Source organism: Serratia sp. 14-2641, from assembly GCF_001692375.1.
Classification (GTDB): Bacteria; Pseudomonadota; Gammaproteobacteria; order Enterobacterales; family Enterobacteriaceae; genus Chania; species Chania fonticola_C.
This window is the reverse complement of the sequence record NZ_LXKR01000028.1, coordinates 515,942-573,612: the sequence shown is the minus strand read 5'-3', so window position 1 is coordinate 573,612 and position 57,671 is coordinate 515,942. Positions and strand designations below refer to the sequence as shown.

Annotated in this window: 54 protein-coding genes and 1 pseudogene (2 of these 55 running past the window's edge); 18 read left to right on the top strand and 37 right to left on the bottom strand. The window is 54.6% G+C overall.

The genetic code is table 11. The features are described from left to right. The 8 genes from fis to A6U95_RS13130 form a co-directional block, all read right to left on the bottom strand. On the bottom strand, window positions 1–243 hold the 5' portion of the coding sequence (gene fis / locus A6U95_RS13165; protein ID WP_000462905.1) for a DNA-binding transcriptional regulator Fis. 54 nt of this gene lie to the left of the window's left edge; only the first 243 of its 297 coding nucleotides appear in the window; the start codon lies at window positions 241–243; the stop codon falls past the left edge of the window. 21 nt (window positions 244–264) lie between these two features. After that, complete coding sequence (dusB, locus tag A6U95_RS13160; RefSeq protein WP_037411678.1) at window positions 265–1,230, bottom strand: tRNA dihydrouridine synthase DusB; 966 nt, start codon at window positions 1,228–1,230, stop codon at window positions 265–267. Between the two features lie 356 nt (window positions 1,231–1,586). Next, entirely contained in the window at window positions 1,587–2,321 is a 735-nt protein-coding gene (locus A6U95_RS13155) for a carbonic anhydrase family protein (protein WP_065684792.1), read from the bottom strand. Window positions 2,322–2,512: 191 nt separating this feature from the next. After that, complete coding sequence (gene prmA / locus A6U95_RS13150; RefSeq protein ID WP_024527981.1) at window positions 2,513–3,394, bottom strand: 50S ribosomal protein L11 methyltransferase; 882 nt, start codon at window positions 3,392–3,394, stop codon at window positions 2,513–2,515. A gap of 10 nt (window positions 3,395–3,404) precedes the next feature. Continuing rightward, on the bottom strand, window positions 3,405–4,850 hold the full coding sequence (gene panF, locus A6U95_RS13145) for a sodium/pantothenate symporter (RefSeq protein WP_065684791.1): 1,446 nt from the start codon (window positions 4,848–4,850) through the stop codon (window positions 3,405–3,407). Then, window positions 4,840–5,082: a YhdT family protein gene (locus tag A6U95_RS13140; RefSeq protein ID WP_065684790.1), complete on the bottom strand. Its 243-nt coding sequence runs from the start codon at window positions 5,080–5,082 to the stop codon at window positions 4,840–4,842. Before A6U95_RS13140 ends, panF begins: the two co-directional genes overlap by 11 nt. Before the next feature lie 130 nt (window positions 5,083–5,212). Further along, window positions 5,213–6,172, bottom strand: coding sequence for a sugar kinase (locus A6U95_RS13135; protein ID WP_065684789.1), 960 nt, complete (start codon window positions 6,170–6,172; stop codon window positions 5,213–5,215). Between the two features lie 10 nt (window positions 6,173–6,182). Continuing rightward, a complete protein-coding gene (locus A6U95_RS13130) occupies window positions 6,183–7,013 on the bottom strand; it encodes a DeoR/GlpR family DNA-binding transcription regulator (protein WP_065684820.1) in 831 nt (276 codons plus the stop codon). 402 nt (window positions 7,014–7,415) lie between these two features. Between A6U95_RS13130 and A6U95_RS13125 the strand changes: the two genes are divergently transcribed. The 6 genes from A6U95_RS13125 (at window position 7,416) to gatZ (ending at window position 14,390) form a co-directional block, all read left to right on the top strand. Further along, entirely contained in the window at window positions 7,416–8,270 is an 855-nt protein-coding gene (locus A6U95_RS13125) for a tagatose bisphosphate family class II aldolase (protein ID WP_065684788.1), read from the top strand. Between the two features lie 70 nt (window positions 8,271–8,340). After that, entirely contained in the window at window positions 8,341–9,231 is an 891-nt protein-coding gene (locus A6U95_RS13120) for a substrate-binding domain-containing protein (protein ID WP_024486314.1), read from the top strand. Between the two features lie 222 nt (window positions 9,232–9,453). Next, a complete protein-coding gene (locus tag A6U95_RS13115) occupies window positions 9,454–10,947 on the top strand; it encodes a sugar ABC transporter ATP-binding protein (protein WP_065684787.1) in 1,494 nt (497 codons plus the stop codon). After that, window positions 10,947–11,936, top strand: coding sequence for an ABC transporter permease (locus A6U95_RS13110; protein ID WP_065684786.1), 990 nt, complete (start codon window positions 10,947–10,949; stop codon window positions 11,934–11,936). The genes A6U95_RS13115 and A6U95_RS13110 overlap by 1 nt, the downstream gene beginning before the upstream one ends. Window positions 11,937–11,970: 34 nt before the next feature. Further along, window positions 11,971–12,930, top strand: a complete 960-nt coding sequence (locus tag A6U95_RS13105; RefSeq protein WP_065684785.1) for a sugar kinase — start codon at window positions 11,971–11,973, stop codon at window positions 12,928–12,930. A 182-nt stretch (window positions 12,931–13,112) separates the two neighbouring features. Next, a complete protein-coding gene (gene gatZ, locus A6U95_RS13100; RefSeq protein WP_065684784.1) occupies window positions 13,113–14,390 on the top strand; it encodes a tagatose-bisphosphate aldolase subunit GatZ in 1,278 nt (425 codons plus the stop codon). Between the two features lie 61 nt (window positions 14,391–14,451). Here gatZ and accC read toward each other — a convergent pair whose 3' ends face one another. From accC to A6U95_RS13070, 6 genes are all read right to left on the bottom strand, one after another. Further along, window positions 14,452–15,801 carry an acetyl-CoA carboxylase biotin carboxylase subunit gene (gene accC, locus A6U95_RS13095; RefSeq protein WP_021180772.1) on the bottom strand — a complete coding sequence of 450 codons (1,350 nt, stop codon included), beginning with the start codon at window positions 15,799–15,801 and terminating at the stop codon, window positions 14,452–14,454. 11 nt (window positions 15,802–15,812) lie between these two features. Further along, a complete protein-coding gene (gene accB / locus A6U95_RS13090) occupies window positions 15,813–16,277 on the bottom strand; it encodes an acetyl-CoA carboxylase biotin carboxyl carrier protein (protein ID WP_024483778.1) in 465 nt (154 codons plus the stop codon). A 32-nt stretch (window positions 16,278–16,309) separates the two neighbouring features. Beyond that, window positions 16,310–16,762, bottom strand: a complete 453-nt coding sequence (gene aroQ, locus A6U95_RS13085) for a type II 3-dehydroquinate dehydratase (protein WP_024483777.1) — start codon at window positions 16,760–16,762, stop codon at window positions 16,310–16,312. A gap of 276 nt (window positions 16,763–17,038) precedes the next feature. Beyond that, window positions 17,039–17,647 (bottom strand): protein-methionine-sulfoxide reductase heme-binding subunit MsrQ, encoded by a 609-nt coding sequence (msrQ, locus tag A6U95_RS13080; protein ID WP_065684783.1) that lies wholly within the window; start codon window positions 17,645–17,647, stop codon window positions 17,039–17,041. Continuing rightward, window positions 17,648–18,649: a protein-methionine-sulfoxide reductase catalytic subunit MsrP gene (msrP, locus tag A6U95_RS13075; RefSeq protein ID WP_065684782.1), complete on the bottom strand. Its 1,002-nt coding sequence runs from the start codon at window positions 18,647–18,649 to the stop codon at window positions 17,648–17,650. Window positions 18,650–18,784: 135 nt separating this feature from the next. Further along, complete coding sequence (locus A6U95_RS13070; protein WP_065684781.1) at window positions 18,785–19,765, bottom strand: MDR family oxidoreductase; 981 nt, start codon at window positions 19,763–19,765, stop codon at window positions 18,785–18,787. A 295-nt stretch (window positions 19,766–20,060) separates the two neighbouring features. Here A6U95_RS13070 and csrD point away from each other — a divergent pair, with 295 nt between their 5' ends. From csrD to tldD, 9 genes are all read left to right on the top strand, one after another. After that, complete coding sequence (gene csrD / locus A6U95_RS13065) at window positions 20,061–21,992, top strand: RNase E specificity factor CsrD (RefSeq protein ID WP_065684780.1); 1,932 nt, start codon at window positions 20,061–20,063, stop codon at window positions 21,990–21,992. Window positions 21,993–22,314: 322 nt separating this feature from the next. Further along, entirely contained in the window at window positions 22,315–23,358 is a 1,044-nt protein-coding gene (gene mreB / locus A6U95_RS13060; protein ID WP_021180765.1) for a rod shape-determining protein MreB, read from the top strand. Between the two features lie 96 nt (window positions 23,359–23,454). Continuing rightward, on the top strand, window positions 23,455–24,447 hold the full coding sequence (gene mreC, locus A6U95_RS13055) for a rod shape-determining protein MreC (protein WP_021180764.1): 993 nt from the start codon (window positions 23,455–23,457) through the stop codon (window positions 24,445–24,447). Beyond that, the gene (gene mreD, locus A6U95_RS13050) at window positions 24,444–24,932 is read left to right on the top strand and encodes a rod shape-determining protein MreD (protein ID WP_024483772.1); all 489 of its coding nucleotides are present in this window, start codon (window positions 24,444–24,446) and stop codon (window positions 24,930–24,932) included. Before mreC ends, mreD begins: the two co-directional genes overlap by 4 nt. Window positions 24,933–24,942: 10 nt before the next feature. After that, the gene (locus tag A6U95_RS13045) at window positions 24,943–25,527 is read left to right on the top strand and encodes a nucleoside triphosphate pyrophosphatase (protein WP_024483771.1); all 585 of its coding nucleotides are present in this window, start codon (window positions 24,943–24,945) and stop codon (window positions 25,525–25,527) included. Between the two features lie 86 nt (window positions 25,528–25,613). Continuing rightward, the gene (gene rng / locus A6U95_RS13040; protein WP_021180761.1) at window positions 25,614–27,083 is read left to right on the top strand and encodes a ribonuclease G; all 1,470 of its coding nucleotides are present in this window, start codon (window positions 25,614–25,616) and stop codon (window positions 27,081–27,083) included. A gap of 213 nt (window positions 27,084–27,296) precedes the next feature. Beyond that, window positions 27,297–31,103 carry an AsmA2 domain-containing protein YhdP gene (gene yhdP, locus A6U95_RS13035; protein ID WP_065684779.1) on the top strand — a complete coding sequence of 1,269 codons (3,807 nt, stop codon included), beginning with the start codon at window positions 27,297–27,299 and terminating at the stop codon, window positions 31,101–31,103. Continuing rightward, window positions 31,100–31,957 (top strand): deaminated glutathione amidase, encoded by an 858-nt coding sequence (nit1, locus tag A6U95_RS13030; protein WP_065684778.1) that lies wholly within the window; start codon window positions 31,100–31,102, stop codon window positions 31,955–31,957. Before yhdP ends, nit1 begins: the two co-directional genes overlap by 4 nt. Window positions 31,958–31,964: 7 nt before the next feature. Continuing rightward, complete coding sequence (tldD, locus tag A6U95_RS13025) at window positions 31,965–33,410, top strand: metalloprotease TldD (RefSeq protein WP_065684777.1); 1,446 nt, start codon at window positions 31,965–31,967, stop codon at window positions 33,408–33,410. Between the two features lie 117 nt (window positions 33,411–33,527). On the opposite strand, the gene A6U95_RS13020 is transcribed toward tldD, so the two are convergent. The 23 genes and pseudogenes from A6U95_RS13020 to aaeR all read right to left on the bottom strand — a co-directional run bounded on the left by A6U95_RS13020 (window position 33,528) and on the right by aaeR (window position 55,668). Beyond that, window positions 33,528–33,986, bottom strand: coding sequence for a GNAT family N-acetyltransferase (locus A6U95_RS13020; RefSeq protein WP_065684776.1), 459 nt, complete (start codon window positions 33,984–33,986; stop codon window positions 33,528–33,530). Window positions 33,987–34,193: 207 nt separating this feature from the next. After that, complete coding sequence (locus A6U95_RS13015) at window positions 34,194–35,354, bottom strand: sugar diacid recognition domain-containing protein (protein ID WP_065684775.1); 1,161 nt, start codon at window positions 35,352–35,354, stop codon at window positions 34,194–34,196. A 219-nt stretch (window positions 35,355–35,573) separates the two neighbouring features. Continuing rightward, window positions 35,574–36,758, bottom strand: a complete 1,185-nt coding sequence (locus A6U95_RS13010; protein ID WP_065684774.1) for a thiolase family protein — start codon at window positions 36,756–36,758, stop codon at window positions 35,574–35,576. A gap of 10 nt (window positions 36,759–36,768) precedes the next feature. Next, window positions 36,769–37,506: a 3-oxoacyl-ACP reductase FabG gene (gene fabG, locus A6U95_RS13005; RefSeq protein WP_065684773.1), complete on the bottom strand. Its 738-nt coding sequence runs from the start codon at window positions 37,504–37,506 to the stop codon at window positions 36,769–36,771. Window positions 37,507–37,571: 65 nt separating this feature from the next. Further along, complete coding sequence (locus tag A6U95_RS13000; protein WP_065684772.1) at window positions 37,572–39,149, bottom strand: CoA-transferase; 1,578 nt, start codon at window positions 39,147–39,149, stop codon at window positions 37,572–37,574. Window positions 39,150–39,202: 53 nt separating this feature from the next. Next, window positions 39,203–40,558: an MFS transporter gene (locus A6U95_RS12995; protein ID WP_024527954.1), complete on the bottom strand. Its 1,356-nt coding sequence runs from the start codon at window positions 40,556–40,558 to the stop codon at window positions 39,203–39,205. Window positions 40,559–40,696: 138 nt separating this feature from the next. Further along, complete coding sequence (locus A6U95_RS12990) at window positions 40,697–42,238, bottom strand: class I adenylate-forming enzyme family protein (RefSeq protein WP_065684771.1); 1,542 nt, start codon at window positions 42,236–42,238, stop codon at window positions 40,697–40,699. 280 nt (window positions 42,239–42,518) lie between these two features. Continuing rightward, a pseudogene (gene rihB / locus A6U95_RS31460) lies at window positions 42,519–42,644 on the bottom strand (ribonucleoside hydrolase); the annotation flags it as partial. A gap of 10 nt (window positions 42,645–42,654) precedes the next feature. Then, window positions 42,655–43,614 (bottom strand): DUF523 and DUF1722 domain-containing protein, encoded by a 960-nt coding sequence (locus A6U95_RS12985; protein ID WP_065684770.1) that lies wholly within the window; start codon window positions 43,612–43,614, stop codon window positions 42,655–42,657. A gap of 12 nt (window positions 43,615–43,626) precedes the next feature. Continuing rightward, a complete protein-coding gene (locus A6U95_RS12980; protein ID WP_065684769.1) occupies window positions 43,627–44,157 on the bottom strand; it encodes a DUF3833 domain-containing protein in 531 nt (176 codons plus the stop codon). Continuing rightward, complete coding sequence (locus tag A6U95_RS12975; RefSeq protein WP_065684768.1) at window positions 44,154–44,681, bottom strand: hypothetical protein; 528 nt, start codon at window positions 44,679–44,681, stop codon at window positions 44,154–44,156. Before A6U95_RS12975 ends, A6U95_RS12980 begins: the two co-directional genes overlap by 4 nt. After that, window positions 44,678–45,163 (bottom strand): DUF2878 domain-containing protein, encoded by a 486-nt coding sequence (locus tag A6U95_RS12970; RefSeq protein ID WP_065684767.1) that lies wholly within the window; start codon window positions 45,161–45,163, stop codon window positions 44,678–44,680. The genes A6U95_RS12975 and A6U95_RS12970 overlap by 4 nt, the downstream gene beginning before the upstream one ends. After that, window positions 45,160–46,380 carry a cyclopropane-fatty-acyl-phospholipid synthase family protein gene (locus A6U95_RS12965; protein ID WP_065684766.1) on the bottom strand — a complete coding sequence of 407 codons (1,221 nt, stop codon included), beginning with the start codon at window positions 46,378–46,380 and terminating at the stop codon, window positions 45,160–45,162. Before A6U95_RS12965 ends, A6U95_RS12970 begins: the two co-directional genes overlap by 4 nt. 5 nt (window positions 46,381–46,385) lie before the next feature. Next, on the bottom strand, window positions 46,386–47,099 hold the full coding sequence (locus tag A6U95_RS12960; RefSeq protein WP_065684765.1) for a DUF1365 domain-containing protein: 714 nt from the start codon (window positions 47,097–47,099) through the stop codon (window positions 46,386–46,388). Window position 47,100: 1 nt separating this feature from the next. After that, complete coding sequence (locus A6U95_RS12955) at window positions 47,101–48,360, bottom strand: FAD-dependent oxidoreductase (protein ID WP_065684764.1); 1,260 nt, start codon at window positions 48,358–48,360, stop codon at window positions 47,101–47,103. Beyond that, window positions 48,357–49,076, bottom strand: coding sequence for an SDR family NAD(P)-dependent oxidoreductase (locus A6U95_RS12950; RefSeq protein ID WP_065684763.1), 720 nt, complete (start codon window positions 49,074–49,076; stop codon window positions 48,357–48,359). Before A6U95_RS12950 ends, A6U95_RS12955 begins: the two co-directional genes overlap by 4 nt. After that, on the bottom strand, window positions 49,073–49,507 hold the full coding sequence (locus A6U95_RS12945; protein ID WP_065684762.1) for a nuclear transport factor 2 family protein: 435 nt from the start codon (window positions 49,505–49,507) through the stop codon (window positions 49,073–49,075). Before A6U95_RS12945 ends, A6U95_RS12950 begins: the two co-directional genes overlap by 4 nt. Before the next feature lie 168 nt (window positions 49,508–49,675). Continuing rightward, entirely contained in the window at window positions 49,676–50,086 is a 411-nt protein-coding gene (gene uraH / locus A6U95_RS12940) for a hydroxyisourate hydrolase (protein WP_065684761.1), read from the bottom strand. Window positions 50,087–50,184: 98 nt separating this feature from the next. Then, window positions 50,185–50,913 carry a MerR family transcriptional regulator gene (locus tag A6U95_RS12935; protein ID WP_065684760.1) on the bottom strand — a complete coding sequence of 243 codons (729 nt, stop codon included), beginning with the start codon at window positions 50,911–50,913 and terminating at the stop codon, window positions 50,185–50,187. A gap of 102 nt (window positions 50,914–51,015) precedes the next feature. Beyond that, window positions 51,016–51,960 (bottom strand): nucleoside hydrolase, encoded by a 945-nt coding sequence (locus tag A6U95_RS12930; protein ID WP_021806983.1) that lies wholly within the window; start codon window positions 51,958–51,960, stop codon window positions 51,016–51,018. A gap of 132 nt (window positions 51,961–52,092) precedes the next feature. Next, entirely contained in the window at window positions 52,093–53,436 is a 1,344-nt protein-coding gene (locus A6U95_RS12925) for an APC family permease (RefSeq protein WP_065684759.1), read from the bottom strand. A gap of 10 nt (window positions 53,437–53,446) precedes the next feature. Beyond that, window positions 53,447–54,349, bottom strand: a complete 903-nt coding sequence (locus A6U95_RS12920; RefSeq protein ID WP_065684758.1) for an acetamidase/formamidase family protein — start codon at window positions 54,347–54,349, stop codon at window positions 53,447–53,449. 407 nt (window positions 54,350–54,756) lie between these two features. Further along, window positions 54,757–55,668 (bottom strand): HTH-type transcriptional activator AaeR, encoded by a 912-nt coding sequence (aaeR, locus tag A6U95_RS12915; RefSeq protein ID WP_024483740.1) that lies wholly within the window; start codon window positions 55,666–55,668, stop codon window positions 54,757–54,759. A gap of 327 nt (window positions 55,669–55,995) precedes the next feature. Between aaeR and aaeX the strand changes: the two genes are divergently transcribed. The 3 genes in view from aaeX to aaeB are tightly spaced (at most 7 nt apart) and all read left to right on the top strand, a layout consistent with a single transcriptional unit that may run on beyond the window. Then, a complete protein-coding gene (gene aaeX / locus A6U95_RS12910) occupies window positions 55,996–56,199 on the top strand; it encodes a p-hydroxybenzoic acid efflux pump operon protein AaeX (protein WP_021180732.1) in 204 nt (67 codons plus the stop codon). 7 nt (window positions 56,200–56,206) lie between these two features. Next, window positions 56,207–57,142, top strand: a complete 936-nt coding sequence (gene aaeA, locus A6U95_RS12905) for a p-hydroxybenzoic acid efflux pump subunit AaeA (RefSeq protein WP_021806979.1) — start codon at window positions 56,207–56,209, stop codon at window positions 57,140–57,142. After that, window positions 57,142–57,671, top strand: the start of a protein-coding gene (aaeB, locus tag A6U95_RS12900) for a p-hydroxybenzoic acid efflux pump subunit AaeB (protein WP_065684757.1). Its footprint extends 1,438 nt past the window's final position; the window shows 530 of its 1,968 coding nt (coding positions 1–530); the start codon lies at window positions 57,142–57,144; its stop codon lies beyond the right edge, outside the window. The genes aaeA and aaeB overlap by 1 nt, the downstream gene beginning before the upstream one ends.

The following is a 57,671-nucleotide window of genomic DNA, read 5'->3' as shown; positions in this document are numbered from 1 at the left end:
CATCATCAGGGCAGCACGGGTCTGGTTGCCACGGGTGTACTGCATCACCATGTCCAACAGTGGCTGTTCAACTTCAGCCAGTACCAGCTCATACAGATCGTTAACGTCTTGACCGTTCAGTTGAGCAAAATAGTTCTTCAGTGCTTGCTTAACCGAGTCACGCAGAGGCTTTTGAGTCACTTGGTCCTGTGAGTTCACGGTTGAAACGGTCAGTACGTCAGAATTTACGCGTTGTTCGAACATAGTTCTGTCAGCTCTTTTTTGTTACGCAAGATTTTCGAAATATGCCTCCAACGCCTCCAGCTGTTCGCTGGCATCCTCTATGGCGTTGAATGTGCGCCGAAACTGGTCATTAGGGGCATGCTCCTGTAAGTACCAAGAGACGTGCTTTCGAGCAATCCGGAATCCCTTGCCTTGGCCGTAAAAGCCGTGCAATTCCCGAATATGCCCTATTAACAAGCGCTTCACTTCGCCAAGTGGCATCGGTGGCAGCAGCTCCCCAGTGTCCAGATAATGCTGGATTTCCCGGAAGATCCAGGGTCTCCCCTGAGCAGCACGGCCTATCATTAGGGCATCAGCCCCAGTGTAGTCGAGCACTGCTCTGGCTTTATGCGGGTCAGTAATGTCGCCATTCGCGATAATCGGAATGGAGACATTCTGCTTAACTGCCCGAATGCTGTCGTACTCCGCGTTGCCGTTGAACAGGCAGGCACGGGTTCGGCCATGAATCGTCAGGGCCTGTATACCACAATCTTCGGCCAGTTGGGCAATTTCTACACAGTTACGGTTCTCTGGTTCCCAGCCGGTTCGGATCTTAAGTGTTACCGGCACATCCACCGCGTTAACCACCGCGAGGAGGATCTGTCTAACCAGATCCGGGTACTGCAGTAACGCAGACCCTGCAAGCTTCCGGTTCACTTTCTTGGCTGGGCACCCCATATTGATGTCGATGATCTGTGCACCGCTGGCCACATTAATGCGCGCCGCGGCGGCCATATCATCAGGATCACATCCGGCTATTTGCACGGAACGGATCCCTGGTTCATCGCTATGTACCATACGCAGACGTGACTTATCCGTGCGCCACACCTCCGGGTTGGAGGAGAGCATTTCGGATACAGCCATCCCAGCACCCATTGCATGACATAAGGTTCTGAATGGGCGATCTGTGATGCCGGCCATCGGGGCCGCAATCAGGCAATTTGTTAACTGGTGGTGTCCAATGCGCATAGACAAAGACTGACCATACTGTGTCCGCAAGGGCGCGTATATTACGCATTTTTTCATTCAGATGAAAGGCCAAACTTTGACCAATCGACAGTTATTGGGCAATAAAAGTGCGCTTATGCACCCTTGATGAAAATATTATGTTTATTTAACAATGTGTTGGATGAGTGCGCTTAATTTTCGTGCGCTAAAATATTCCACTAACGACAGGATTTTATCTTTACGTGCCGGTAATAACAGATCGTAACATCAGGTTATTTGTAACATTCTCAGCTTAATACTTTGACAAACCGGCAAGAATGGTGCTGGGAATTACCGCCGCCCCAGTGAGGGGCAGCGGCAGTTGTCGCTGGCAAAAATCAATCGACGATGACGCGGCCGTTCAGCGGCTGTACTGGGCGATTGTTGTTATGGTGGACTACCGAGTGGAATTGACTGATTTGTTCGGCAGAAGCGCTTACAGGCTGATCTAGCACCAACCAGCTGACCCCTTCAGAACAGGGTGGCGTCGTCAGCGAACCGCTGAAGCGGTAAAAGTTAAACTGTTTCGGCAGCAGCGCTTTGATATCCAGCGGTTTGTTCAGCACGGCGGTCTGATCGACAGCGGCAGGCATTTGTTGCCAGGCCTGCGCCAGTTGCGGATTGGCTTTACCTTGCTGGAACATCAGGGCCAGCACCGCCAGGGCACCGTCTTTGTCCTTGTAGACAAAGTGTGCTTCCAGGGGGAACTGCTTGCCGTCGATCTCGTTTTCGCTCGGGGCGTGGAAATGGAACTGCTGTAGCGTGAAGGTGTCGTTATCCAAGCGCAGGGTGTTGCCTTCGCTGACGTTGACTTGAATGGTGTGCCCGTTGTTGACGATTTGCTGTTTGCCCGGCTGGAAAGCCAGCTCAAGCTTGCCGTGCTGGGTTTTCAGCGCGCCCTGGATGTTGACCGGGGACTGGTTTTTACCGGTTTCACACAGTGAAAAATCGGGTGAAAGCTTACCCCAATGCGCCGGGTCTTCCTGGCCTTCATAACCCCAATGAGCATGTTCTGCGGCCCCGATCGAGAAGCTGGCGGCCAACAGGGTAGCCAGCAACATTTTTCCTTTCATTTCCTAATCCTTGTCCAATGAAAATACCAATTATCCTGGGTGGGCGGCTCGTATGCTGCGGGCCACCTTCACTCCGAGCAGGAGAATACGCCCAGCAAGTGTCGGGATAAACTGGCGGATTCTTAGGAAAAGAAAAAACCATCGGAACTGTTTAAATTTCCGATGGTTTTTGGCAAGCGGGGAAAATGTAACTAGTTGCGTTGGCCGGTGATGCGGCACCATTCTTCACGCTCGGCCACCGGGTCGAGATTGAATTTATCCTGATAGGCTTCGGCTACGCTGGCGGCTTGAGTTGCCAGTACGCCTGACAGGCCCAGATAGCCGCCGGATTTTGGCAGGTCGCTGATTAACGGTGCCAGTTCACGCAGCGGGCCAGCGAGAATGTTCGCCACCACCACATCGGCCAGCAGATCGGCTGGCTGGTCTTTTGGCAGATACAGCTCAAGACGCTCTGAAACGCCGTTACGCTGCGCGTTGTCACGGCTGGCCTGAATGGCCTGGGGATCGATGTCGATGCCAATGGCGCGGGCGGCACCCAGTTTTAACGCGGCAATCGCCAGGATGCCGGAGCCACAGCCGAAGTCGATGACGGTTTTGCCAGCCAGATCCAATCCATCCAGCCATTGCAGGCAAAGCGCGGTGGTCGGGTGTGTGCCGGTGCCAAACGCCAGGCCTGGGTCTAGCATGACGTTCACCGCGTCCGGATCGGGCACGTCACGCCAGCTTGGGCAAATCCACAGGCGCTCGCCAAAACGCATCGGGTGGAAGTTATCCATCCACTCACGTTCCCAGTCTTTATCTTCCAACTGCTCGATTTTGTGGCGGAAACCGCTGCCCAACAGCGGATGCTGTTCAAGTATGGCGACCACTTCGGCCATATCGGTTTCGGCATCATACAGGCCGATCACATCGGTATCGCCCCACAGCAGGGTTTCGCCCGGCAGCGGTTCAAAGACCGGGTTGTCGTGGGTGTCCTGGAAGGTGACCGACACCGCGCCGCTTTCAACCAACGCATCGCTCAGGTCTTCTGCCTGGCTGCCGGTGGTGTTCAGTTTTAGTTGGATCCAAGGCATAACAATTCTCTCAAGAGGGTAAGGACGACGCCAACTGGCGCTTTTCGCCGTAGACGTTACCGAGATAAAACGCCAACAGGCTGAGTAACAGCGAAGGCACAATAGGATGCAATCCGGCCAGTTGCAGGCCGAAGCTGGCTAATAGCGTATAGCATAACGCACCGGTGACCATTGAGCTAAGGGCTCCCTGCGCGTTGGCGCGTTCCCAGTACAGGCCCAGCACCAGCGGCCAGAGGAATACCGCTTCCAACCCGCCGAACGCCAGCAGGTTCAGCCAGATGATCATTTCAGGCGGGCGCCAGGCGGCCAGCAGCACCAGCAATCCGAGGATCAGCGTGGTCAGGCTGGAGAAGCGCTTGATCATCTTCTCATTGTTCATCTGCAGCGGACGCACGCCCAGATAGAGGTCTTTGATGATGGTGGCAGAGGATTGCAGCAACTGCGCATTGATGGTCGACATGATCGCCGCCATCGGTGCGGCCAGGAAGATCCCTGCGGCGTAAGGGGGCAGCACGGTGATCATCAACGTCGGGATCACCTGATCGGGGATCTTCAGATCCGGCAGAACCGCACGACCCAGGGCGCCAGCCAGATGCATACCAAACATCAGAATAGCCACCACGATGGTGCCGAGAATAATACCACGGTGCACGGCTTTGCTGTCTTTATACGAGATACAGCGCACGGCGGTGTGCGGCAGGCCTATTACGCCAAAGCACACCAGGATCCAGAACGAAGCCATAAACGGCAGGCTGAGGATCTGATCGCCACCTTGCGGTGAGACCAAAGCCGGATCGATCTGTTGCAGCTTATCAACGGCGCTGTGTAAGCCGCCCGCCGCATGGATCACCGCAACTAGCAGTAATATCGTGCCTATCAACATCACCAGCCCCTGCATGGCATCGTTCAGCACGCTGGCACGAAAGCCGCCAAACGCGGTGTACAACGCAATGCTGATACCAAATATCAGCAGGCCGGTGTCATAAGGAATACCCGCAGCGGTCTCGAGCAGGCGTGCGCCGCCGATAAACTGAACCGTCATTGCCCCAAGGAAGGCGACCAACAGACTTAGACTGGCTAGCCATACCAGCAAGCGGCTCTGATAGCGGGCGAACAGCATGTCGTTAAGGGTGATGGCATTGTAGCGCCGCGCCAGAATGGCAAACTTTTTCCCCAACACGCCAAGTGAAAGCCACACGGCAGGCAGTTGGATCATCGCCAGCAGCACCCAGCCAAGGCCATATTTATAGGCGGCACCCGGCCCACCGATAAACGAGCTGGCGCTGATATAGGTGGCGGTCAGCGTCATGGCCAACACAAAGCCGCCCATCGAACGGTTACCGAGGAAATATTCACTCAGGAAGTTACCGCTTTGGCGACGGGTATAGGCATACACCGAAAGGCCAAACACCAGCAACAGATAGGCAATCAGCGGCAGAATGACCTCAGTTTGCATCGCTATCCTCCAGGGGGATATCGCGGAAGATGCCGCGTACCATCAGCCAGCACAGGCCAATAAACAGCAGCGGTACCAGCAGGCAGGCCATTTCGAACCAGTGTGGCAGCCCGGTGATCCCGGCGTTGCTGTCTGGCAGATAGGCCGCCAGCGACCAGGCCAGCAGGTAAAACAGCGTCAGGCCCAGTGCCCAGCGGGCTTCGCGGTTAGCTTGAACAAAGCGTTGTTCCATCCGTGCCTCCAAGGGGTTTACGGTTATGGATTGGCAAAGGAGGGGATTTTACGACAAGGGACAGTTTTGCCAAGCCGTTATGTTGGTAATCGGGATAAAAAACCGGCCAAAGGCTGGCCGGTTGATGGCTTTACGCCTGCTGTGCAATAAAATGCTCGATCTGCGCCAGGCTGGATAACCCTTCCATCGGCCCCTTATGGGAAACCGCCAAGGCACCGCTGGCATTGGCATACTGCAACGCTTTTTCTGCGCTGAAGCCGGACAGGAACAGGCTGACAAAGGTAGCGCCAAAGCAGTCGCCCGCTCCGGTCGGATCGACCATCTTGCTGCTATAGCCTGGAGTGTGTAGCTCCTGCGTCTGGCCGTTTTGTTGCTGGTAATGGCTGGCCCCTTTCTCGCCACGCTTGATCACGATATGGCTCACGCCGCTGGCCAACAGTTCCTGCACGATATCCGCTTCCTGTTGGTTTTTGCTGCTGGCAAAGTGATGCACTTCTCCCTCGCTGGGCAGGAAGATATCGGTATATTCGAGGATGTACTCGAAGGCCTGGCTCATCTCAGGGATATTGAGCATCTCTTTGCGAATGTTGGGATCGAACGACACCGTCCCCTTATTGGCCTTGACGATCTGGATCGCCCGGCGCATGGCATCGATGATACGAAATGAGAACAGCGAAGAACCCATAATGTGAAAATGCTGGCACTGGTTCAGCAAGCCCAGATCGATGTGGTCGGCGGTAAAGAAGCCGCAGGCGCTGTTGGGGATATTGAAGATAAAATCGCGTTCCAGCGGGTTGCGATAGCTGACAAATGCCGTGCCGGTCGGGGCCTTGTCGATCACGCTGATGCCGTCGGTGATCACGCCTTCCAGACGCAGGCGCTCGATATTCAGACGGCCAAAATCGTCGTTGCCCACGCAGCCAAACAGCGTGGAGCCAAAGCCAAGCCGCGCCACCTGAGCGGCATAGATAGCCGGTGCCCCGCTGGGGAACGGCCCAAGAAACTCGCCTGGCTGAGTAAATCCCTGATTATAATTTTTTGAAAGGAATTCAACCAGTAACTCACCCATCGTGCAGATGCTAACTGACATAAGTGCCCCTTTATTCCCCGATCGTTTCCCGGTTGGCCCAGGTAAAACATTCGTTATTGGTGTAGCGGATGCTGAAGTCGGATTCGAATAATTGCTGCTGATAATGTTCATTCACGCCACGGTTGGTCACCAGATTATCTATCTGGCTGAGGTGGCCGATAGTTCCGATCGCACTGGCCTGAATGGGCAAATGGGTAATGATGGCGGTTTTATTCTGCGCCTTGTCCAGGCAGCGTTGGTAATGGGACGCCAACAGCGGCTGATCGACATTCAGGATACCTGAGCTGTCCGTAATGCTGGCTTCGAGAATGCAGTGGTTGATGGTGAACTGTTGGATCACGCTATCCAGCGCTTTGCCGCTTAGCGCGGTATGCGAGCGGATCAACTCCCCACCCGCGACGATAATCTCACCGTCCAAAAACTGATCGGCCAGGATTGCATGCTGTAAGTCATTGACGATCAGCCGCAGCTTTTTCAGGCCGCTCAGGAACGGGATGATCTTGCGGCAGATATCGCCATGGCCGAGAAATAGCGTATCGCGATCGGCAATCATCCTGGCGCAGTGGCGGGCGATTTCCAACTGGTTAGCCAGCGTGAGTGGGGGCAGGGCGATCCCTGGTTCGATCGGCTCCGCCAGCGGCTGCGTTGGGGTGGCAATGGCACCGCCAAAGGATCGCTTGAGGTAGCCTTGCTGTTCCAGGTAGCTGAGATCGCTACGGATCGTCACGCCGGAAACCCCTAACTGGGCAGAAAGATCGTCGACTTTGATCTCCCCTTGCTGGCCGACGATTTCAGCAATTTTCAATCTGCGTTTCAGCAGGTTAGATGACTTTCTGGGCACATTCGCCCCCATCGTTAAACGGTAATAAGGGTTACTATATCCTTCATACTTTCTAATTGAAAGTAATACCCACGCAGGCTTTCGTTATTTTGAAAGTCAGGATTAGGCTAGTGTTTAGGTTTATATTTTTATTATTATTCATGTTATTAGGTGATTCTCGATGGAGGGTATACACCCGAGATAGGGTGATCTTAAGCGCACAAACACCGGTACATACCTTATGTTTCGTAATCAACATCTAGTTAGATTACGTTTTGAAAGTTATTTGATAATCTTCGATCCCTGTCACGCTTTTTTGCGCGTTTTCTCTCTATATTCGGTTTCACTTGGAAAGTTTATCTAAATAAATTTTCATTTTGTAATTACCGACTGCGGTATCAGGTGCGGGATCGAGGAGAATCGATGTACATCATTTCAAGCAAGAATATGCTGCAGAAAGCGCAGCAGCAAGGGTACGCGGTGCCAGCATTCAACATCCACAACTTGGAAACCTTGCAGGTGGTGGTCGAAACCGCTGCACAGTATCGTTCGCCAGTGATCCTGGCGGGAACGACCGGCACTTACCGCTACGGTGGGCTGGAAAACATCATCATGATCGTCAAGGCACTGGCGCATGAGTACCAGATCCCGCTGGCGTTACATTTGGATCATCACGAAGAGCCCGCCGATATCTACCATAAGATCAACGCCGGGATCCGTTCCGTGATGATCGACGGCTCTCACTTTCCTTTTGAAGAAAACGTGGCGCTGGTCAAACAAATCGTTGAATACAGCCATCGCTACGATGCCAGCGTTGAGGCTGAGCTAGGCCGCCTGGGAGGCCAGGAAGACGACCTGATCGTGGAAGGGAAAGACGCTATCTACACCTCGCCGGAGGCGGCGGTGGAGTTTGTTGCTCGTACCGGGATCGATTCGCTGGCGGTGGCTATTGGTACCGCGCATGGCCTGTACCAGTCCGAGCCCAAGCTGGATTTTGCCCGCCTGGAACAGATCCGCGATCGTGTGGAAGTGCCGCTGGTGCTGCATGGGGCTTCCGGCCTGAGCGATAGCGATATCCGCCGCTGTATCCGTTTAGGCATCTGCAAGGTCAACGTGGCTACCGAGCTGAAAATCGCTTTCTCGGATGCTCTGAAAGCGTATTTCCACCAGCATCCTGATGCCAATGATCCGCGCCATTATATGCAACCAGCGAAAAGCGCCATGCAACGGGTAGTGGAAAAAGTGATTGGCGTATGTGGCTGTGAAGGAAAGCTTTAAACATTAACAAGTAACCCCCTACAAAACAGCAAGCTAAACAAGCAGAAATAATAAAAACTGAGGATAGATCATGCATAAATTAAAGGTATTAGGTTCGGTGCTGGCCATCGGGCTGGCAGTATTCTCGCAGGCAACGTTAGCCAAGGAATATAAAATTGGTGCATCGCTGCTGACGCAACAGCATCCGTTCTATATTGATCTGGCCGACGCAATGAAAGCGGAAGCCAAGAAAGACGACGTGGTGCTGAACATTTCAATTGCCAATCAGGATCTGAATAAACAACTTTCTGACGTAGAAGACTTTATTACCAAGAAGGTCGACGCCATTATTATTTCGCCGGTGGATTCCAAAGGCGTGCAGGCGGCGATTATCAAAGCGGAGAAAGCCGGTATTCCGGTTATTACCGTTGATGTGGCCGCCGAGGGCGTACCGGTGGTCACTCACGTGGCTACCGACAACTACGCCGGTGGCGTCGAAGCGGGCAAGCTGATGGGCAAACTGCTCAACGGTAAAGGCAAGGTAGCGATTATTGATTATCCGGCGCTGCAATCGGTGGTGGCACGCGTGGACGGCTTCAAGAAAGGGTTGGCCGATACGCCTGACGTGAAGATTGTGGCGATCCAAACCGGCATCACCCGGGCGGAAGCGCTAACCGTGGCGCAGAACATGATGCAGGCGCACCCGGATCTGAATGGCCTGTTTGGTTTTGGCGATGATGCCGCGCTGGCTGCGGTGATCGCCGCCAAATCCGCTCGTAACGACAATATCAAGATCATCGGTTTCGACGGGATGAAAGAAGCTCGCGACGCCGTCGACAGCGACAAGACCTTCGTCGCAGTGATCCGCCAATACCCAGACCAAATGGGTGCCAAGGCTATTGATGCTGCCGTTGACCATCTGAACGGCAAGCCCGTCGCCAAGTTGATCCCAGTTGCACCTGGCGTTTATACCGGCAAATAACACGGCTCGTTAACCCAAGCTTCAGCGGCTAACCATTACCCCAACCCTCTCCCAAAGGGAGAGGGAACTGGCCGGAGTGCTTGATTGGTCCGTGCTGCTTCGGGAAGTGAGTAGTAAGAAGCAAGAGGATTGGGTATTACACAGAGAAACCAACAAACTCGATCGGTCCCTTTCCCCTTTGGAAGAGGGCTAGGGTGAGGGGCCACGTGGGTGGAGGAAATAATGACGGATACGGTGCTGGCGGTAACGGAAATAGCCAAAAGTTTCGGCCATGTTAACGCATTAAAAAATGTCAGCCTGAAAATACGCAAAGGTAAAGTCCATACGCTACTGGGCGAAAATGGTGCCGGTAAATCCACGCTAATGAAAATCCTGGCAGGAATTTATCCGCCGACCAAAGGGGAAATACTCCTCAAAGGGCAAAACGTCACTATTAACAACCCACAGCATTCCAGAAAGTTGGGTATCGCGATTATTTTTCAGGAACTGAGCCTGAGCAATAATATGAGCGTAGCAGAAAATATCTACGCTAATAATGAGCCAACCCGCTTTGGTTTTATTAACGATAGCCAGATGGTGAATGATTGCCAACGCCTGCTGGCGGATTTGGCCATTCCGCTCGATCCGCAGCAAATTGTCGGCACCATGTCGATGGCCCAGCGCCAACTGGTAGAGATTGCCAAGGCGCTGAGCTACCCAGCAGATGTCGTGATCATGGATGAACCAACGTCGTCGCTGAGCGATAACGAGGCCGACATCCTGTTTGGCATTATCGACAAGCTGAAACAGCGCGGCTGCGCGGTGATTTATATCTCGCACCGCATGGATGAGATCATGCGGGTATCTGATGATATCTCGGTGCTGCGCGACGGCGAGTTCATTGCCACCCATGATAAACACCAGACCGATATTCACCGGCTGATTGCCCAGATGGTTGGCCGCGAAATGACCAACATCTACCCGCCACGCATCGGCGAACCTCCTTCAGCAGAGCAAGTGCCGGTGTTGGAAGTCAGGCAGTTTTCGCAGGACAAACTGTTTCATGATATCCATTTCTCACTGCGTGCAGGTGAAGTGCTGGGCTTTTTTGGGCTGGTGGGATCGGGGCGTTCAGACGTAATGAAGGCCATTTTTGGCCTGACCGGCTATCAGGGTGAAATTCGCATTGATGAGGCGGTAGTCACTATTCGCAATCCAAAGCAGGCGATAGAGCATGGTATCGCCTTCGTGACGGAAAACCGCAAGGAGGAGGGGTTGGTGCTGATGCATGACGTAAGCATTAACACCCATCACGTCGCCTTTCAGTATGCGGGTTCCAGCCTGATCAACCATAAGCACGAAGAGGCGAAAACCCAGCAGGCGATCCGGCGGATGAACATCAAGGTCAGTTCGCCACACCAGCTGGTCAGCACCCTGAGCGGCGGCAATCAGCAAAAGATCGTGCTGTCGAAATGGTTGGAAAAAGTGCCACGGATCTTAATCCTCGACGAGCCAACGCGCGGCGTGGACGTCGGTGCCAAGTTCGAGATTTATAACGTCATACGCCAGCTTGCTGCGCAGGGTACTGCCATTATCTTGATCTCTTCCGAACTGCCGGAAGTCATGGCACTCAGCGATCGGCTGGTGGTGATGCGCGCCAAGCAGATCGCCGACGTTTTTGCCACCGCTGGACTCACGCAAACCCAAGTCATGACCGCAGCAACAGGAGTGAAATAATGAGCGATAAAGTGCTGGCCGCCGAGGGCCATTCGGCGTTCAACGGGCCAGGGAAACTGGCAAAAGCCGCCAAGCAGTACGGCGGCATACTGGCGGGCCTGGTGGCCTTGGTGATCCTGTTCAGCGTGATCAACGACAGCTTCCTGAGCGTGAATAATATTACCAATATTATTTTGCAGGTCTCGATCATTGCCATCACCGCCTATGGCATGACGTATGTACTGCTGCTGGGGGATATCGATCTTTCGGTGGGGTCAACCATTGCGCTGGTGGGGACCTTTGCTGCGCTTGGTCTGTCCTATGGCATCCCGTTTATTCTGGTGATCCCGCTGTCGATTATGGCCGCGCTGGTGCTGGGCCTGGTTAACGGTAGCCTGACTGCGCTGGCCGGTATCCCGTCGTTTATCGTTACCGTCGCGACGATGGGCATCTTCCGGGGCATTGCCTATATCGTCACCGACGGCACGCCGATCATGATCAAAAACGAGGCGTTTTTGGCGCTGGGCAACGGCGAGTTCCTTTATATCCCGATCCCAATCTGGATCCTGTTGGTGTTGCTGATCGTCAACCATTTCATCCTGTCGAAAACCACCTTTGGGCGCAAAATTTATATCACCGGCGGCAATAAAGAGGCCGCGATCTATTCGGGGATTAACGTTTCTGCCTTGAAAATAAAGGTCTTTATGATCACCGCCGTAATGGCGGGCATCAGCGGCATGATCCTGGCTTCACGGCTGTATTCCGGCCAGCCTAACGCCGCGCTGAGTTATGAGCTGGATGCTATCGCCGCCGCAGTGTTAGGCGGCACCAGCCTGAATGGAGGTTACGGCACGGTGATTGGCACCATGATTGGTGCGCTGACCATCGGGGTCATCAACAACGGTATGAATTTAATGAACGTACCTTATTTCTATCAAATGGTGGTGAAGGGACTGGTGATCCTTATCGCGGTGTATGTCGACGTCCGAAACAAGAAGAAACGCGGCTAACGATCACAGGCAGATTTGTATAAGGAACGGGACAATGAGAAAAATTTATACCATCGGCGAGATCCTGGTTGAGATCATGGCCGATAAGGTTGGCCAATCTTTTACCCATCCAGGCTTATGGAATGGCCCCTTCCCCAGCGGTGCCCCGGCGATTTTTATCGACCAGGTGACCAAGCTGGGCGGGCAGTGCGGCATTATCAGCTGCGTGGGTAATGACGGCTTCGGCACGCTGAATATCGAACGCCTAAAGGCTGACGGAGTGGATACGCGCGGTATCCGTGTGTTGCCGCATGAGACGACCGGCAGCGCCTTCGTCACTTACCACTCTAACGGCGATCGCGATTTTATTTTCAATATCAAGAACGCAGCCTGTGGGAAATTATCGGCCGAGCATGTGAACGCCGAACTGCTGCAGGACTGCCAGCACTTTCACATCATGGGTTCATCGCTGTTTTCCTTCCATATGGTGGACGCGGTGAAGAAGGCGGCAGGGATCGTCAAAGCGAACGGCGGCACCTTGTCTTTCGACCCGAATATCCGCAAGGAAATGCTCAATATCCCCGAGATGCGTGATGCGCTGCATTACGTGCTGGAGCTGACCGATATCTACATGCCGAGCGAAGGCGAAGTGATGCTGCTGTCCTCCCAAACCACGCTGGATGAGGCGATTGCTCGCTACCTGAAGGACGGCATTAAAGAAGTGGTGGTGAAACGCGGCAGTAAAGGGGCGAGCTATTATTCCGCGGATGAAACCCTGCATATCGACAGCTATGCCGTAGACGAGGTCGATCCGACCGGGGCGGGCGACTGTTTTGGCGGCGCTTACATTGCTTGCCGGTTGCAGGGGCACAGCGTTTCCCAGGCGCTGCGCTATGCCAATGCCTGCGGTGCACTGGCGGTAACCCGGCGTGGGCCAATGGAAGGGACTTCTACCTTCGCTGAAATCGACACTTTCTTGCAGCAGCAACGGACCGTGCCGGTCGGCGCGCTGTAAATAACATTCCAACGTCTTGAATATTCAGTTCAGGACATTGTTTTACCCTATGAATTTCAAGTCACAGCTAGGCGACAAGCTTGTTCATCCCCAGGAGCTTACTTTTAGTAAGTGACTGGGGTGGGCAAGTGCAGGTAGCAACGCTGAGACTTGAAAGGCGACGGGTAAATGAGGCCATAAGCATGAAATCTATTATTAAGCAGCATAAAAGCGGCAAGCACATTGGCATCTGTTCGGTTTGCTCGGCACATCCGTTGGTGATTGAGGCCACGTTGCGTTTTGACCTGGCTAGCCAGCGTAAGGTATTGATTGAGGCCACCTCCAACCAGGTGAACCAATTTGGCGGCTACACCGGGATGAAACCGGCTGATTTTCGCGAGTTTGTGTATGCCATTGCCGCCAAGATTGGCTTCCCGCAGTCACGCTTGATATTGGGGGGTGACCATCTTGGGCCGAACTGTTGGCGGGATGAACCGGCTGGGCTGGCGATGGAGAAAGCCGAACGCCTGATTGCCGATTACGTTCAGGCTGGGTTCAGTAAAATTCATCTGGATGCTTCCATGTCCTGCGCGGACGATCCGGTTCCTTTACCGCCAACGGTGGTGGCCGAGCGTGCGGCGCGGCTATGTGCGGTGGCGGAAGCGGCTGCCACCTCAGAGCAGCGGCAGGCGCTGAGCTACGTGATAGGTACGGAAGTGCCGGTTCCGGGTGGGGAAAGCCACGCTATCGCTCAGGTACACGTCACGCGGCCACAGGATGCCGCCGAGACCATCGAGACGCATCGGCAGGCGTTTGCTCGCTTAGGTTTGGAGCAGGCCATGGAGCGGGTGGTGGGGCTGGTGGTGCAGCCGGGAGTCGAGTTCGACCATTCCACAGTGATCCACTATCAGCCGGAACAGGCGCGCCAGCTTTCCGCCATGATTGAGTCAACGCCGTTGGTGTTTGAGGCCCACTCTACGGATTATCAAACCCCGAAAGCGTTCCGCCAGTTGGTGCGCGATCACTTTGCGATCCTGAAAGTCGGCCCGGCGCTGACTTTTGCCCTGCGTGAGGCGATCTTCAGCCTGGCGCTGATCGAAAAGGAGCTGATCGCCGCAGAACAGCAGAGCCACGTGCTGGCAGTGATCGATAGCGTGATGCAGGATGAGCCCAAGTATTGGAAGAAGTATTACGATCCGCGCCATTCGAAGGCGATGATCGATCTACACTACAGCCTGTCCGATCGGATCCGCTATTACTGGCCTGAAGCGCGCATCAGCGCGGCCATCGACAAGCTGGTGGCAAACCTGAGCGGAGTAGCCATTCCGTTGGGTATGCTGAGCCAGTATTTCCCGCTGCAATTCCCACGCCTGATGGCTGGCGAGTGTGCCGGTGACCCACATAGCCTGATTATCGACAAGATCCAGGAGGTTTTGCGGGCGTATGCCTATGGGTGCGATACCCCTCACCCCATTAAATAAAAAAACACCGCAGAAGTTCTCATGCGGTGTTTTTTATTAGCCCAATATCGTTAACCGATAATCAGGTTTCCTGCAGACCCAGCTTCTTCTCCAGATAGTGGATGTTGGTGCCACCATGCTGGAAGTTTTCGTCGGTCATGATCTTCTGCTGCAGTTCAACGTTGGTTTTGATGCCATCGATGATCAGCTCAGCCAGGGCATTCTTCATGCGGGCAATCGCCACGTCACGGTTTTCACCGTAGGTGATCAGCTTGCCAATCATGGAGTCATAGTACGGCGGCACGGTATAGCCAGCGTAGATATGAGATTCCCAACGCACGCCGAAACCACCAGGAGCGTGGAAGCGGGTGATCTTGCCTGGGCTTGGCAGGAAGGTGTTCGGGTCTTCGGCGTTGATACGGCATTCCACCGCATGGCCTTGGACCTTCACTTCGTCCTGTTTGATCGACAGCGGCTGACCGGCAGCGATACGCAGCTGCTCTTTGATCAGATCCACGCCGGTGATCATTTCGGTAACCGGGTGTTCCACCTGGATACGGGTGTTCATTTCAATGAAATAGAACTCGCCGTTTTCATACAGGAACTCAAAGGTACCTGCACCGCGGTAGCCGATTTCCACACAGGCTTTTGAACAGCGTTCACCGATGTAGCGGCGCAGCTCTGGGGTGATCCCCGGTGCTGGTGCCTCTTCGACCACTTTCTGGTGGCGGCGCTGCATGGAGCAGTCACGTTCAGCCAGATAGATGGCGTTGCCCTGGCCGTCTGCCAACACCTGAATTTCGATATGGCGAGGGTTTTCCAGGTACTTCTCCATATACACCATGTCGTTGTTGAAAGCCGCTTTGGCTTCCGCTTTGGTCATGGAGATGGATTGTTCGAGATCTTTGTCGCCGCGCACAACGCGCATGCCGCGACCGCCGCCGCCGCCGGAAGCCTTGATGATCACCGGATAACCGATGCGCTTGGCGAAGGCACGGTTTTTGTCCATGTCATCGGTCAGCGGGCCGTCGGAGCCTGGTACGCAAGGTACGCCGGCTTTTTTCATCGCGCTGATGGCTGAAACCTTGTCACCCATCAGGCGAATGGTTTCGGCGCGTGGGCCGATGAAGATAAAGCCAGAGCGCTCTACCTGCTCGGCAAAGTCGGCATTCTCGGACAAGAAGCCATAACCCGGGTGGATCGCCACGGCGCCGGTAATTTCGGCGGCGGAGATGATGGCCGGGATGTTCAGATAGCTTTTAACTGACGGTGCAGGGCCGATACAAACGGTCTCATCCGCCAGCAGAACGTGTTTCAGATCGCGGTCGGCACTTGAGTGAACGGCAACGGTTTTGATGCCCAGTTCTTTACAAGCGCGCAGGATACGGAGCGCGATCTCGCCACGGTTGGCGATAACAATTTTATCTAGCATGGTGCGCCTCGTTATTCGATGACGACCAGTGGCTCGTCAAATTCAACCGGTTGGCCGTTTTCTACCAGGATCGCTTTAACCACACCGGATTTGTCCGCTTCAATCTGGTTCATCATTTTCATGGCTTCAACGATGCACAGAGTATCACCGGCGTTCACTTTCTGGCCCACTTCCACGAAGGCTTTCGCGTCCGGGCTTGGGGTGCGGTAGAAGGTCCCTACCATTGGTGAACGAACGATATGGCCACTCATGGCCGCTGGTGCTGCTGGGGTTTCTGCGGCAGCAGGGGCAACGGCGTTGGCCAGAGCAGGTTGCTGCTGCTGGGCTGGCATTGCGTACTGTTGCATCATTGGGTAAGCCTGCACCGGTGCGGCACGGCTGATGCGAACCGACTCTTCGCCTTCAGAGATTTCCAGTTCAGAAATGCCTGATTCTTCAACCAGTTCGATCAGTTTCTTGATTTTACGAATATCCATGAGTGTGATTCCGTACTCTTTTTGTGTAGCAATTAGTGGGTTTTTGACAAACGGCGAACCGCTGCCTGTAAAGCAAATGTGTAGCCATCCGCGCCGAGGCCACAGATCACGCCTACCGCGATATCAGACAGGTAGGAGTGATGACGGAAAGGCTCACGAGCGTACACGTTGGACAGGTGGATCTCGATAAACGGGATCTGTACTGCCAACAGTGCATCGCGCAACGCCACGCTGGTGTGCGTGAATGCGGCAGCGTTAATCAGGATAAAATCCGTATTGCCGCGTGCCTGATGAATGCGATCGATGAGCGCATGCTCGGCGTTGGACTGCAGATGACTCAGGGTGATATCTAGCGCGAGCGCCTGGTTTTCCAATCCGTTAACAATCTCTGCCAGCGTAGCGCTGCCGTACTTTTCCGGCTCACGCGTCCCCAGCAGATTGAGATTGGGGCCGTTCAGAAGCAAAATGTGAAACTTATCCGCCATTGTGCTGGTATCTCCGGCAATAAAACCATCATCGTAGAAAATAACCCGATGTCACCGATTTGTCACCTGTTACGCGCAGATTTTGCTGCAGCGACAGGTTCAAGGTCGGGCATTATAACGATATCGTGGCAATTCGCAGCTAAATACTGGTCTTATCAGCGAAGATATTCAACCCTAAATCAACAAACACCCAGTGCCGCTATTGGATTATGAGGGGTAGAACACAGAAAAGTTCCGCGCCCCGCCAGGGGATTTTTACCGTCAATCTTGCCGGTTTTAGCGCGGTTTACGCCACCACGAGCGAAATTTCTTGTAACGCAGAGCTAACAACAGCAGCGCCAGCGACGCGTAAATAAAAGGCTGCGGTGACAACGTTTTTACCGACCAAAGGTAGTGGATCGGTGCCAGGATCGCCACCAGGTAGACGAAGTTATGCAACTTCTGCCATTTGGCCCCCAATTTGCGCTGCGCCCATAGCGTTGAGGTGGCCGCCAGAGCCAGCAAGATCAACCAGCAGAGGATACCTAGCGTCAGATAGGGGCGGGTTACCAGCTCGCGCCCCAGCAGGCCTATGTTGCTCAGCCCCAATTCCAGCGTCGAGTAGCTTATCAGATGCAGGGTTCCCCAGGCAAAACACCACAAACCCAGCAGGCGTCGGCAACGGATCAGCAGCGGCTGGCGCGCGTAGCGGGCCAATGGAGTGACGAGCAGGGTTGCCAGCAGCAATTTCAACGTCATCCTGCCGGTAAAATGCTGGATATCCTTGGCCGGATCGGCGCTGAACCAGCCCTGATCGACTGACAACACCAGCCACAGAAAGGGCAGGAATGCCGCCAGGTAGATGGCAACTTTTAGCCAGGTGACCTGCTTGGGGGTTAAGCGCACTCAGAAGTTCTCCCGTAAATCGAGGCCGCGATATAGCGAAGCCACCTGGTCCGCATAACCGTTGAACAGCAGCGTGGGCTGACGTTTCACATCCAGAATGCCGCCGGAACCGATAAAGCGTTCGGTGGCCTGCGACCAGCGCGGATGATCGACATGGGGATTCACGTTGGCGTAAAAACCATATTCGTTGGGAGCAGACAGATTCCAGGTGGTTGGCGGTTGTTCGCGGGTCAGGGTGATCTGCACGATAGACTTGATGCCTTTGAAGCCGTACTTCCATGGAGTGATCAGGCGCACCGGAGCACCGTTTTGCGGTGGCAGCATCTTGCCATACACGCCCACAGTTAACAGAGCCAGTGGATGCATGGCTTCATCAAGGCGCAAACCTTCGACATAGGGATACTTGAGGCCACCCCCAATAAAGCGATCTTTCTGACCGGGCATCTGCTCTGGATCGTACAGCGTTTGAAAAGCCACGTAGCGCGCGTTGCTGTTGGGCTCGGCCAGCTTAAGCAGTTTGCCCAACTCAAAGCCAATCCACGGCACCACCATCGACCAGGCTTCGACGCAGCGCATGCGATAAATGCGTTGCTCCAGCGGGAATCGCTTGAGTAAATCGTCGATATCCAGCGTTATGGGCTTGCCGACTTCACCGTCGATTTTCACCTTCCAGTCCGTCGTTTTCAGTGAGCCTGCGTTGGCCGCGGGATCGGCCTTATCCAGGCCAAATTCGTAGAAATTATTGTACCCCATGACTTTTTCTTCCGGCGTCAGCTCCAGCTTGGCTTGCCAGGTTTCGGGCTTGCTGAAGTCTAGCGGTTTGCCTGCTGGAGCCGGGGGGCGATCGTTACCTTTGAACCAGGAAAGCAAGTCGGCCTGCGCCTGGATGGGCAAAGCCAGTGAGGCTGCCGTGATCCCTAGCGCCTGGAGCACCTTGCGCCGCTGATAGAACACGCTTTCCGGCGTGACATCGGCTTCGGTCAGTTTTCGCTGTTGTTTCATTTTTTTCTCCGCAAGTGATGGTGTAAGCATGGCGTGAAAGCCAACTTTCTGCGAGAGGGTGGATGTAAAGAGAGGTAAACGAGAGGTAATTTCTTGTGGGGGTAAAAGCAGGCGCCGGATGCGGCGCCCCACCGATTATGAACGGATTTTTACCAGGGTACGGCCAGTGATCTGATTGTTCATCAGCGCGGTAGCCGCGGCAGGCACGTCTTCCAGCTGAATTTCCTGCGTGGCTTGTTCATAGAAACTTTCTGGCAGAATACCGGCCAGACGTTCCCATGCAGTTTGGCGACGATGCAGCGGCGTGAGCACCGAATCAACGCCTTGCAGACGCACGTTACGCAAGATAAACGGCATTACGGTAGTCGGTAACTGGTAGCCTCCCGCCAGGCCGCAGGCGGCAACAGTGCCGTTATAATTCATCTGCGCTAGCACGCGAGCCAGCAATTTGTCGCCTACGGTGTCGATGGCGCCGGCCCACAGCTGTTTCTCCAGCGGGCGCGGTGTTTCAATATATTCACTACGGGGCAGCACGGTTTTGGCACCGAGGGATTTCAGATAGTCGGTATTGCTGTCGCGCCCGCTGATGGCGGTGACGCTATAGCCCAGAGCGGACAGTAGAGCAACCGCCGTGCTCCCCACGCCACCGCTGGCTCCGGTGACCAGAACGTCGCCGTCCTCCGGTTTCACTCCGCCTTCTTCCAGTGCCATCACGCACAGCATGGCGGTAAAACCGGCGGTGCCGAGGATCATCGCTTTGCGTTCACACAGCCCTTTGGGCAGTGGTACCAGCCATTCGCCGCTAACGCGGGCCTGTTCGCCCAACCCGCCCCAGTGATTTTCGCCAACGCCCCAGCCGGTGAGCACTACGCTCTGGCCTGGCTTAAAACGCGGATCTTTGCTGCTGTGTACCAGGCCGGCAAAATCGATACCTGGCACCATTGGGAAGTGACGAATAATTTTCCCCGTGCCGGTGATCGCCAGGGCATCTTTATAGTTGAGGCTGGACCAGTTGACGTCGACCGTCACATCTCCTTCTGGCAACTGGTCACTATCAATATTCTTGACTTGTGCCAGGGTTTTTTCGCCAGCTTGCTCCAATAATAATACGCGCATGTCATTGTTCCCCGTTTTTTCATATATCATATGAATGTATGGTTCAGTATTGTCTGACTATATGCATAATAAAAAAGCCTGTCCTGATAAAGGACAAAAAAATAGTGCTTAATGGTTTTCTTCGTCGACCAGGCTTGATAGCTTTGTAAAGCTAACCTGATGCTTGGCAAAGAAATTGAAGTCGCTTCATGATTTTTAATATCAGGGTATTGCGTTGTTTTCAATCGAGCAGGAACGGGGCCTTGGCACATCAAAAGGTGGCTCTTCATTTTATCATCGCGCAGAAGGCACAGGGATGAGATTTACAACCAAACTCTCTGCTCTAATCACCCTGCTCGTCGCATTGGCTATGTTCTTGATGCTGATGGGGTGTTCATACAGTTTCTTTTACGTGACCCAGGAGCGCCTAGAGCGCCGTTTTGAAGCCCTGGCCACTTCCATCGATCAGGCAATGCTGCTTCAACCTCTGCAGGCTCAGGATAACTGGCTGCCCTTGGTGATGCGACCGCTAGGCATCGTTGCGATTCATGTCGATACCGAAACCAGCAACCTTTTCTCCTACAGTCTGCCGACCATTAAAGCCCCTTGGGCATCGCTGGCTGGCTACCGCCAAACCTCGTTAAACATGATGCATCATCCCGGCACCCGGGTGAATGTCACCTATCTCGATCCGTTCGCCAGCGACGTGCGTTCATTGCAGTCCACGGCGGCGGTCACGCTGTCAATTGTCATCATGGTGGTGATCCTGTTGTTCAGTTTACGCTGGCTGCGTGAACAGGCAGTAGGTGAAGATCGCCTTGAGCGCCGGGCGCGGCGCATTCTCAACGGCGAGCGTGAACAGGTGCTGAAGGGAGACATTCGCGAATGGCCCGCCAGCGTCAGCGGCGCGTTGGATCGCCTGCTGGCCGATTTGGCCGAAGCACGTGAGGAGCGCAGCCGGGTAGATACCTTGATCCGTGCTTTTGCCGCTCAGGATGCCAAAACCGGCCTCAATAACCGGCTGTTCTTTGATAACCAGCTCACGACTCAACTGGAAGATGTCGGGTCACACGGCATCGTCATGATGGTGCGCCTGCCGGATTTCGATACCCTGCGTGAAATTCACGGCAATGCAGCGGTGCAGGAGCTGATGTATTCGTTGGTCAACCTGCTGTCCACTTTTGTCATGCGCTATCCTGCCGCCTTACTGGCCCGTTACTTCCACAGTGATTTTACCGTTCTGCTGCCACACCGCACGCTGAAAGAAGCGGACGGCATCGCGGCGCAGCTGGTCAACGCGATCGACTCCTTGCCCTCAACGGCGCTGATTGACCGTGAGGCGTTCTTGCATATTGGTATTGTGGCCTACCGCAGCGGGCAGACCACGGAAGAAATCATCGATTACGCCGAACAGGCGACCCGCCACGCCGTATTGCAAGGCGAAAACGGCTGGTACGTCTATGATAGCGATGTGCCAGAGAAAGGGCGCGGCAGCGTTAAATGGCGCACGCTGCTTGAACAGGTGCTGGCGCGCGGCGGCCCTCGCTTATATCAAAAACCGGCGGTGACGGTGGAAGGTGATGTGCATCACCGCGAAATCATGAGCCGGATTTATGATGGCGCACAGGAACTGTTGCCTGCCGAGTATATGCCGCTGGTCAATCAGCTTGGCTTGGCGGAAAGCTATGACCGCCAGCAGATGAATCGGATTATTCCTTTATTGGCACTGTGGCCGGAAGAGACGCTGGCGTTTCCACTATGCGTTGATTCATTATTGCAGCGCAGTTTCCAACGTTGGCTGCGCGATACCCTGTTACAGTGTGAAAAAAGTCACCGCAGGCGAATTCTGATTGAACTTGCAGAGGCAGATGTGTGTCAACATATCGACCGTTTGCGTCCGGTGCTGCGATTGTTGACCGGATTAGGCTGTCGTCTGGCGGTTTCTCAGGCCGGGTTGACGGTGGTGAGTACCTCTTATATCAAGTCGTTACCGGTGGAGATCGTCAAGCTTCACCCAGGGTTGGTAAGGAGTATTGACCGGCGGGATGAGAATCAGCTGTTCGTTCAGAGCCTGACCGGTGCCTGCGAAGGCACTCAAGCGAAGGTTTTTGCCGCCAGCGTGCGTACGCGCAACGAATGGCAGACGCTGAAAGAGCGCGGGATCCTAGGTGGGCAGGGGGACTTTTTCGCTTCGCCGGAGCCGATCGATATAGCTCGCAAAAAATATTCGCGTCGATATCGTGTTTAACCTGATGACCGGGCAAAAATTAACGTAGAATGGCCCGTCTTTTCCTGTGGGCGTCAGTAGGTGCTTACCACCGGTGACAATCAGGAAAAATGTTAGATTTTATGAGCTGTGTTACTGCCGTTTGGTACGTTGATTTGGTGGCTAGCTGAGCCTTTGTTGAGGGATATCAGGCCCCATTCGCTTTCCGTGCATTCGGTCACAAATAACGCAGACTAATTTTCACCGAAGTAGGACGTTTTTGCGCCTTGTCGCTGCTTCGTGTGGTTGGTAAAGTAGGCGGATTTTATTTTCCGCCCCCAGCTTGCAGGATTATCCTTTCGTTATGTTTAAGAAATTTCGTGGCATGTTTTCTAATGACTTGTCCATCGACTTGGGTACCGCCAATACCCTGATTTATGTTAAAGGACAAGGCATTGTACTGAATGAACCGTCGGTGGTTGCCATTCGCCAGGATCGTGCCGGCTCACCCAAGAGCGTTGCGGCCGTAGGTCATGACGCCAAGCAAATGCTGGGGCGTACGCCTGGCAATATCGCGGCTATTCGCCCAATGAAAGATGGCGTGATCGCCGACTTCTTTGTCACCGAAAAAATGCTGCAGCATTTCATCAAGCAGGTTCACAGCAACAGCTTTATGCGCCCTAGCCCGCGCGTACTGGTTTGCGTACCTGTTGGTGCCACCCAGGTTGAACGCCGTGCGATCCGTGAGTCCGCTCAGGGTGCCGGTGCGCGTGAAGTCTTCCTGATTGAAGAGCCTATGGCTGCGGCGATCGGTGCGGGTCTGCCAGTATCGGAAGCCACTGGCTCCATGGTGGTTGATATCGGTGGTGGTACCACTGAAGTGGCGGTGATCTCGCTTAACGGCGTGGTGTACTCCTCTTCCGTGCGTATCGGCGGCGACCGTTTTGACGAAGCCATCATTAATTACGTGCGCCGTAACTACGGTTCACTGATCGGTGAAGCTACCGCAGAACGTATCAAGCACGGTATCGGCTCGGCCTATCCGGATGACGAAGTGCGTGAAATTGAAGTGCGTGGCCGTAACCTGGCAGAAGGTGTGCCGCGTGGCTTCACCATGAACTCCAATGAAATTCTCGAAGCTTTGCAGGAACCTCTGACCGGCATCGTCAGCGCGGTCATGGTTGCGCTGGAACAGTGCCCGCCGGAACTGGCTTCCGACATCTCCGAACGCGGTATGGTGCTGACCGGTGGTGGCGCATTGCTGCGTAACCTGGATCGCCTGCTGATGGAAGAGACCGGTATCCCGGTAGTGGTGGCTGAAGATCCTCTCACCTGTGTGGCTCGCGGTGGTGGCAAGGCGTTGGAAATGATCGACATGCATGGCGGCGATTTGTTCAGCGAAGAATAGTGAGCAGCCCCAGAATGGAGGGATCGTAGCGGATGGCGGCATTAACCTGGCATCTGGTGCGTTCCCCTTTCTGTTGTCGAGGAACGTGCATAATTTATGAAGCCGATTTTTAGCAGGGGGCCTTCCCTGCAACTACGACTTTTCCTGGCAGTGATCGTGGCGATTGCACTGATCGTTGCCGACAGCCGGCTCGGTACGTTCGTTAAAATACGAAACTACATGGACACCGCCGTCAGCCCTTTTTACTTCTTGGCTAATGGGCCGCGTAAAGTTTTGGACAGCGTATCGGAAACGCTGGCTACCCGCCAACAGCTAGAGCTGGAAAACCGTGCTCTGCGGCAGGAACTGTTACTCAAAAACAGCGATAATCTTCTTCTTGGCCAATTCAAACAGGAAAATGCCCGTTTGCGTGAGCTGCTAGGCTCGCCGTTGCGCCAGGACGAACACAAAATGGTCACTCAGGTGATCTCCACCGGTTCAGACCCCTATAGCGATCAGGTAGTGATTGATAAAGGGTCGGACAACGGGGTTTATGAAGGCCAGCCGGTTATCAGTGATAAAGGCGTGGTCGGGCAGGTGGTGGCGGTGGCTAAAATGACCAGCCGCGTCCTGCTGATCTGTGATGCTTCCCATGCGTTGCCGATCCAGGTATTGCGCAATGATATCCGGGTGATTGCCGCAGGCAGTGGCTGTACGGATGACTTGCAACTGGAACATCTGCCGGGCAATACCGATATCCGCGTCGGGGATGTGCTGGTCACCTCTGGTTTGGGCGGTCGCTTCCCAGAAGGGTATCCGGTAGCCGTGGTGTCCTCGGTAAAAGTGGATAACCAACGCGCCTATACCGTGATCCAGGCGCGGCCAACCGCTGGTCTGCAACGCCTGCGCTATCTGTTGTTACTATGGGGCGCCGATCGCAACGGCACCATGCCGCTGCCGCCGGAGGAAGTTCACCGCGTTGCCAATGAACGCCTGATGCAGATGATGCCGCAGGTATTGCCACCGGCTGATGCCATGGGCCCACCGGCTCCGCTGCCCGCTCCCGCTACCGGTACCGTTCAGCCGCCACCGGTGGGGGCAACCCGATGAATCGCTATCGCAGCAACGGGCGCTGGATTATCTGGCTGTCATTCCTGGTGGCATTAGTGCTGCAAATCATGCCGTGGCCGGAGCAAATCTACATGTTCCGGCCATCCTGGCTGCTGCTGATCCTCACTTACTGGGTGATGGCGTTACCCCATCGGGTTAACGTCGGCACCGGGTTTATCCTGGGGCTGATCATGGATCTGATCCTGGGTTCCACGCTCGGCGTGCGTGCGCTGGCCATGGGCATCATCGCCTATCTCGTTGCGTTCAAATTCCAATTATTCCGCAATATGGCTCTGTGGCAGCAAGCGCTGATCGTCGTGCTGCTATCATTGGCTATGGACGTGGTGGTGTTCTGGGCGGAGTTTTTGGTGATCAACGTCTCTTTCCGCCCCGAGGTGTTCTGGAGTAGTGTGGTCAACGGCGTGCTTTGGCCGTGGTTATTCCTGCTGATGCGCAAGATCCGCCGTCAGTTTGCCGTACAATGAGGTTATAACGATGTTTTCGCTCTATCTTGCTTCCGGTTCTCCCCGTCGTCATGAACTGCTGACTCTGCTCGGCGTACCGTTCGAAGTCATTCTGACGCATACTGAAGAGCAGCGGCAGGAAGGGGAAGCGGCGGAAAATTACGTTCGCCGTCTGGCGCAGGATAAGGCCAGGGCGGGTGTCTCCCTGGCGCAACAGGATTGGCCCGTGCTGGGGGCAGATACTATCGTGGTGTTGAACGGCCAGGTGTTGGAAAAACCGCGGGATGAAGAGCATGCGGCGCAGATGCTGGCTGCCTTGTCCGGGAAACAGCATCAGGTGATGACCGCCGTGGCGATTGCCGATAAACAGGGCGTTTTATGCCAGTTGGTGGTCACCGACGTGACCTTCCGCAATCTGTCACCACAGGATATCTGCGACTATATCGCCACGGGCGAACCGATGGATAAAGCGGGCGCTTACGGAATTCAAGGCAAGGGTGGTTGTTTCGTCAGAACGATAACCGGAAGTTATCATGCGGTGATGGGGTTGCCGCTGGTCGAAACACATGAGCTGCTCAGTCATTTTGTCGCATTACGAGAGGTAAGAACCGGTTGATGCCACCACTAGATTTCCCGTCGCCGCCATAGCGTGAGCACAGGAAAGATAAGGGGCAGGCGCTACACCGGCTCTGAGGAGAAAGCATGACAGCTGAGCTACTGGTAAACATTACGCCGTCGGAAACGCGGGTTGCCTATATTGACGGCGGCATTCTGCAAGAGATCCATATAGAGCGCGAAGCCAAGCGTGGCATCGTGGGCAATATCTACAAAGGGCGTGTCAGCCGCGTGTTACCCGGCATGCAGGCGGCCTTTGTCGATATTGGCCTGGATAAAGCGGCCTTTCTGCACGCCTCCGATATCATGCCGCACACCGAGTGTGTTGCCGGTGATGAACAAAAGAATTTCTCCGTGCGCGATATCGCCGAACTGGTGCGCCAGGGGCAGGATCTGATGGTTCAGGTGGTGAAAGATCCGCTTGGCACCAAGGGCGCACGCCTCACAACCGATATCACTCTACCTTCGCGCTACCTGGTCTTTATGCCGGGCGCTGCACACGTGGGGGTTTCCCAACGTATTGAAAGCGAAGCCGAACGCGAGCGTCTTAAGCGCGCCGTGGCGGGATATTGCGACGATCTGGGCGGCTTTATCATCCGCACTGCGGCGGAAGGGATCGGCGAAGAAGAGCTGGCGCAGGATGCCGCCTTCCTCAAGCGCTTGTGGACCAAGGTCATGGAGCGCAAAAAGCGTAACCAGACCAAGTACAAACTGTATGGCGAACTGGCGTTGGCGCACCGTATCCTGCGCGACTTTGCCGGGGCGGCGCTGGATCGTATCCGCGTCGATTCACGCCTGACGCATGACCAACTGGTGGAATTTACCGGCGAGTACATCCCGGATATCACTAATAAGCTGGAGCTGTATACCGGCAGCCAGCCGATCTTCGATCTGTACGACGTTGAGAACGAGATCCAGCGTGCGCTGGAGCGCAAGGTTGAATTGAAGTCCGGCGGTTACCTGATCATCGATCAAACCGAAGCCATGACCACCGTGGATATCAACACCGGGGCCTTTGTTGGCCACCGCAATCTTGATGAGACCATCTTCAATACCAACATCGAAGCGACGCAGGCCATTGCCCGCCAGCTGCGGCTGCGCAACCTGGGCGGCATCATCATCATTGATTTCATCGATATGAACAATGATGAACACCGCCGCCGGGTATTGCACTCGTTGGAGCTGGCGCTGAGTAAAGATCGGGTAAAAACCACAATCAATGGTTTCTCTCAGCTAGGCTTAGTGGAGATGACGCGTAAACGCACGCGTGAAAGTATTGAGCATGTGCTGTGTAACGACTGCCCGACCTGCCAAGGGCGCGGAACGGTGAAAACGGTGGAAACCGTCTGTTATGAGATTATGCGTGAGATCGTGCGTGTGCATCATGCTTACGATTCCGATCGTTTCCTGGTCTATGCATCTGCGGCCGTGGGTGAAGCGCTGAAAAGTGAAGAGTCACACGCGCTGGCGGAAGTGGAAATCTTCGTTGGCAAACAGGTCAAGGTGCAGATCGAACCGTTATACAGCCAGGAACAGTTTGACGTGGTGATGATGTAATACCCCTCACCCCAACCCTCTCCCACGGGGAGAGGGAGCTGGTACGGTGTCGTGGTTAAGTATGGTGTTCATGATGTGGCTTAATAATCTGTGATGGTCAGGTAAATTTCTGCAACTGATAACGAACTCTTTCGGTCCCCTCTCCCTGTGGGAGAGGGTTAGGGTGAGGGGCACAAGCGTTAGGTTATATATTTGGTCATTAAGGAGAAATGCGTGAGGCGACTGCCCGGGATCCTGTTAGCCACAGGCGCCATTTTGATTGTTGTTGTGGCGTTGCTGATCAGCGGGTTGCGTCTGGTGCTGCCTGAGCTTAACCACTATCGTCCGCTATTGCTGGAGAAGGTGCAGGCGATCGCTGGGGTGCCCGTCGAGGCCGACTTTGTCCAGGGCAGTTGGGAAACCTTTGGCCCAACGCTGGAAGCCCGCAATATCCGTTTGGCCCTGCCAACAAGCAAGATCCAGATCGAGCGCGTCACGCTGGCGCTGGACGTGTGGCAATCCCTGCTGCATTGGCGCTGGCAGTTCCGCGATCTCACCTTCTATCAACTGCAGCTTGATCTTGACGCGACGCTCGGGGGGGAAGGCAGCAATGGCCTTACCCCGAACGGAGTAAGCGATCTGTTCCTGTATCAGCTGGATCACTTTGATCTGCGCAACAGCCGTCTCTCGTTCCTGACCCCATCCGGTTCCCGCGCTGAATTCCACATCCCGCAAATGACCTGGCTCAACAGCTATAACCGCCATCGCGCGGAAGGTCAGATCAGCCTGAGCAGCCTGAATGGCCAGCACGGTGCGGCACAGTTACGCCTGGATCTGCGGGATGAGCAGGGGTTACTCAATACCGGCACCATCTATATGCAGGCCGATGATATTGACATGAAGCCCTGGTTCAGCCGCTGGCTGCAAACCAATACCGGTCTCGAAAGTGCCGATTTCAGCCTGGCCGCCTGGCTCAATATCAAAAATGGTGCAATCTACAGCGGTAATGCCCTGCTTAATAAAGGCACCGCCAGTTGGTCGGCCGGTGGCGATCAACACCGGTTGGACGTCGATAATCTGGCGCTGGCACTGAGCCGTGAGGGCAACGGCTGGCAGGTGCATGTGCCTGCCCTGAACCTGAAAACCGATGGCCAAGCCTGGGCACCGGGAACCCTTACTGCGCTGTGGTTGCCGGAAAATACCCAGTTTATCGGACCAAACCAGAGTGAAGAACTCCGTATCCGCGCCACTGGCATCCAGTTGGAACGGCTGGAAGCGTTACTGCCGACCTTCTCGTTCCTCAGCCCGGAAGTGCTGGAGCACTGGAAAGACTTACAACCTCGCGGCATGCTCAGGGCGCTGGCGCTGGATATCCCGCTGCAACAGCCGGAAAAAACCCGTTTTCAAGCGTGGTGGCAGGATCTGAGCTGGCAACACTGGAAACTGCTGCCGGGCGTTGATCACTTTTCTGGCGCATTAACCGGGGGCGTGGAAAATGGCCGCCTGACGCTGGGGCTGAACAACAGCACGCTGCCTTATGGCGATATGTTCCGGGCACCGTTGGAGATCGGCCGTGCGAGCGGGGCGTTGACCTGGCAAAACAACGCTCAAGGCTGGCAATTGGCAAGCCAAAGTCTGGATGTTCAGGCCAAATCCCTGTGGATTAACGGTGATTTCCGCTATCAGCAACCGGCCAACGGCGAGCCTTGGCTGGATATTCTGGCTGGCATCCGTTTGTATGATGCCGCCGATGCCTGGCGTTATTTCCCTGAACCGCTGATGGGTAAACATTTGGTGGATTATCTCAGCGAGGCGATCCAGGGTGGGCAGGTTGATAATGCTTCCCTGATTTATGCGGGCGATCCGCAGCACTTCCCGTATGAAAAGAACGAAGGGCAGTTTCAGGTGTTTGTCCCACTACGCCACGCGACCTTCCAGTTCCAGCCGGAATGGCCAGCGCTGAACGATCTGGCGATCGACCTCGACTTTGCCAACAATGGCCTGTGGATGAATGCGCCGCAAACCAAACTGGGCGACGCGACGGGTAGCAATATTAGCGCCATCATTCCGGACTATCGCAAAGAACGCCTGTTGATTGATGCCGACGTTGCGGGCACCGGGCAAGCTATCCACGACTATTTCATGCAGACCCCACTTGATGATTCTGTCGGGGCGGCATTAGATGAGCTGCAGGTGGGTGGCAATGTAAGTGGGCGCTTACATCTGAATATTCCGTTGGACGGTGAGTTGGTTAACGCCAGCGGTGAAGTGACGCTGAACAACAACTCGCTGCTGGTCAAGCCGCTGGAGAGCCAGCTAGAGAGAGTAAGCGGCAAGTTCCGCTTCGACAACGGCAACCTGCAGAGCGATACCCTGACGGCCAACTGGTTTGGGCAGCCGCTGACGGTCAACTTCGATACGCTGGAAGGCAAACAGGATTATAAGGTTAACGTTGGGCTGAAAGGCGATTGGCAACCGGCCAAGGTTGAAGGCCTGCCGCCAGAGTTTGCCAAAAAGCTGGCTGGCAGCGCCGCTTGGCAGGGTAAGGTGGCGATCAACCTGCCGCATAAAGGCGAGCCGAACTATGAGATTGGTGTGAATGCCGATCTGAAAAAAGTAAGCAGTCACTTACCTTCTCCCCTGAATAAACCCGCAGGGGAAGCGTTACCTGTTAGCGTAAAAGTGAACGGCGGCCTGCAAGGGTTTATGCTCAATGGCAGTGCGGGCAAGCAAAACCACTTCAACAGCGAATGGCTGCTGGCCAAACAGCAGGTGACGCTGGCACGTGCCGCCTGGCAAACCGGCGGTTCCTCTACGCCAACGTTACCCAAAGATAAATCCCTGGTGCTCAACTTGCCCGCGCTGGATGGCGAGCAATGGCTGGGGCTATTGGCACCCGCGATGAAGCAAAGCAGCGGTGCAGGCAAGGTGGGCAGCTTTGTGTTCCCAACCAGCATAACGCTCGAAACCCCGCAGCTGACGCTGGGCGGGCAGGCGTGGCATAACCTTCAGCTGGCGGTTGTGCAGCAGTTGGCGGGAACGACCGTTACCGCCAAGGGTAAAGAGATTGATGGTAGCCTGTCTATGCCGGATAAGGGCGTGTGGCGCGCGGATCTTGGCTATCTTTACTACAACCCGCAGTTCGCCAGCGGCGACGGCAGTGCTGGCGGAACCAACCCGTTGGATTCGAAGGAGCGGATCTCGTTCCAGGATTGGCCTTCACTGATGTTGCGCTGTAAATCCTGCTGGATGATGGGGCAGAACCTTGGCACGGTTGAAGCCGACGTTAAACACGATGGCGACTCGTTAGTGCTCAGCCATGGTCTGGTAGATACCGGCTATGGCCGTATGAGCGCCACCGGCCTGTGGAAACAGAACGCTCAGGAAGAGCGGAGTGCGTTAAAGGGCAAACTGCTGGGCAGCAAAATCGATCGTACCGCCAGTTTCTTCGGCGTGATCATTCCATTAAAAGACGCACCCTACGATATCGATTTTGATCTGCACTGGCATGGGCAGCCATGGAAACCGCAGATCAACACGCTCAATGGCACCATGAAGGTCGATCTGGGTAAAGGCGAGATTGACAACGTCGGCGGTGGCAGGGCTGGGCAGTTGTTACGCCTGGTCAGCTTTGATGCCCTGCTGCGCAAATTACAGTTCGACTTCCGTGATACCTTCGGTAATGGATTTTACTTTGACTCCATACGCGGCACTATCTGGGCGAAAGATGGCATAATGCATACAGATAACTTTTTGGTGGATGGGCTGGCGGCGGATATTGCCATGAGCGGCCAGATCGACCTGGTGAAACGCCAGATTGATATGCAGGCCGTGATAGCGCCAGAGATCTCGGCAACGGTCGGCGTGGCGACCGCGTTTGTGATCAACCCGATTGTGGGGGCGGCGGTGTTTGCGGCCTCGAAAGTGCTGGGGCCGTTGTGGAGCAAGATCTCGTTTATCCGCTATGACATTACCGGCAGCCTGGACCACCCAAGTATTCATGAGGTGTTGCGTAAGCCAAAAGAGGATAAATCGCCATGAAAAATGCTAACGTTGCGTTATTACAGCTGTGTAGCGGTGAGCAGATACGGGACAACCTGGCCCAGATTGAGCAGCAGATCAAGCAGCTCAATCCCGGGATAAAACTGGTGATGACTCCGGAGAACGCCTTACTGTTTGCCAACTCGGCCGCCTACCGTGAACATGCGGAAACGGAAGGTCACGGGCCGTTGCAGCAGGCGGTGCGTGATATGGCTCGCCGTTATGGAGTATGGTTGCTGATTGGCTCTATGCCATTGATCAGCCGCGAAGATCCGACGCGTATCACCACCAGCAGCCTGCTGTTTGACGATCAGGGCGAAATCCGTGGTCGTTACGACAAACTGCACATGTTCGACGTAGATATCAATGATATCCATGCCCATTATCGCGAGTCGGATACCTATCAGCATGGCCAGCAATTAACGGTGGTTGATACGCCGGTTGGCCGCTTGGGCATGACGATATGCTACGACCTGCGCTTCCCTGGCCTGTATCAGGCGCTGCGTGCGCAAGGTGCGGAACTGATCTCGGTGCCCGCCGCATTTACCCGCGTGACCGGTGAGGCACACTGGGAGATTTTGCTGCGTGCCCGCGCTATCGAGAACCAGTGTGTGATCCTGGCTCCAGCGCAGGTAGGCCGCCACGGAGCCACCCGCCGTACCTGGGGACATTCCATGGTGGTAGACAGCTGGGGCAATGTGCTGGCAGAAAACCCCGACGCGGTTTCCGCGCTGAAAGTACGCGTGGATACCGGCAAGTTGCATACCATCCGCAAACAGATGCCGGTGATGCAGCACAACCGATTCCAGCCGACGCTGATTGCGCCGGTTGAAAACTCCTCCAATAAAGAGTGAAAAAATTATGAGCCTGTCGTTTGTCAGTGAGCAGTTACTCGCTGTGAATAAGCTGAGTCATCAAGACCTGTTCTCCGTATTGGGTCAACTGGCCGAACGCCGCCTCGATTACGCCGATCTCTATTTTCAGTCCAGCTACCACGAAGCCTGGGTGATTGAGGATGGCATCATCAAAGATGGCTCGTACAATATCGACCAGGGCGTTGGCGTGCGCGCGGTCAGCGGTGAAAAGACCGGCTTTGCCTATGCGGACCAAATCACCCTGAACGCTCTGAACCAAAGCGCTCAGGCTGCTCGCAGCATTGTGCGTGACAGCGGCAATGGCAAAGTCCATACGCTGGGTGAGATCGGCTATCAGGCGCTGTATCCTTTGCTCGATCCGCTGCAAAGCCTACCGCGGGAAGAGAAGATCGCGCTGTTGCACCGGGTAGACAAGGTCGCGCGTGCTGCTGACAAGCGCGTGCAGGAAGTGACGGCCAGCATCACCGGGGTGTATGAGCAGATACTGGTTGCGGCAACGGATGGCACTCTGGCTGCGGACGTTCGCCCGCTGGTGCGTTTCTCCGTCAGCGTGCTGGTGGAAGAAGACGGCAAGCGTGAGCGCGGAGCCAGCGGTGGCGGTGGCCGTTTTGGCTATGACTACTTCCTGGAAGTGGTAGACGGTGAAGTACGTGCCGATGCTTTTGCCAAAGAAGCGGTGCGTATGGCGCTGGTCAACCTCTCTGCCGTGGCAGCCCCAGCGGGCACCATGCCTGTGGTACTGGGCGCGGGTTGGCCGGGCGTGTTGCTGCATGAAGCTGTCGGTCACGGGCTGGAAGGTGATTTCAACCGCCGTGGCACTTCGGTATTCAGCGGCCAGATGGGGCAGTTGGTGGCTTCTGAGCTGTGCACCGTGGTGGATGATGGCACCTTGCAAGGCCGCCGTGGATCGCTTGCGATCGATGACGAAGGCGTGCCGGGTCAATACAACGTGCTGATCGAGAACGGCATTCTGAAAGGCTACATGCAGGATAAACTCAACGCACGGCTGATGGGCGTTGCGCCTACCGGCAACGGCCGCCGCGAGTCTTATGCTCACCTGCCGATGCCGCGCATGACCAACACCTACATGCTGGCTGGCCAGTCGACGCCGGAAGATATTATCGCCAGCGTGGAGTATGGCCTGTATGCGCCGAACTTTGGCGGTGGTCAGGTTGATATCACCTCCGGGAAATTTGTCTTCTCCACCTCTGAAGCCTATCTGATCGAAAATGGCCGCGTTACCAAACCGGTGAAGGGGGCCACGTTGATCGGCTCAGGTATTGAGGCGATGCAGCAGATTTCGATGGTGGGTAACGACCTGGCGCTGGATAAGGGCGTAGGCGTGTGCGGTAAAGAAGGGCAGAGCCTGCCGGTAGGGGTTGGTCAACCGACGCTGAAGCTGGATTCACTGACCGTGGGCGGCACGGCGTAATAAGCGCGGTTTACTCTATCAAGCCCTGACCCTTGGTGGGTTGGGGCTAAAGCTAATTACAGCTGGCGCACGATTTATCAAAGAATCAATGTGAAGCCGGATAAGATCCAGCCTGGATTACATGTCTGTATACTCCATATCCTTATGGGGTATGCCATCATCAAGGTATTCGCCGGATACCGTTTTGAAACCGAATCCTTCATAGAATTTGACGAGGTGAGTTTGTGCTGAGAGCTTTATCGCCTTGCCTGGTTCGTCGCCGTGGATTAAGGACATGGTTTTTTCCATCAGCCTGACACCCAGTTTCTGACCCCTGACGGAATCATCAACAATCACTCGCGTGATTTTGGCCGCATCCAGAGAATTACTCACATGTAACACTCTCGCGTAGGCGACAAGCTTGCCATCGCTGTATCCGGCAACGTGAAGGGTGCTATTAAGCAGATCCTGTCCATCAATATCCTGAAACGGGCACGTCTGCTCTACGACAAACACTGCCATGCGCAGCGCCAGAATATCATGCAACTGCTGCGCGCTGAGGCTGCTGCCCTTCAATGCCTGCCAGCTTATTTCCATCTTTAACCCCTACTTTGTTTCTTAACCATGAAATTACGGCCCTGGGCTGATGACGGCCGGAATGATGATAACAGCTAGTCATTCAGTCATAATATCACTCCATAACTTAATGAATATACTGAATTTTACTGTGCGATTAGCTGGATGAATCATGAAGTTTTCTGACAAAGAGGGTGAGTCTGGATCCTAGCAACCTCTCCATACACATCATGGGGGATCGTTGGTGCCAGCCGTCGCAATAGACAGCAACGTCCCCTGATGATAGTAAAGCGAAATCATCAGTTGGCTAAGCTCCTTGAAGTTAAACGGATCCAATGAGGTCGCTTCTTTGATCTGGTTAAGCCGGTAGGTGAGCGTGTTGCGATGTACCCCAAGTTCCCGCGCCGCGTTTGCCAGTTCGGCATTGTGTGCGATATAGGTACTCAAGGTATTGAGCAGCATTTGACCGGTGCCCAGCATCAGCAATTTATCAATTCTCTGTTTGAAATAAAGGGTGAATGAGCTGCTTCTGGCTTCATTCAACAATCCGCTAAAGGCAAACTGCTGGCCGTTAATGACTCGCGATAGTGGTAACGACTCACGAGCATGTTCTATCATCTCTTTGATCATAAATATCGATTGGCGGAAAATTCCGGCAGAGCCAGACTCTATCCCAATGCCAATAGTGTAATGGCTCAGCTGAGTTTCCATAAATGCGTTAATAGCTTTAACTGTGGCATCGGTCTGGTCGATAGCGGTGATAATTAACAGGATCTCATCATTGCTGAGCAATATTACCCGCTGGGATTTTAAAATATGTGAGAGCTTATTGAGGATGTGATCGATGGTTTGCCCCAATAAATGCCCGCCGGTTTCAATATTGATCAATACCGGCAACAGGGGTTGAGAGAGGTCGATTTCTTGCTGTACCAACTGGTGAAGTATTTCCTTTCCTTTCTCTGTGTCGCCCACTTCCAGATACTGTTTTAGCAGCAGATCCCTGATACGGTATTGCCAGTTCATTTCCCGGATAGCTAAAGACTGTTTGATCAACAGTTCCGCCGCCAGGATGGCCAGCTCGGCGTAACGCGCAATCGCGGCGGGATTGCCACTGATACCTATCACCATAACCACCTGATCATCCACAATAATCGGATGATTGATACCGGGTTGCACATTTTTGTACCGGGCGGCCTGCTGAGCATTTTCTATCGTCATACGCTGGCGGCTTTTTATCACCTCAAATGCCACTTCATGCCGCTCACCGATCCTATGTGGTTCGCCCGAAGCGATAATTACGCCCTGATGATCAATAACATTAACGTTATAATGGATAATACTCATCGCTCGTTTCACAATGGTATTAGCCAGCTCTAAGGTGATCAGCATACTCATACCTTTATGATATAAAACCTCTATTATAGTGAGGGGGGTTAAATATAATATTGAATGTTTCTTGCCAATTTCACGATAACCTTATTCACCCATCAGCAGCGCTACGTAGTAAACTTAAAACAATTCAGGCAACTCAATGTGTAAGCCGATGTTTGCCATCCGACCCTCTCTTGGGTAGAGGGCCGGAAATATCTCTTGCGCTAACTTAAGAGACTACCTTTCCCGCTCAAACAGCATAGAGATCCCTTGGCCTCCACCGATACACATAGTGGCTAAGCCGGTATTGACGCCACGGCGCTCCATCTCATACATCAGTTTTACAGCGATGATGGCCCCGCTGGCCCCAACAGGATGCCCCAGCGCAATGGCTCCGCCGTTGACGTTCACTTTCGCCGGATCCAACTCAAGATCGTTAATCACCGCCAATGATTGGGCAGCAAAGGCCTCATTTAACTCAATAAGATCGATATCGAGCACCGACATGTTCAACTTTTGCATCAGTTTACGAGTTGCCGGAGCCGGGCCAAAGCCCATGACTTCTGCCTCACAACCTGCCACTGCCCAGCCTCGGATCACCATCCGGATTGGTAGCCCCAGTTTTTCCGCGTTGGCTCGGGTAGTGACAACTAACGCGGCAGCCCCATCATTGATACCTGATGACGTTGCTGCCGTGACCGTGCCGTCTTTTTTAAACGCCGGTTTCAGCTGCGCATACTTTTCTTTCGGTGTATCCCTTGGGTGCTCATCGGTGGCAAACAGACGGCTGTTCTTGCCTTCACGAACCTCCAGCGGCAGGATTTGCGAGGTAAAATGCCCCTCTTTGATGGCTGCCAAGGCTTTTTGCTGACTGCACCAGGCAAACTCGTCCATCGCCTCACGGCTGATGTGAAAACGTTCCGCGACGAACTCGGCGCTCATACCGTTGTGATAAGGGCCTTCCGGCCAGGTTAAAATAGAGACGATGCCGTCTTCCAGCTCTCCGTGCCCAAGGCGATAACCGTAACGAGCCTTGCGAATATAGTGGGGCAGTTGAGTCATATTCTCTGTCCCACAGGCGACGGTGATCTCGGCGTTACCGGTTTGCAGTTCCAGCATGCAATCGACAATCGCTTGCAGACCCGAACCGCACTGGCGGTTTACCGAATAGGACGTCGTTTCGTTTGGTAAGCCCGCGCGCAGTTGGCAAATGCGGGCGATAAAGCCACTTTCCGCGATTTGCCCTACGTTACCTACCACCACCTCATCAATTTGTGCGGGTTGCAGCCCGGCACGGGCCACGGCCTCACGGATCACCGCAGCGCCCAAATCATGCTGGTGCGTATCTTTAAAGCTACCGCCCATGGTGCCGATCGCCGTGCGTACGCCGCTGACGACAACAATGTCATTTGCATTTTTCATTCGATTCTCCTTACAGCACCATGCCGCCGCCGACGTTGATCACTTCGCCATTGATATAGCGCGCCTCGTCGGACGCCAGGAAGGCCACACAATGGCCGACATCAACCGGATCGCCAGCGAAACCTGCGGGAATTTTGCCGATCATGATGTCCCAGACTTTTTCCGGCACCCCGCGGGTCATGTCGGTTTCGATAAACCCAGGGCAGATGGCGTTAACGGTCACCCCTTTTTTTGCCAGCTCCCGGCAGGCCGTTTTGGTCAGGCCGATCACTCCAGCTTTTGAAGCGGCATAGTTGGCTTGCCCCACATTGCCCAACCAACTGGCCGACGAAATGTTGATGATGCGCCCGCTGGCACGCTCACGCATCCGCAGGGCGGCTTCCTGCATACAGTGGAAGGTCCCTTTCAGGTTGATATCCATCACCAGATCCCAATTCTCTTCCGTCAGCTTGTGCAACATGGCATCACGGTTAATCCCGGCGTTATTGACCAGAATATCTATCGGCCCTAGCTGCTGCTCGGCCGCAATAAATAGCTGATTAACCTCTTCGCGGTTGGCAATATTACAGGCGATGAAAATGGCTTTATGGCCCGCGCTCACCAATTCGGCTGCGGTTTTATTACCGCCTTCCTGGTCGACATCACAAATGACTACGGCAGCCCCTTTTTCAGCCAATACCTGGGCAATGCCTCGCCCAAGACCACGGCTGGCCCCGGTGACGATAGCCACTTTATTCGTTAAACACATAGGGTACTCCTTATCGTTTTAATTCCTGACCACGCTGAATTAGCGCAGAGATAACAAATATGTTTTTACTGTCTGGCCAGCATTTCCTTCAGGCCAAAAGGGGCGTCACAAAATAGTGCAGCATCCATCTGTTTTAATGAGGGGGAAATAAGTGGCATAAATTCCATTTGTTGTAGGATGTCCCGCTCAAGATCGACGCCAGGGGCGATTTCTATCAACATCGGGCCCTGCGCCGTCAGTTCAAACACCGCTCGCTCAGTCACCAAATGCATTTTTTGTTTTTTCTGGCGGGCTATTTCGCCGTTATAGGAAATCTGGTTAATTGACCTCACCAGCTTTTTAACCGAGCCTTCCTGCAGGATGGTTAATTGCCCTTGCTGGAATGCCACCTCCAGCCCCTTGGCGGTAAAGGTGGAGCAAAACACCACGTGGTGTGCATTTTGGGTAATATCGATAAACCCTCCAGCCCCGGTACAGCGGTCTCCCATACGGGTGGCATTGATATGCCCGTTAGCGTCCATCTCGCCTGCCCCCATATAGGTAATATCCACTCCGGCCCCGTTGTAATACAGCATCTGCTCCTGATGGTTAATCATGGCGGTCAGGTTTTTGCCGATGCCAAAATCAACCCCACCGGCCTGAACGCCGCCGTAGATACCTGATTCAACGGTGATGGTGACCGCTTCGCTCACCCCCTCTTCATGGATGATGGTGCCAATAACATCGTTGGGAATACCGGTGCCAAGATTGATCACGCAGTCTGGGGATAGGAATTGGCAAGCGCGGCGGCCAATCACCTTGCGGATGTTGAGCGGGAGCGTTTCCACTTCGCTGGCAGGGGCCACCAGGTTGCCGCAATAGGCCGGATCATAAAACCAGGAAGAGGTCTGACGGTGGTCTTGTTCAGGGTCTTCACACACCACAATGGCATCAATAAAATTGCCCGGTACCACGATCTGTTTCGGGTGCAGGCTCCCTTTTTCCGCCAGGTTTTTTACCTGGGCTATCACCTTGCCGCCAAAGCGTTTCGCCGCCAGCACCGCCTGCAGGATCTCCAGCTTCATGGCTTCTTCCTCACAGGTGAGGTTGCCAGCGGTATCCGCCGTAGTGCCACGGATGATCACCGTATCCAGCGGGATCGCCGGATAGAACAGATATTCCTCTTCGCGCAGGCTGACTACTTCCACCAAATCTGGCAGGGAGCGGGTCAACGCATTCATTTTGCCGCCTTCCAGGCGGGGATCGATAAAGGTACCCAGCCCCACTTTGGATAAATACCCGGCCTGACCGGCCGCCATGGCCGTATACAGATGGACAATCTGCCCCTGCGGCAGACAGAAGGCTTCAACCTCATTGGTGGCAATCTTTTCCATCCACTTGGGTGCCAGCCCCCAGTGCGAACCAATAATGCGTTTTACCATGCCTGGCGGAGTAAAATGCTGATTACCGCGCTCACGATTCGACTGCCCCGCAGAGTGAATATAGGTCAACCCGTGCGGTGCCTTTGTTTCAAGAAAGCGCTTTTCCAGAGCCTTCAAGATCGACTCCGCGGCCCCAATCAATGTCATGCCGATGGTGCACAGGGTCGAACCGTTATTCACTAACTCTGCGGCCTGCTGAGCCGAAATGACTTTATTTCTCATCATTGTTACCTTACTTCTGTGCGGCGGTGCACCATGGCACCGCGTTTTAGGCTCTATTTCTCAATCACGCTATTCATTGCTGCCGGGGGGCATTGATTGGCCGGTTTATCTTTGCTGCCTGCGGGTTGTTTCACCCGCGCAGCCCCGATAATGGCAAGGGTCTGCAGCACGATGGCAAACCACAGGCCTGCGCTTGGTGACCCCGTTCTATCCTCCAGGAGACCGAACACATAAGGCCCGAAGAACCCACCGGTAATGCCAAGGCAAGCCAGTAATCCCAACCCGCCAGCGAGCATAGGGCCGCTCATCAGCGTGGCCGGGTAGGTAAAGATGATGGATTGCACGACGAAGAACATCGAGGCACCGATACAGAAGCCGATCAGCCCTAATACCGGGCCACCCAGTACACCAATCAGGAAACCGACGGCCATCGACATAAAGCCGGACACCAGCATGATGCGTGAGCGAGAAGCGGTATTGGCATATTTGGGCAGGAAGAAGCCACCCAAGGCTGCCGCGATCCACGGAATGGCGGTTAACAGGCCGAGCATCAGGGTGCTCATCTTGCCGTAGCTGTTGATAATGCTGGGCAGGAAATAGGTCAGGCTGTAGACCGAAATCTGATGGGTGAAATAAATCGCCACGATCAGCATGAAGGTCTTATTGGTAAACGCCGTTTTAAAGGAAAACTTCTGGTTCTTATCCACCCCGACCGGTTGCTCTGCAGCCAGCTTGTTTTCAATATACTCAATGTCGGTTTGGGTCAGCCATTTGGCATCGCGTGGTTTATTAGGGAGTACGGCATACACATAAAACGCCAGCAGCACTGCCGGGAGCCCTTCCACGATAAACATCCATTGCCAGCCGTGCAGTCCACCCAGGCCATCCAGCATGAGCAATGCGCCGCCCAGTGGAGCCCCGACAATATTGGCGATACAGACACCGAGCAGGAACATGCCGACGGCTCTAGCGCGATCTTCACGGCCAAACCAGTAGGTAAGATACAGGATGATACCGGGGTACAACCCCGCCTCTGCCGCGCCAAGCAACAGGCGCATGACATAGAAAGAGGTGGGGCCGGTGACGAAGGCCATACCTGCGGAAATCACACCCCAGGTGAACATGATGCGGGTGATCCAGAATCGGGCCCCGACCCGCGCCATGATCAGGTTGCTGGGGATCTCCATGGTGGAATAGGTCAGAAAGAACAGACCGGCTCCCAGCCCATAGGCGGTAGCGGAAAGCCCAAGATCGATGGACATAGACGCTCGGGCAATGCCGATATTGGTTCTGTCGATAAAGCTGATGATATAAACAATGATCAGTAATGGCATCAGGTGTTTATATATTTTTGCATTCGTTATTGCCGCCTGGCTTTTCGATGCAATATCTAACGGCCGGTTTGACATGATAATGACTCCTCCTCGTGATGAGGCGATTAAATAGGGTTGCGTTTTCTGCGTTATTATTAGAGGTGCAGATGGTCTGTTATTCTCATGGTGCGCTCGTTTCCTGGTGTTGACGCACTTATTTGACTCGGTTGGATTTCACGTTGCCTGCGTCAATTTTTGTCGTAATGCTAATTTATCGATTTTGCCATTGGCGTTTTTCGGTAATTCCGCAGTAAAGACGATTTTTGATGGTATTTTAAATTTGGCAATCTTATTTGAGAGCCAATGAATAATATTGTCGCTCACCAAGGGTTTATTCCGGTGCGCCACAATAAAGGCGACGGCTTCTTCTCCGTAGATTTCGCTGCTGTTGGGAACGATGGCAATCTCCTTGACGCCAGGATAATTCGAGATCAGGTTTTCCACTTCAATGCAGTATATTTTCTCACCACCGCGGTTGATCATGTCCTTGCTGCGATCTTTGATATACAGGTAGTTATTCTGATCGAGGCAGGCGATATCGCCGGTGTAGAACCAGCCGTCGTGGAAGAACTGCTGATTGGCCGCCGGATTCTTCCAGTACTGGCTCATGACCACCGGCCCTTTCAGCCACAGATGGCCAATTTCACCGGCAGCAAGCACCTGGAGATTATCGTCGCGAATTTGGCAACTCAGGCCGGGAATGGGTAAGCCAGAACTGCCTATCTTATCGCTGCTGCGCACATCGACCGGGAAAATGCTGGCTGGTGAAGAGGTTTCTGTCAGCCCATAGATCGGCCTGATTTCCGTGGCTGGGAACAACTGCGCGAGCCTTTCGATAATTCCCACGTTCAAATGCCCGGCACCGCAAGCGATCATCCGTAAGCTGGAGTAGTCGCCCGCTTGTGGATACTTTTCTGCTTCTTGCAACAGTAGGATAAACACCGTTGGCGAGCCATGCAGGAAGGTAATGTGATGGTTACTGACGGTTTTTAAAATCTCTTCTGCATTGAATCTTTGCTGCAAATGCAGCGTGCCGCCAAGATGAATAAATAGGCAGAGCAAAGCCGATAGGCCGGTAATATGGCAGATAGGGATCGGCAGGATGGCGCTGTCTTGTTCGGTTAACTTGAGAGCCTGCTGGTAAGCCGTGACAGCAGCAATAAAGTTACCGTGAGTGAGTGCCGCTCCTTTCGGGGAGCCAGTGGTGCCGGAAGTATAAATAATTGCGGCAATGTCATCCGCTACGATGGCGGCAGGCTCTACGGGTTGGATCACCTTTTGGTCATCTGCATTACTGAGCATCAGTTGCCAATCGGCCAGTGACACCACCTGGCTTTGTTGCACGGGTTCCAGCGTCGCCATCCAAGGCTGACTGTTGGGATCGTAAAAAACCGCCTTGGCATTAACACTGGACAGGATGATATGGCTGTCTTGCGATTTTAACTTGGTGCTTAACGGCACCACGATAATCCCCAACGCCATTGCCGCATAAAACAGCGAGCAGAATTCAGGTCGGTTACCCAGAGCCAGAACGATCACATCGCCTTTGGCGAGGTTAAAACTCTCTTTCAGGCAGGCGGAAGATAAATTAACATTATGATTTAACTGGTTATAACTGTATTTATGGCCTTCAAAGAACAGGGCGGTATGCTCAGCTCGGCGGTTAACGCTCTGCTGTAAACTCTGATAGAGGTGTGTGATTTTTGCCTGCTGCATAGGTTGCCCTTCACCGACATTTACTGATGGTGGTGAGTATAGGGAAAGGCAACGGTGCAAGAATGCGCAAAATTTCACATCTTTCTTCGGCAAACAAGGCTGACGCTTTGTATAAAATGCCAACCCGGTGAGGGCAAAAAAATCGATGTTATGACGTGCTGGTTAGCAAATGTTATCGAAAATGATAAAAATTATGATGAAAAAGGTGAGTTACGGGTTTTGCTTTTATGCAGATGCATAAAAGCAGGGGGAGGCGATGACGCTCGGGCTAATCCCCAGCGCGCACCGTCATCACGTTGGGATTGATCACATGGGTAACCGCACAAGGATCGTGTGCTGGTGGAGAAGTGCCCTCCTGAGCCTGCTCATACCTATGGCCGAAAAACGTGAGCAGTTCGGCCACAAATCATGCGCACTTAATTAACCGCCAGCCGCAAAGCCAAATTATGCGGATAGGGGTCAAAGTATTTTTGCGTCAGCAGGTAGCTGTCTGGGTATTCGCCGAGATAATGCTTCAGCAGCGTCAACGGCGCGAGTATTGGCAGCAGCCCCTCGCGATAGTGGAGGATCACGTTATTCAGCTCGCCGCGCTGACGTGAGTTCAACTGGTTACGAAAATACCCTTGAATGTGCATCAGCACGTTGGTGTGGTTCTTGCGCGAGGCGGGCTTTCTCAAGATCGTCATCAGTTTTTCGCGATAAGCCACGAAGAATGCATCCAGGTCTTCCCACTCGTGCAACGAGGCGACAAAGGGTCCAATTTCTCGGTAGCCTGCTTGGTGGTGCGCCAGCAGTTGGAGTTTGTAACGGCTGTGGAAGTCCAGCAGCGCATGGCGGGTCAGGCCGTTGGCCTTCAGGGTGTTCAACTCGTGCAGGGCGAAGATACGCTCGACAAAGTTTTCCCGCAGCACCGGGTCGTGCAGGCGGCCATCTTCTTCGACCGGTAACCACGAGTATTTCTCCAGCAGCGCCCTGGTAAAGACGCCCACGCCCTCTTTACGCCCGCGATTGCCCTTTTCATCGTACAACCGCACGCGTTCCATACCGCAGCTCGGCGATTTTGCGCAGACGATAAAGCCCGATAGTTCGTCCAGATGTGAGAGATAGGAATCCGTGAATTCGGCCATTTTCTCCGTCATATCGTCGTGTGGCGCTTGGCTGAAGTGCAGCCGGAAATCCCCTTCGGTGGTCTGGACCAGGCGCAGAGCCGGACGGGGAGAGGGCAGGCCGATGGCCATCTCCGGGCAGATGGGCTTGAAGGCCACCCACTGCGCCAGCCCGTCCATGACAAAGCTCATGCGTTTATGTCCGCCGTCAAACCGTACGGTCGAGCCGGTTAAACATCCGCTGATCCCAATGACGGGTTGCTTATTCATGTCGCGATCCTCTTACTGTTCTTTTCGGGTGAAGAAAAGCGTCACCTGACCGACAGTGATACCGAATTTCTTCATCTCTGTTTTATTAAAAAGATGCGTGTCATCCTGCAGGTACATCCAGTCATCAAAGTGAAGCAGCCAGGTACTGCCATTGGCTTTCACGTTCATGCTGTAACGCCAGTTAAAGGCATTGCCTTCCGCCACGCCACTGGCCACACCTTCAATATCGCCTGCGGTGCCTTCGTAGCGATTGGGGCCGACGCGACGGATATGCCACACCCGTTGCTGCTTCTCGCCATCGTCATAGACAAAGTGTTCATTTAGCGTCAGCGTGTCGCCGATGACGTTGCCAGTGATTTCCACGTGGAAGCGGCGCAGCTGTTTTCCGCTGCGGTCCTGTACCATGCCCCATGCCTCGGTTTTCCCCTGGAAGTAGTGGAAGATATCGAGCGACGGTTGTTGATGCCGGTAGTCGCTGATGTCTGTGCTACAACCCACCAGAAGCATCATCAGCGCCAGGCCAAGTGTCAGAATGCGTTTCATTTTTCACCTCCGATCAACTGCTGACGTAGTTCGGGATATTGCGTGCGTGGATCGAGCCAGATGGCCAGAAAGTTGGTACTGAAGTCTGCAGACTGGCTGGAGCCGAGCGGGGTAAAGCTTTTTTCTGCCGCCGAGGCGCGATACCAGAACTGCCCCTGCTTACCCTTGAGAACAAAGGTCAACTGTGAGCCCGGCGTGACGTCCGGCCAGAGTGACTGCAGCATGCGCAGCCAGGCTTCGCTCTGTGGTTCTCGCTCCAGGATACCCTGCGCCTGCCACTGGTCACGGGTGGCTTCGACCAACTGGTCGCGATCGATATCGCGTTTGTAGGTAATAATCAGCGCCTGATCCTGCTCCGGCCCGTGATACCGACCATCCGGCGTGCTCAGTTGGGAGGTATAAACGGTAAACGGCCCCCATGTGAGGCTGGCATCACCCACTTTACGCCAGCTTAACCAGTCGGCGGCATGGGCGAAGGGCGCGATGGCCGCCAACCACAGCAGCATCAGTAAAGAGGTTCTCATTGTCGTCTCCCCACCATAATATGGAACAACAGCATCAGAACCAGCCAACCCAGTGCCATCCAACTGACGACGATCAAGGTCGGCTCCCGGAAGGTCATGGCGCCCAGACGTTCGCCAATCACATACGCTACGGGACCGCCAACGGTTGCCAGCAGAGCCAGCATCCACCCCGGCAGCGTGGTCGTGAGGATCAAGTGGGTCCAGACGGTGGCGAACATCAACCACAGCGCTATCATCCACAGGGGTAACAGCGCGTCACTGTTAAAGCCGATCAGCCCCGTCCGCACCCAGAGGGCATCCAGACCGCAGCCCGCAGCGGCCAGCAGCAGGGCGTAAACACGGTGTGCAGGCGACAGCATCAGACAGGCCAGGATCGCCAGGGCGAGCCACAGGAACAGGCCGCGTTCGCGAAATAACACTACCAGCGTCCAGTAGAGATCGAACGCGAGAGCCATCAGCACGACCTGCACAGAGCGGTTCATACGCGCTCTGCGGTCAGTTGCACCACGCTGATGGTGCGTGCGTTAAAACCGGCTTCGCAGTAGCCAAAGTAGTAGAGCCACATACGGCGGAACCTTTCATCGAAACCGAGCTTTTCAATGTCCTGCCAGGCGTGCAGAAAACGCTGCCGCCAGTGCGTCAGCGTGCGGGCATAGTCTGGCCCCATGTCGAACAGATTACGGACGACAAAATCGGTGTGACGCGTCATCAGTTCACTCATTGCCGTGATGCTCGGCAGGAACCCGCCGGGGAAGATGTAACGCTGGATAAAATCGACGCTTTTGCTGTAGTCGCGGTAGCGCTGATCCTGAATGGTGATGGCCTGAATCGCCATTCTGCCGCCCGGGCGCAGGCGCGCCTGACAGGTGCGGAAGAAATCCGGCAGGTAGCGTTTACCCACGGCTTCAATCATCTCAACCGATACCAGTTTGTCGAATTCTCCGGTCAGGTCGCGGTAGTCGCACAGCAGAACCTGTACTCTGTCCTGCAATCCCGCGCGGGCAATCCGCTCTGTAGCCCAGATGTACTGCTCCTGCGACAGCGTCGTGGTAGTGACGCGGCAGCCGTAGTGACGGGCGGCGTATTCCGCCATTGCTCCCCAGCCGGTGCCGATTTCCAGCAGATGATCGCTTGCGGTCAGCGCCAGTTGTTCGCACAGGCGCGCCATTTTTGCCTGCTGCGCCTGTGAGAGAGCCTGGTCGTCGGCGGTGAACAGCGCGCTGGAGTAGAGCAGCTCTTCATCGAGAAAGTGCGCATAGAATTCGTTACCCAGATCGTAATGGGCAGCGATGTTTTCCCGCGCCTGTTTGCGGTAGTTACGTCGCGTCCAGTGGCGAAGCCGCTCCATGGGATTGCCCAGCAGGCGAAAGCCACTTTCCAGCCTTCCCAGCACCTTGCCGTTAAGGGCCAGGATCTGTAAAAGCGGAGTTAACTGATGCGTCTCCCACTCACCCTCCATCCAGGATTCGGCCGCAGCGAGGCTGCCGCCGGTGAGCAGACGCCAATAAACACCCGGCGAGAGGATCTGCACTTCAGCACGCAGCGCGGAAGACTCATCGCCAAAATGTAGGGTCTGCCGTCCTTCACGCACGGTGAGCGAGCCCTCGCGGATACTGCTCAGCAAACGAAAGAGTAGCCAGCGCGCGATACGGGCGTTACGAGGGATATCGGATTCAAGCGCAAAGGCAGGATCGGTCATGAGCGCTAACTCCTTCTAACGGGATGGTTGTACAACGGCACGCGTTTAAGCCACAGCCGTAACGCTTGCCAGTAAATCGCCAGAACGGTTTTCAGGGTCATCAGCGGTATGCGCAGCAACATCGATCTCAGGGTCGCGCGCGTTAGGTGCTCACGGCGAAGCGCGAGCGTGGCGTCGAACACCTTCGACTCCTGATGATTTTCGATATGCATATGCAGCGTTTTACCGGGGGCGTTGAAGCGCCAGTGATAAACCATATCCATCGGATTAAACGGGGAGACATGGAAGGCTTTCGGCTGCGGGCGAGCCGCCTGGCCATCCACCGCGTAGTAATGGCGCTCGTTCCACGGGGTGTTGCGCACTTCGGCCAGTACCCAGCGCAGGATGCCCGTACTGTCATAGCAGTAGTAGAGATTGATCGGATTAAAATGGAAGCCGAAATAACGAAGCTGGGTCAGGAGCATGACGCGGCCATCGGGACGTTCCCCGGTCAGGGTTTGCAGCCGGTCGAGGGCGTTCTCTTTAAGCGGTGTGCCGAGTGGGTAATCCGCATCATGGAAGGCGGCCGCGGCAAATCGATTACGGCGGATCCCCGCCGACGGTAGCGCATCCAGCTCGTCCAGATCGATCCAGGCCATAAACACGTTATAGCGAAAATGGTGTGATTTCGGCTGGAAGCGACGATGGCGTAACACACCCTGGTAAAGGCAGCTGTTCATCTTACAGGTTCTCCCCTGCAGCGATCCCTTTCACCACGTCCAACGCGCTGCGTACCCCATCCTCGTGAAAACCGTTGTACCAGTAAGCTCCACAGAACCAACTCCGTTGGCGGCCGTTAATCTCGCCGCGGCGCGACTGGGCACGCCAGCTTTTCGGGTTGAACATCGGGTGCTCATAGACAAAGCGTTTCCAGACGTAGCGCTCGTCCACCGGCGTTTCCGGGTTCAGGGTGACGCAGAACAGGGGGCTACCCTCAGGTAACCCTTGTAAGATATTCATGTTGTAGGTGACGCAGGCGCTGGCCTGGTCCCGTTCGCTCAGGCGATAGTTCCAGCTTGCCCAGGCACGCTCGCGCACCGGCAGCCAGCGTGGATCGCTGTGCAAAACCACCTCGTTATGTTGCCAGCCAATATCGCCCAGAACCTCGCTTTCCGCAGGAGTAGGATGAGCAAGCATCGCCAGCGCCTGTGAGGAATGGCAGGCGAAGATCACCTGATCGAACGTGTGGCTCGACTGCGCAAGCTGGATTTCAACCCCGTCGTTGTGGCGGATGACCTGCTGCACCGGTGCGTTGAGGTGCAGCGTCAGGCGGTCACCCAACTGGGTCAAAATGGCACGTACGTATTCGCGAGAACCGCCGCGCACCACATACCACTGCGGACGGTGGGTAACATCCAGCAGGCCGTGATGCTCAAAGAAGCGCAAAAACAGCGGAAGCGGGAAGCGGCGCATCTCCTGCAGCGACGAGGACCAGATGGCAGCCCCCATCGGCAGGATATAATGACGCGCGAAAAACGCGCTGAAGCCGTGCTGTTCGAGAAAAGTCTCCAGCGTGGCATTTTCGTTAACATCGCCCGCCAACGCCTCTTTTGCCAGGCGGTTGAAGCGCACGATCTCTCTCAACAGCCCCCAAAACGCCGGATTAACCAGGTTACGACGCTGTGCAAACAGCGAGGTGAGGGTGTGGCCGTTGTACTCAAGCCCGCTTTGCGGATTATGCACGGAGAAGCTCATCTGCGTTTTTTGCCCGCTGATGCCTAGCTCGCTGAGCAGACCCATAAAGCGAGGATAGGTACGGTCATTGTAGACGATAAACCCAGTATCGATGGCATACGTGCCCTGCGGCGTGGTGACATCCACCGTGGCGGTATGCCCACCCACCGTGGGTTCCGCTTCGAAAAGTGTGACCTGATGATGTCCGGCCAGCCTCCAGGCACAGGTGAGCCCTGCGATACCGCTGCCGATAATGGCGATTTTCATGAGCGAACCATCCTGCGCAACAGCCTGCGCTGAAGGAAATTCGGGAGCCCTGAAAGCAGCTTCATGATCAGGCTGAATCCGGTGGGAAAGGCGATGTGCTTTTTCCCTTTCGCCAGTCCGCGACGGATCGCCTTCACGGCATCGTCGACGCTCACCTGGCCGGGCATGGCAAAATCATTTTTACGGGTAAGCGGCGTATCTACAAAGCCCGGTGAGACAACCGTGACGGCAATGCCTTTGGGCTCCCAGTCTAGGCGCAAGCTATTGGCAAACCAGGTGAGGGCGGCTTTTGACGCGCCATACGCCTCTGCTCGTGGGAACGGCAGCCAGTGCGCCATCGAACTGACCAGCGCCACGCGACTTCCTGGAAGGAGCTGGGTCTGAAGTGCGGCCAGACAGTTCACTGGCCCCAGGAAGTTGGTACTCATCACACGTTCCACCAGAGCGGCATCCACCACACCCTGGTCCAGGTATTCGCAGGTTCCCGCACAAAGAACGATCAGATCGGCCGTGCAATCTGCAAGCGCCAGACGGCAGGCCTCCCTGTCCGTCATATCGAACACGCGTAATCTGATATTCGGGCTGTACTGTTGCAGTGCTTCGAGCCTGGCCCGGTCTCGCCCGCAGGCAATGACGTGGCAGCCGTCATCGGCCCAGGACTTCGCGAGCCCGGCACCAATGCCGGAGCTTGCGCCGGTGATGAGGACAGTCATCATGAGCGCATTCTCCTTTTAACACTTCGCACCGCCCAGCCAAGAAGGGGAAGATGTTCGTAAATCATCTCCCCGGCATCGTAGTAATCGCGCTGGAGAATAATCAGGTTGTCCTGCACATCGACGATTGAGCATCCTGCGAGGACTAGTGTTTCTCCCCCTGAAATCCGCGGGTGAGACCAGTGCATTGCCCAAGTTACGGCAAAACGATGGCCTTCGCAGAGGGGGGTATCGATGGTAAAGCTGCAATGCTTTACGTTGGCCAAGAGATGAGTGAAGTAACGCTGGATCGCCAAAAGACCCTGATGCTCACCAAACGGGTCGCTCAGCCTGGCATCAGCATGATAGATCTCCGCCAACGTAGATGGCGGCTGGTTATCCAGCTTGCTGTAGTAATCAACAAACCGGGTAATGATGGATGGCATAGAGCTCATGAGCCTCACCTGGAAGTGAACAACGTAGCGTTATTGCATAGTTAAAACTTACACAATTATTTCTGTTTGTCCAACTTTGGAGAGGTGATAATTATTTTCTCAGTAGCTTCAACGTATTAAGTTTGCATGCTCATGCTGTTAGCTGCGCAACATGAGCATGCTTTATCTTTAACTTCCTTTGTAGGTCGAGTATCCATACTGGCTTAACAGCAGTGGGATGTGCAGTTTTTCATTGGTCTTGGTGACGGTGAACATCACCGGGATCTCCGGGAAGAACGACGTTTGCTTCTGTTGGTGGAAATAGTCACCGGTTTTGAAGGTCACTTTGTAAATTCCCGGCAGCATATCCTGGTCCTGTGGATAGAGAGATTTAATACGCCCGTCTTCGTCCGTTTTACCGCTAGCCAGCGTGACCCAGCTGTTTTGCTGCTCTTTTTCAAGCGTGACGGTAACATTCGGCGAGGGAATACCTGTCTGTTGGTTCAGAATATGGACGCTCAGCGTGCCAGATGGGGCACTGAATGCGGCAGGAGCCATTGCCAGAGAGGTTAACAGAATAAGACCGGTAGCTTTTTTCATCATGATTTCCTGTAGGGGTTAAAACAAACAGGAAAAAGGTAGCATCCCGGTGAAAAATAAATATTCAAACTTTTGTGATAATTAACGGAAGAACAACGTCAAAGTGTAATGACCTCAAGAGACATCACCTGTTGTTGCCACAGTTCAATCTGTTGTTTGCGGGCGGGGGTGAGTTTACCTGTCATGACAAGCAGCCATTTTCGTTCAGGAAACAGCTCCGGAGCCAGACTGGCAGGCGGAACGGGAAGGACATCAATGTGCTGTCCTTGACCAGTACGCCTGAGCGCTTCCAGCCAGATTTCGCATGGGTCTGACAGGTACCAGCCGGTGATCAGATAGTTATCCCCTGCCGCTTTTTTGTCCCTTTCGAGGCAAAATGAGGTGTAGGAAATGATAATGCCATCCAGGATCTCGCGCAGGGTCATCATCGCCGGAATATTGGCAGAGACTTTACTGCGCAGCGGGCGCAGCACTTCCGTGACCAACTCCGGGCGAGGATATTCGCGGCCAGAAGCGTAAATCTGCTGGCGCAGCGATTCGATTTTTCCCTCTTTAAGCAACTGCAGCATTCTCTCTTGCAGAGTGTGCCAGTTGTTTGTCTGACCTTCTGCCGGGCGAGCCAGCAGGGGTTTCACCTGGCTGATGGTGACCCCTTTTTTTACCCAGTCGAGAATTTTGAGCGCCTGCTGGACATCATCATCACTGTACTGGCGATGTCCACCATCGGTGCGCATCGGTTTGAGCAGGCCGTAACGACGCTGCCAGGCGCGTAATGTGGTTGCGTTTATTCCGCAAAGCCGGGCAAATTCGCCGATAGAGTAAGCCATGAGAGACATCCGATAACAAAGAACACTTTCGATATACTACGCATAATGCCGGCTTGAATGAAGTGTCGGGCGTTTGCACGACACTTTACTCCCAACCGTGCCTCAAACCTCAACTTCACCAATTCTTTCCAACGCATCGACAATCAGATCCCAAAAGGCGGTTTCATCAAGCTTCACTGCCACCTGGGTATGGCAATCCGCCGGGGCCGGGAAGCGGAAGTCCGCGACCGTCATTCCCAGCGTCAGGGTACCGGTCAGCTCAATATCGATGGGCACCTTACGCACCGTCATCACGTTGGGGTTGATCACATAGGCGACCGCGCAGGGATCGTGTACCGGTGGCGAAGTGAACCCCTGTGCCTGCTTATACATATGGCCGAAGAACTCGAGCAGTTCGACGACAAATTTCGCAGGACCGGTGCCAATGGCGGCGATGCGCGCGCTAACTTCTGGCGTGGCCAGAGCCTGATGCGTCAGATCCAGCCCAACCATGGTTAACGGCCAGGGCTCGTTGAACACGATATGCGCGGCTTCCGGATCGATTTTGATATTGAATTCAGCTACTGCGCTCCAGTTACCCACGTGGTAACCGCCGCCCATCAGGACCACTTCCTTCACGCGTGTGGCAATGCGGGGTTCCTTGCGCACCGCCATGGCGATGTTGGTCAGGCCAGCGGTGGGCACCAGCGTTACGGTGCCTGGTGGGTGCGCCATGATGGTATCAATGATCAGATCGACGGCATGGATATCGGCCAGTTGCAGCGTGGGTTCCGGTAGGACTGGCCCATCGAGGCCCGATTCACCGTGGATGTCGGGGGCGACTTCAATTTGCCGTACCAGAGGCCGCGAACAGCCAGCGGCAAACGGCACGCCGGTGATGTTGGCAATGCGCGCCACGGCCAACGCATTCCGCGTGACCTTCTCCAGCGTCTGGTTGCCGACGACGGTGGTTACGGCCAGCAGTTCAATATCTGGGTTGCCCCATGCCAGCAGCATCGCGATCGCATCGTCATGCCCCGGGTCGCAGTCCAGTATGATTTTCTTCATGATTTTTCCTGAGGCAGGGGAATTTTTTCGAGCATAACCTAGAGGCGGGCAGAGGGGTATGACCAGCGGGCCGTTTTGTTAACGTCATCAAAGGATTGAATAAATCTGCCCCAGAAGGGGCAGATTGCTGGCTTAGTCCTCCAGCTTCAGCACTGGCTCTCTTTTCAGCACTACGCGCAGCACGAAGTAATACACGATGCCGATCGCCAGCCAGCTAAGGCCGAGGATCTTGGCTTCGATATCCATCTCGTACAGCACAAAGGCGATGATCGACAGGCCGACCAGTGGGAACAGCAGGTGTTTTACCCAGGCCTTGGACTTCTGGCGGATGATGTAGTGGTTAATCACCGACAGGTGCAGGATCAAAAAGCCCATCAGCGCCCCGAAGTTGACCAACCGGCTCAGGTTGTCGATGCTGCCGTTGAAGTATAGCCCGGAACCGAGGGAGATCACCGCAACCAGCAGGGTGCTGACGTAAGGGGTTTTAAAGCGTGGATGCACCTTTGCCAGGATCTTCGGCAATTGGCGGTCACGCCCCATGGCGAACAGAATGCGGGAGATGGCGGCCTGCGCGACTAACGCATTGGCAATCCCCCAGGAGAGCGCCGTCGCCCAGATGGTGGCCTGCTTTAACCAGGAGCCGCCCGCCAGATTGGCGGTATCGTAGAACGCGGTATCCAGGTTAGTGAAGTTTTGGCCCGCAGCCAAATCGGCGGCAATCCAGGTTTGCAGGATAAACAGCGACCCTACCAACAGCAGCGCATACAGCGAGGCTTTCCCCACGGCATCGGCCCCGCCTTTGCTCTCTTCGGACAGCGTTGAAATACCGTCAAAACCCAGGAACGATAGCACTGCAATCGACACCGCACCCATCACCAACGGTAGGCTGAATTTCTCGGCGTTGTAGAGCGGGTTCAGCGTCAGGCCACCGGAACCTTCGCCGGAATACAGTGCCGTCAGGCCCATCACCACAAAGATGGTCAGGATCACGATCTCTGCCACCAAGATGTAGCGGTTGGCCTTGGCGGTAAACTGGATCCCTACCAGGTTGATCGCGCTGTTGATCACGATAAAGGTCACGATCCACACCCAGGCGGGTACTTCTGGCAGGATCGGGCCGAGCGCCGCCGCGCTGACGATATACAGCAACGACGGCACCAGGATGTAATCGAGCAGGATCAGCCAGCCGGCAAAGAAGCCGACGGTTTCATGGATGCCGCGCTGGGCATAGGCATAGACCGAACCGGAGACCGGGAAAGCGCGGGACATTGACCAGTAGCTCATGGCGGTGAAGAACATCGCCACCATGCCGATCAGATAGGCCAGCGCCACCATGCCCTGTGCGCCTTCCCACACGTAGCCAAACACGCCAAACGGCGCGATCGGTACCATAAAGATCATGCCGTAGATCACAAGATCTTTCAGGGTGAGGGTACGGTGCAGTTCCTGCTTATAACCAAATTGTTCTACAGACATGGCGCTATCCCTAATCCAGCTGGAGGTTTAACTGTTCGGCAACGCTGCGTGGCAGCGCGAAACGGCAGGTTTTCAGCGGATCGACCACCTGACAGATTTGCAGATCGCCGGTGATGCTCAGCAGATTGATGGCGTCGGCCAGCGAGACCTGGCTATAGTCCGCCACGAAGTGCGCCATATTGCGCGTTGCCAATTCGGCCGCCTCGTCCAGCGTTTTGGCGGATGCCAAGGTATATAGCGTATCGGCGGTGCTCATCATTGGGGTTGGCAGCGCGCGGTTTTTGACTACGCTCAGGTTCACCACCACTTCGCCGGGAATTTCCAGCCCGCATACCGAGACTTCGCCATCGCCCATTGCGGCATGCAGATCGCCGAGCGCAAACAGCGCGCCGGGAACGTTAACCGGCAGCCACAGCGTGCAGCCTTCGGTGATGATTTTGCAGTCCATGTTACCGCCGTGGGCATCTGGTGTACCGCAGGAGACCGGCTCTTCGGCCGGGGCGACGCCAATCACGCCGATCATCGGCTTTAACGGCCAACGCACGCCGCCGGGCAGCAATGCGAAGCCGTCTTTCAGCGGCACGGTGCGGATCTGTGGCTGTTGCAACTCATCGCCAATGACGCCCAGGCCTGGAGCGGTGACCATGACTGCCTGATGGCTGGTTGGGGTAATACGTTTAATTTCTACCCGTAACACATCGCCGGGGTTTGCATCCTGCACGTAAACCGGCCCGGTAGCCGGGTTGATGCGGCTCCAGTCCAGTTCGGTGAAGGCGGCCTGTTCGGAGGCGATTTGATCTTCGAAGCAGTCACAGGTTTCAAAACAAACGTCGCTGCCGCTGGGAACGGTAGCCACAGGGGCGTTATCGCGCGACATGGCATATACCACGTGCGTACGTGAGATCTTTTCCATGGTGATTCCTATAATGAATAATGAAGCCTGGTTTTTATTATTTATGGCAATAATGATAATTGGGCGAACCAGCGCCAATTCATCAATAAATCACACCCGCAGGGGCGTAAGCAAGCACGCGAAAGCGGTAGCAGAATGAGCATTTTGGTTGGATTGGCAGGATATGCTTTAAACAATTATTGCGGTGGTTTATTACCCGTAACTATGGCGGAAATTTCCGCATAACCGATCGGTTAACCCGAATGAATACAGCAGAGTTCTCAGTAGAGAATGGGAATCAAATGAAGGTAAATACTTTCGATAATTGGCATTAATAAAATGAGTAATCGTTTTTATAGCAGCAAACGCTATATATCAGCTACAGCAAACTTATTACCCTGGAGTGAACTTCAGGGTAATGGGGAGCTTCAGCGATAGCCCTGATACACTTCCGCCACGCGTTTAAAGTATTCCGTCAGGTAATTGATACACACCTGTACCTTGAGCGGCAGCTTGTCCTTCTCGGTGTACAGTGCGTAAACCGGGCGGGGTTCTGAATGGTAGCGCTTGAACAGGATCTCAATCTCACCGCGTTTAATCTCTTCGATGACCCACATCAGTGGCGCATAGGCAATCCCGGCTCCGGCCTTGAGCCAGCGGATCATGGTTTGTGAATCGTTGGTCACGAAGCGCCCCTGTGGGGAAATGCGCGTGCTGATGCCTTCGGGAGCCATCAATTCAAACTCACTGTCTGGCCGTACGCTGTATTCCAACCAGGAAAAATTCACCATATCCGCCGGTTTTTGCGGTGTCCCGTGTTGAGTCAGGTAGCTTTTGGCGGCACAGACCACCATCGGCATCGAGCCCAGGCGTTTGGAAAACAGGCTGGAGTCCTGTAGTTCGCCGGTGCGGATCACCACGTCCAGGCCATCGGCAATCAGATCCGGGGCCGGAATGCCGGTGACCAGATTAACCGTCAAACCAGGATATTCTTGCAGCATGTCGGCGGTCATGGTTGCCAGAACGTTTTGCGCCATAGTGGAGGAACTGCCGATGCGCAGCGTGCCTATGGGCGTATTGTTCAGCGCATAAAGTTGTTCATGGACCTCGGCGGCCTCCTGCAACATGCGGCGGCAGCCCTGATAGTAGATTTTACCGGCTTCGGTCAGGCCGATACTGCGCGTGCTGCGGTTAAGCAGCTTCACCTGTAGATCATTTTCCAGTTTGGACACTGTCTGGCTGATGGATGAAACACTCATGTCGAGCTGGCGTGCCGCCGCGGTAAATGACCCACATTCAACGACTTTGGCAAACACGGACATCCGTTTTAGTCTTTCCATTGTTCACTCTGGCTTAAAAGTGATTTAGATCACAGATTATAGATGAGTTGATAGTAAGCAGGCTAATATAACGCGTCGGGTGTAAAGATCTTCTGAACGCTTGAGCGTGGTCAGCCATGCCGCGGTATACTGCCGTGGCCGCACGATCCCTCCGGTTATCCATACATTCCCTCTCGCGGAAGCCTGCTGTTAGCTTAACCCTTTTTCAGGTTTATGGCCTGGTCAACTACCAGATCATAACGTTTGGCGTCCGTGCGCTAGAATGTAAATGGAATGTGAAATCAGCAGGAAAAACCCCCGGTGTAGTAAACAATTAAGGATAAAGTGATGAGTTTGCTTCCGGTTATGGTCATTTTTGGACTGTCGTTCCCACCGGTATTTTTTGAGCTGTTAGCGTCGTTGGCCCTGTTCTTCGTCATACGCCGCCTGTTGCAGCCGACCGGGATTTACGATTTTGTCTGGCATCCGGCGTTGTTCAATACCGCGCTGTATTGCTGTTTGTTTTATCTGATTTCGTGTCTTTTCGTTTGAGGCTGCTGTGAAAACTCTGTCATTAAAAATACTTCGCATTGCGATCACCTTGCTGCTGGTCCTGCTGGCGGCCATCGCCGTGTTCAAGGCCTGGGCGTTTTACACCGAGTCGCCGTGGACGCGTGATGCCAAATTCACCGCCGACGTGGTGGCGATTGCCCCGGACGTCAGCGGTTTGCTGACCGACGTGCCAATCACCGACAACCAACTGGTGAAACAGGGCCAGATCCTGATGGTGATCGACCAACCACGTTACCAACAGGCACTGGCCGAAGCCAACGCCGATGTGGCCTATTATCAGACGCTGGCGGCCGAGAAGAAGCGTGAAGCGGGCCGCCGTGTGCGCTTGGGGATCCAGGCGATGTCACAAGAAGAGATCGACCAATCCAATAACGTGCTGCAAACCGTGCAGCATCAGTTGGCCAAGGCGATCGCCGTGCGCGATCTGGCGCAGCTGGATCTGGAACGGACCACGGTGCGTGCGCCAGCAGACGGTTGGGTCACCAACCTCAACGTCCACGCGGGGGAATTTATCACCCGTGGTTCTACTGCGGTGGCGCTGGTGAAGAAAAACAGCTTCTATGTCATCGCCTATCTGGAAGAAACCAAGCTTGAAGGGTTGAGCAAAGGCGATCGTGCCGAGATCACCCCGCTGGGCAGCAACCGCATTATGCACGGCACCGTCGATAGCCTGGCCGCGGCGGTGAATAACAGTAGCAGCACCCCAAACAGCAAGGGGCTGGCGTCGATCGACAGCAATCTGGAGTGGGTGCGTCTGGCGCAGCGCGTGCCGGTAAAAATCATCCTCGATGAGAAAGATCAGCAGCACTCTTACCCGGCGGGTACCACCGCGACCGTGGTCATTACTGGTAAGAACGATCGTAGCATCGACAGCGGCTCGCCGTTTATCCGGCTGATGCATCGGTTGCGCGAGTTCGGCTAATGAACAACCCAACCTTTCTGCGGCTGCGGTTTGCCTGCAAGCTCAGCTTTGCAATCGTCTTCGCCCTGTTTGTCGGTTTTCACCTCAATCTGGAAACCCCGCGCTGGTCGGTGCTAACGGCGGCCATTGTGGCTGCCGGCCCGGCATTTGCCGCCGGGGGGGAACCTTTCTCTGGTGCCATTCGCTATCGTGGCTGGCTGCGTATTATCGGCACCTTTATGGGCTGTTTTGTCGGTTTGCTGATTATCGTTACCTGTGCCCGTGCACCGGTGGTGATGTTGATGCTTTGCTGCGTCTGGCTGGGGGTCTGTGTCTGGATCTCCTCGCTGGTGAAGGTCGAAAACTCCTATGCCTGGGGTCTGGCAGGCTACACGGCGCTGATTATCATCGTCACCTCCGCAACCACCACCACTTCACTGCTGGCCGCGCCACAGTTCGCCGTAGAGCGCTGTAGCGAGATCGTACTCGGTATTCTTAGTGCGATACTGGCCGATTTGCTGTTTTCCCCGCGTTCGATCAAACAGGATAT

Coding starts and splice junctions, on each gene's coding strand:
- dusB (WP_037411678.1), bottom strand. CDS start 1,230: ATGCGCATTGGACACCACCAGTTAACAAATTGCCTGATTGCGGCCCCG.
- A6U95_RS13155 (WP_065684792.1), bottom strand. CDS start 2,321: ATGAAAGGAAAAATGTTGCTGGCTACCCTGTTGGCCGCCAGCTTCTCG.
- prmA (WP_024527981.1), bottom strand. CDS start 3,394: ATGCCTTGGATCCAACTAAAACTGAACACCACCGGCAGCCAGGCAGAA.
- panF (WP_065684791.1), bottom strand. CDS start 4,850: ATGCAAACTGAGGTCATTCTGCCGCTGATTGCCTATCTGTTGCTGGTG.
- A6U95_RS13140 (WP_065684790.1), bottom strand. CDS start 5,082: ATGGAACAACGCTTTGTTCAAGCTAACCGCGAAGCCCGCTGGGCACTG.
- A6U95_RS13135 (WP_065684789.1), bottom strand. CDS start 6,172: ATGTCAGTTAGCATCTGCACGATGGGTGAGTTACTGGTTGAATTCCTT.
- A6U95_RS13125 (WP_065684788.1), top strand. CDS start 7,416: ATGTACATCATTTCAAGCAAGAATATGCTGCAGAAAGCGCAGCAGCAA.
- A6U95_RS13120 (WP_024486314.1), top strand. CDS start 8,341: ATGCATAAATTAAAGGTATTAGGTTCGGTGCTGGCCATCGGGCTGGCA.
- A6U95_RS13115 (WP_065684787.1), top strand. CDS start 9,454: ATGACGGATACGGTGCTGGCGGTAACGGAAATAGCCAAAAGTTTCGGC.
- A6U95_RS13110 (WP_065684786.1), top strand. CDS start 10,947: ATGAGCGATAAAGTGCTGGCCGCCGAGGGCCATTCGGCGTTCAACGGG.
- A6U95_RS13105 (WP_065684785.1), top strand. CDS start 11,971: ATGAGAAAAATTTATACCATCGGCGAGATCCTGGTTGAGATCATGGCC.
- gatZ (WP_065684784.1), top strand. CDS start 13,113: ATGAAATCTATTATTAAGCAGCATAAAAGCGGCAAGCACATTGGCATC.
- accC (WP_021180772.1), bottom strand. CDS start 15,801: ATGCTAGATAAAATTGTTATCGCCAACCGTGGCGAGATCGCGCTCCGT.
- accB (WP_024483778.1), bottom strand. CDS start 16,277: ATGGATATTCGTAAAATCAAGAAACTGATCGAACTGGTTGAAGAATCA.
- aroQ (WP_024483777.1), bottom strand. CDS start 16,762: ATGGCGGATAAGTTTCACATTTTGCTTCTGAACGGCCCCAATCTCAAT.
- msrP (WP_065684782.1), bottom strand. CDS start 18,649: ATGAAACAACAGCGAAAACTGACCGAAGCCGATGTCACGCCGGAAAGC.
- A6U95_RS13070 (WP_065684781.1), bottom strand. CDS start 19,765: ATGCGCGTATTATTATTGGAGCAAGCTGGCGAAAAAACCCTGGCACAA.
- csrD (WP_065684780.1), top strand. CDS start 20,061: ATGAGATTTACAACCAAACTCTCTGCTCTAATCACCCTGCTCGTCGCA.
- mreB (WP_021180765.1), top strand. CDS start 22,315: ATGTTTAAGAAATTTCGTGGCATGTTTTCTAATGACTTGTCCATCGAC.
- mreC (WP_021180764.1), top strand. CDS start 23,455: ATGAAGCCGATTTTTAGCAGGGGGCCTTCCCTGCAACTACGACTTTTC.
- mreD (WP_024483772.1), top strand. CDS start 24,444: ATGAATCGCTATCGCAGCAACGGGCGCTGGATTATCTGGCTGTCATTC.
- A6U95_RS13045 (WP_024483771.1), top strand. CDS start 24,943: ATGTTTTCGCTCTATCTTGCTTCCGGTTCTCCCCGTCGTCATGAACTG.
- rng (WP_021180761.1), top strand. CDS start 25,614: ATGACAGCTGAGCTACTGGTAAACATTACGCCGTCGGAAACGCGGGTT.
- nit1 (WP_065684778.1), top strand. CDS start 31,100: ATGAAAAATGCTAACGTTGCGTTATTACAGCTGTGTAGCGGTGAGCAG.
- tldD (WP_065684777.1), top strand. CDS start 31,965: ATGAGCCTGTCGTTTGTCAGTGAGCAGTTACTCGCTGTGAATAAGCTG.
- A6U95_RS13020 (WP_065684776.1), bottom strand. CDS start 33,986: ATGGAAATAAGCTGGCAGGCATTGAAGGGCAGCAGCCTCAGCGCGCAG.
- A6U95_RS13015 (WP_065684775.1), bottom strand. CDS start 35,354: ATGCTGATCACCTTAGAGCTGGCTAATACCATTGTGAAACGAGCGATG.
- A6U95_RS13010 (WP_065684774.1), bottom strand. CDS start 36,758: ATGAAAAATGCAAATGACATTGTTGTCGTCAGCGGCGTACGCACGGCG.
- fabG (WP_065684773.1), bottom strand. CDS start 37,506: ATGTGTTTAACGAATAAAGTGGCTATCGTCACCGGGGCCAGCCGTGGT.
- A6U95_RS13000 (WP_065684772.1), bottom strand. CDS start 39,149: ATGAGAAATAAAGTCATTTCGGCTCAGCAGGCCGCAGAGTTAGTGAAT.
- A6U95_RS12995 (WP_024527954.1), bottom strand. CDS start 40,558: ATGTCAAACCGGCCGTTAGATATTGCATCGAAAAGCCAGGCGGCAATA.
- A6U95_RS12990 (WP_065684771.1), bottom strand. CDS start 42,238: ATGCAGCAGGCAAAAATCACACACCTCTATCAGAGTTTACAGCAGAGC.
- A6U95_RS12985 (WP_065684770.1), bottom strand. CDS start 43,614: ATGAATAAGCAACCCGTCATTGGGATCAGCGGATGTTTAACCGGCTCG.
- A6U95_RS12980 (WP_065684769.1), bottom strand. CDS start 44,157: ATGAAACGCATTCTGACACTTGGCCTGGCGCTGATGATGCTTCTGGTG.
- A6U95_RS12975 (WP_065684768.1), bottom strand. CDS start 44,681: ATGAGAACCTCTTTACTGATGCTGCTGTGGTTGGCGGCCATCGCGCCC.
- A6U95_RS12970 (WP_065684767.1), bottom strand. CDS start 45,163: ATGAACCGCTCTGTGCAGGTCGTGCTGATGGCTCTCGCGTTCGATCTC.
- A6U95_RS12965 (WP_065684766.1), bottom strand. CDS start 46,380: ATGACCGATCCTGCCTTTGCGCTTGAATCCGATATCCCTCGTAACGCC.
- A6U95_RS12960 (WP_065684765.1), bottom strand. CDS start 47,099: ATGAACAGCTGCCTTTACCAGGGTGTGTTACGCCATCGTCGCTTCCAG.
- A6U95_RS12955 (WP_065684764.1), bottom strand. CDS start 48,360: ATGAAAATCGCCATTATCGGCAGCGGTATCGCAGGGCTCACCTGTGCC.
- A6U95_RS12950 (WP_065684763.1), bottom strand. CDS start 49,076: ATGATGACTGTCCTCATCACCGGCGCAAGCTCCGGCATTGGTGCCGGG.
- A6U95_RS12945 (WP_065684762.1), bottom strand. CDS start 49,507: ATGAGCTCTATGCCATCCATCATTACCCGGTTTGTTGATTACTACAGC.
- uraH (WP_065684761.1), bottom strand. CDS start 50,086: ATGAAAAAAGCTACCGGTCTTATTCTGTTAACCTCTCTGGCAATGGCT.
- A6U95_RS12935 (WP_065684760.1), bottom strand. CDS start 50,913: ATGGCTTACTCTATCGGCGAATTTGCCCGGCTTTGCGGAATAAACGCA.
- A6U95_RS12930 (WP_021806983.1), bottom strand. CDS start 51,960: ATGAAGAAAATCATACTGGACTGCGACCCGGGGCATGACGATGCGATC.
- A6U95_RS12925 (WP_065684759.1), bottom strand. CDS start 53,436: ATGTCTGTAGAACAATTTGGTTATAAGCAGGAACTGCACCGTACCCTC.
- A6U95_RS12920 (WP_065684758.1), bottom strand. CDS start 54,349: ATGGAAAAGATCTCACGTACGCACGTGGTATATGCCATGTCGCGCGAT.
- aaeR (WP_024483740.1), bottom strand. CDS start 55,668: ATGGAAAGACTAAAACGGATGTCCGTGTTTGCCAAAGTCGTTGAATGT.
- aaeX (WP_021180732.1), top strand. CDS start 55,996: ATGAGTTTGCTTCCGGTTATGGTCATTTTTGGACTGTCGTTCCCACCG.